This window comes from Gemmatimonadota bacterium (assembly GCA_039715185.1).
Classification (GTDB): domain Bacteria; phylum Gemmatimonadota; class Gemmatimonadetes; order Longimicrobiales; family RSA9; genus DATHRK01.
On record JBDLIA010000008.1, the window covers coordinates 1 to 57,671 of the forward strand.

General features: G+C 68.7%; 45 protein-coding genes, 1 tRNA gene and 1 riboswitch (1 of these 47 running past the window's edge). Of the genes, 28 read left to right on the forward strand and 18 right to left on the reverse strand.

Translation table 11 applies throughout. The features are described from left to right. The 5 genes from ABFS34_02735 to ABFS34_02755 all read right to left on the reverse strand — a co-directional run. On the reverse strand, positions 1 to 3,881 hold a 3,881-nt coding region (locus tag ABFS34_02735), incomplete at its 3' end, for a PKD domain-containing protein (GenBank protein ID MEN8374345.1). Positions 3,882 to 4,024: 143 nt separating this feature from the next. Continuing rightward, entirely contained in the window at positions 4,025 to 5,254 is a 1,230-nt protein-coding gene (locus tag ABFS34_02740) for a hypothetical protein (protein ID MEN8374346.1), read from the reverse strand. A 353-nt stretch (positions 5,255 to 5,607) separates the two neighbouring features. Continuing rightward, positions 5,608 to 6,606: a glycosyltransferase gene (locus ABFS34_02745; GenBank protein MEN8374347.1), complete on the reverse strand. Its 999-nt coding sequence runs from the start codon at positions 6,604 to 6,606 to the stop codon at positions 5,608 to 5,610. Positions 6,607 to 6,940: 334 nt separating this feature from the next. Beyond that, positions 6,941 to 8,302: a sigma-54 dependent transcriptional regulator gene (locus tag ABFS34_02750; protein ID MEN8374348.1), complete on the reverse strand. Its 1,362-nt coding sequence runs from the start codon at positions 8,300 to 8,302 to the stop codon at positions 6,941 to 6,943. After that, complete coding sequence (locus ABFS34_02755) at positions 8,299 to 10,053, reverse strand: ATP-binding protein (GenBank protein MEN8374349.1); 1,755 nt, start codon at positions 10,051 to 10,053, stop codon at positions 8,299 to 8,301. Before ABFS34_02755 ends, ABFS34_02750 begins: the two co-directional genes overlap by 4 nt. 286 nt (positions 10,054 to 10,339) lie before the next feature. Here ABFS34_02755 and ABFS34_02760 point away from each other — a divergent pair, with 286 nt between their 5' ends. From ABFS34_02760 to ABFS34_02775, 4 genes are read left to right on the forward strand one after another with little or no spacing between them, the layout of a single operon-like run. Next, on the forward strand, positions 10,340 to 12,169 hold the full coding sequence (locus tag ABFS34_02760) for an EAL domain-containing protein (GenBank protein ID MEN8374350.1): 1,830 nt from the start codon (positions 10,340 to 10,342) through the stop codon (positions 12,167 to 12,169). A 45-nt stretch (positions 12,170 to 12,214) separates the two neighbouring features. Continuing rightward, positions 12,215 to 12,553 carry a hypothetical protein gene (locus tag ABFS34_02765; GenBank protein MEN8374351.1) on the forward strand — a complete coding sequence of 113 codons (339 nt, stop codon included), beginning with the start codon at positions 12,215 to 12,217 and terminating at the stop codon, positions 12,551 to 12,553. A 36-nt stretch (positions 12,554 to 12,589) separates the two neighbouring features. After that, positions 12,590 to 13,423, forward strand: a complete 834-nt coding sequence (locus ABFS34_02770; GenBank protein ID MEN8374352.1) for a methyltransferase domain-containing protein — start codon at positions 12,590 to 12,592, stop codon at positions 13,421 to 13,423. Beyond that, on the forward strand, positions 13,420 to 14,214 hold the full coding sequence (locus ABFS34_02775) for a glycosyltransferase (GenBank protein MEN8374353.1): 795 nt from the start codon (positions 13,420 to 13,422) through the stop codon (positions 14,212 to 14,214). Before ABFS34_02770 ends, ABFS34_02775 begins: the two co-directional genes overlap by 4 nt. Here ABFS34_02775 and ABFS34_02780 read toward each other — a convergent pair. From ABFS34_02780 to ABFS34_02800, 5 genes are all read right to left on the reverse strand, one after another. After that, positions 14,204 to 15,832 carry a hypothetical protein gene (locus ABFS34_02780; protein ID MEN8374354.1) on the reverse strand — a complete coding sequence of 543 codons (1,629 nt, stop codon included), beginning with the start codon at positions 15,830 to 15,832 and terminating at the stop codon, positions 14,204 to 14,206. The two genes, ABFS34_02775 and ABFS34_02780, sit on opposite strands and share 11 nt — an antisense overlap. An 84-nt stretch (positions 15,833 to 15,916) precedes the next feature. Further along, positions 15,917 to 16,582, reverse strand: a complete 666-nt coding sequence (locus ABFS34_02785) for a hypothetical protein (protein ID MEN8374355.1) — start codon at positions 16,580 to 16,582, stop codon at positions 15,917 to 15,919. Positions 16,583 to 16,776: 194 nt separating this feature from the next. After that, complete coding sequence (locus ABFS34_02790; protein MEN8374356.1) at positions 16,777 to 17,556, reverse strand: thioredoxin domain-containing protein; 780 nt, start codon at positions 17,554 to 17,556, stop codon at positions 16,777 to 16,779. Positions 17,557 to 17,701: 145 nt separating this feature from the next. Beyond that, positions 17,702 to 21,091, reverse strand: a complete 3,390-nt coding sequence (locus ABFS34_02795; GenBank protein MEN8374357.1) for a hypothetical protein — start codon at positions 21,089 to 21,091, stop codon at positions 17,702 to 17,704. Between the two features lie 159 nt (positions 21,092 to 21,250). Further along, positions 21,251 to 21,345: riboswitch (cyclic di-GMP riboswitch) on the reverse strand. A 547-nt stretch (positions 21,346 to 21,892) separates the two neighbouring features. Beyond that, the gene (locus ABFS34_02800; GenBank protein ID MEN8374358.1) at positions 21,893 to 22,045 is read right to left on the reverse strand and encodes a hypothetical protein; all 153 of its coding nucleotides are present in this window, start codon (positions 22,043 to 22,045) and stop codon (positions 21,893 to 21,895) included. A gap of 134 nt (positions 22,046 to 22,179) precedes the next feature. Here ABFS34_02800 and ABFS34_02805 point away from each other — a divergent pair, with 134 nt between their 5' ends. Together ABFS34_02805 and ABFS34_02810 are read left to right on the forward strand one after the other, a co-directional pair. After that, positions 22,180 to 23,037 carry a hypothetical protein gene (locus ABFS34_02805; GenBank protein ID MEN8374359.1) on the forward strand — a complete coding sequence of 286 codons (858 nt, stop codon included), beginning with the start codon at positions 22,180 to 22,182 and terminating at the stop codon, positions 23,035 to 23,037. A 255-nt stretch (positions 23,038 to 23,292) separates the two neighbouring features. Beyond that, complete coding sequence (locus ABFS34_02810) at positions 23,293 to 25,437, forward strand: EAL domain-containing protein (protein ID MEN8374360.1); 2,145 nt, start codon at positions 23,293 to 23,295, stop codon at positions 25,435 to 25,437. 11 nt (positions 25,438 to 25,448) lie between these two features. Here ABFS34_02810 and ABFS34_02815 read toward each other — a convergent pair whose 3' ends face one another. Then, on the reverse strand, positions 25,449 to 25,814 hold the full coding sequence (locus ABFS34_02815) for a hypothetical protein (GenBank protein MEN8374361.1): 366 nt from the start codon (positions 25,812 to 25,814) through the stop codon (positions 25,449 to 25,451). A 95-nt stretch (positions 25,815 to 25,909) separates the two neighbouring features. Between ABFS34_02815 and ABFS34_02820 the strand changes: the two genes are divergently transcribed. The 6 genes from ABFS34_02820 to ABFS34_02845 all read left to right on the forward strand — a co-directional run bounded on the left by ABFS34_02820 (position 25,910) and on the right by ABFS34_02845 (position 34,609). Then, positions 25,910 to 27,067, forward strand: coding sequence for a hypothetical protein (locus ABFS34_02820; GenBank protein ID MEN8374362.1), 1,158 nt, complete (start codon positions 25,910 to 25,912; stop codon positions 27,065 to 27,067). A 31-nt stretch (positions 27,068 to 27,098) separates the two neighbouring features. After that, on the forward strand, positions 27,099 to 29,573 hold the full coding sequence (locus tag ABFS34_02825; protein ID MEN8374363.1) for a DnaJ domain-containing protein: 2,475 nt from the start codon (positions 27,099 to 27,101) through the stop codon (positions 29,571 to 29,573). A 2-nt stretch (positions 29,574 to 29,575) separates the two neighbouring features. After that, positions 29,576 to 31,744 carry a hypothetical protein gene (locus ABFS34_02830; GenBank protein ID MEN8374364.1) on the forward strand — a complete coding sequence of 723 codons (2,169 nt, stop codon included), beginning with the start codon at positions 29,576 to 29,578 and terminating at the stop codon, positions 31,742 to 31,744. Positions 31,745 to 31,885: 141 nt separating this feature from the next. After that, positions 31,886 to 32,863 (forward strand): ATP-binding cassette domain-containing protein, encoded by a 978-nt coding sequence (locus ABFS34_02835; protein MEN8374365.1) that lies wholly within the window; start codon positions 31,886 to 31,888, stop codon positions 32,861 to 32,863. Then, positions 32,856 to 34,127 (forward strand): ABC transporter permease, encoded by a 1,272-nt coding sequence (locus ABFS34_02840; protein ID MEN8374366.1) that lies wholly within the window; start codon positions 32,856 to 32,858, stop codon positions 34,125 to 34,127. The genes ABFS34_02835 and ABFS34_02840 overlap by 8 nt, the downstream gene beginning before the upstream one ends. A 257-nt stretch (positions 34,128 to 34,384) precedes the next feature. Further along, positions 34,385 to 34,609 (forward strand): hypothetical protein, encoded by a 225-nt coding sequence (locus tag ABFS34_02845; protein ID MEN8374367.1) that lies wholly within the window; start codon positions 34,385 to 34,387, stop codon positions 34,607 to 34,609. A 75-nt stretch (positions 34,610 to 34,684) separates the two neighbouring features. Here ABFS34_02845 and ABFS34_02850 read toward each other — a convergent pair whose 3' ends face one another. Beyond that, entirely contained in the window at positions 34,685 to 36,403 is a 1,719-nt protein-coding gene (locus ABFS34_02850; protein MEN8374368.1) for a hypothetical protein, read from the reverse strand. Between the two features lie 467 nt (positions 36,404 to 36,870). Here ABFS34_02850 and ABFS34_02855 point away from each other — a divergent pair, with 467 nt between their 5' ends. The 5 genes from ABFS34_02855 to ABFS34_02875 all read left to right on the forward strand — a co-directional run bounded on the left by ABFS34_02855 (position 36,871) and on the right by ABFS34_02875 (position 43,951). After that, a complete protein-coding gene (locus ABFS34_02855; GenBank protein ID MEN8374369.1) occupies positions 36,871 to 37,293 on the forward strand; it encodes a hypothetical protein in 423 nt (140 codons plus the stop codon). A gap of 343 nt (positions 37,294 to 37,636) precedes the next feature. Beyond that, positions 37,637 to 37,984, forward strand: a complete 348-nt coding sequence (locus tag ABFS34_02860) for a hypothetical protein (protein ID MEN8374370.1) — start codon at positions 37,637 to 37,639, stop codon at positions 37,982 to 37,984. A gap of 102 nt (positions 37,985 to 38,086) precedes the next feature. Continuing rightward, positions 38,087 to 39,346, forward strand: coding sequence for a TolC family protein (locus ABFS34_02865; GenBank protein ID MEN8374371.1), 1,260 nt, complete (start codon positions 38,087 to 38,089; stop codon positions 39,344 to 39,346). After that, complete coding sequence (locus tag ABFS34_02870; protein ID MEN8374372.1) at positions 39,343 to 40,845, forward strand: efflux RND transporter periplasmic adaptor subunit; 1,503 nt, start codon at positions 39,343 to 39,345, stop codon at positions 40,843 to 40,845. Before ABFS34_02865 ends, ABFS34_02870 begins: the two co-directional genes overlap by 4 nt. Positions 40,846 to 40,855: 10 nt before the next feature. Beyond that, complete coding sequence (locus ABFS34_02875) at positions 40,856 to 43,951, forward strand: efflux RND transporter permease subunit (GenBank protein ID MEN8374373.1); 3,096 nt, start codon at positions 40,856 to 40,858, stop codon at positions 43,949 to 43,951. Positions 43,952 to 44,067: 116 nt separating this feature from the next. Here ABFS34_02875 and ABFS34_02880 read toward each other — a convergent pair. Continuing rightward, positions 44,068 to 44,142 (reverse strand) — tRNA-Val (locus ABFS34_02880). 217 nt (positions 44,143 to 44,359) lie between these two features. After that, complete coding sequence (locus tag ABFS34_02885; GenBank protein MEN8374374.1) at positions 44,360 to 45,280, reverse strand: N-acyl homoserine lactonase family protein; 921 nt, start codon at positions 45,278 to 45,280, stop codon at positions 44,360 to 44,362. 242 nt (positions 45,281 to 45,522) lie between these two features. Here ABFS34_02885 and ABFS34_02890 point away from each other — a divergent pair, with 242 nt between their 5' ends. From ABFS34_02890 to ABFS34_02940, 11 genes are all read left to right on the forward strand, one after another. Then, positions 45,523 to 46,134 carry a TetR/AcrR family transcriptional regulator gene (locus ABFS34_02890; protein MEN8374375.1) on the forward strand — a complete coding sequence of 204 codons (612 nt, stop codon included), beginning with the start codon at positions 45,523 to 45,525 and terminating at the stop codon, positions 46,132 to 46,134. 1 nt (position 46,135) lies between these two features. Beyond that, positions 46,136 to 47,191, forward strand: a complete 1,056-nt coding sequence (gene had, locus ABFS34_02895; GenBank protein ID MEN8374376.1) for a 6-hydroxycyclohex-1-ene-1-carbonyl-CoA dehydrogenase — start codon at positions 46,136 to 46,138, stop codon at positions 47,189 to 47,191. A gap of 20 nt (positions 47,192 to 47,211) precedes the next feature. After that, positions 47,212 to 48,306, forward strand: a complete 1,095-nt coding sequence (gene oah / locus ABFS34_02900) for a 6-oxocyclohex-1-ene-1-carbonyl-CoA hydratase (GenBank protein MEN8374377.1) — start codon at positions 47,212 to 47,214, stop codon at positions 48,304 to 48,306. A gap of 25 nt (positions 48,307 to 48,331) precedes the next feature. Further along, positions 48,332 to 49,078, forward strand: coding sequence for an SDR family NAD(P)-dependent oxidoreductase (locus ABFS34_02905; protein ID MEN8374378.1), 747 nt, complete (start codon positions 48,332 to 48,334; stop codon positions 49,076 to 49,078). Positions 49,079 to 49,112: 34 nt separating this feature from the next. After that, complete coding sequence (locus tag ABFS34_02910) at positions 49,113 to 49,868, forward strand: enoyl-CoA hydratase/isomerase family protein (GenBank protein MEN8374379.1); 756 nt, start codon at positions 49,113 to 49,115, stop codon at positions 49,866 to 49,868. Beyond that, entirely contained in the window at positions 49,865 to 51,034 is a 1,170-nt protein-coding gene (locus ABFS34_02915) for a 2-hydroxyacyl-CoA dehydratase (protein ID MEN8374380.1), read from the forward strand. Before ABFS34_02910 ends, ABFS34_02915 begins: the two co-directional genes overlap by 4 nt. 10 nt (positions 51,035 to 51,044) lie before the next feature. Continuing rightward, positions 51,045 to 52,343 (forward strand): 2-hydroxyacyl-CoA dehydratase family protein, encoded by a 1,299-nt coding sequence (locus ABFS34_02920; GenBank protein MEN8374381.1) that lies wholly within the window; start codon positions 51,045 to 51,047, stop codon positions 52,341 to 52,343. A 174-nt stretch (positions 52,344 to 52,517) separates the two neighbouring features. Beyond that, on the forward strand, positions 52,518 to 53,336 hold the full coding sequence (locus ABFS34_02925; protein MEN8374382.1) for an acyl-CoA dehydratase activase: 819 nt from the start codon (positions 52,518 to 52,520) through the stop codon (positions 53,334 to 53,336). Then, positions 53,333 to 54,151, forward strand: coding sequence for an acyl-CoA dehydratase activase (locus ABFS34_02930; GenBank protein ID MEN8374383.1), 819 nt, complete (start codon positions 53,333 to 53,335; stop codon positions 54,149 to 54,151). The genes ABFS34_02925 and ABFS34_02930 overlap by 4 nt, the downstream gene beginning before the upstream one ends. After that, a complete protein-coding gene (locus tag ABFS34_02935) occupies positions 54,148 to 54,492 on the forward strand; it encodes a hypothetical protein (protein MEN8374384.1) in 345 nt (114 codons plus the stop codon). Before ABFS34_02930 ends, ABFS34_02935 begins: the two co-directional genes overlap by 4 nt. 7 nt (positions 54,493 to 54,499) lie before the next feature. Then, entirely contained in the window at positions 54,500 to 55,048 is a 549-nt protein-coding gene (locus tag ABFS34_02940; protein ID MEN8374385.1) for a hemerythrin domain-containing protein, read from the forward strand. On the opposite strand, the gene ABFS34_02945 is transcribed toward ABFS34_02940, so the two are convergent. The 4 genes from ABFS34_02945 to ABFS34_02960 form a co-directional block, all read right to left on the reverse strand. Next, a complete protein-coding gene (locus tag ABFS34_02945; GenBank protein ID MEN8374386.1) occupies positions 55,049 to 55,819 on the reverse strand; it encodes a hypothetical protein in 771 nt (256 codons plus the stop codon). A gap of 14 nt (positions 55,820 to 55,833) precedes the next feature. Further along, complete coding sequence (locus tag ABFS34_02950) at positions 55,834 to 55,974, reverse strand: hypothetical protein (protein MEN8374387.1); 141 nt, start codon at positions 55,972 to 55,974, stop codon at positions 55,834 to 55,836. Positions 55,975 to 56,058: 84 nt separating this feature from the next. Continuing rightward, positions 56,059 to 57,090, reverse strand: coding sequence for a hypothetical protein (locus ABFS34_02955; protein MEN8374388.1), 1,032 nt, complete (start codon positions 57,088 to 57,090; stop codon positions 56,059 to 56,061). Positions 57,091 to 57,101: 11 nt separating this feature from the next. Beyond that, positions 57,102 to 57,671, reverse strand: partial view of a chemotaxis protein CheW gene (locus ABFS34_02960; protein ID MEN8374389.1) — the 3' portion only. It continues 303 nt past the right edge of the window; 570 of the gene's 873 nt are visible here — the last part of the coding sequence; its start codon lies beyond the right edge, outside the window; its stop codon occupies positions 57,102 to 57,104.

Below are 57,671 nucleotides of genomic sequence, written 5' to 3' on the forward strand. Positions count from 1 at the left end.
GGCGGCGGCGGTGGGTCACTGACGCTCACCACCTGAGAGGTCTGGTCGGTAGCGCCGTCGTCGTCGGTCACCGTCAGCGTCACCGTGTAGTCGCCCGCCGCGCCGTAGCTGTGCGTGGGCGTAGCGCCCGCGCCCGCCGTCGTCGCGTCGCCCCAGTCCCAGCTCCAGCCGACCACGCTGCCGTCACTGTCGCTCGAGCCGCTCCCGTCGAAGCTCACCAGCTCGCCCGTCTCCGGAGCCGCCGGCAGGTAGCCGAAGCTCGCCGTCGGCGCCACGTTCGGCGGCGGCGGTGGATCGGTAACGCTCACCAGTTGGTTCGTCTGGTCGGTAGCGCCGTCGTCGTCGGTCACCGTCAGCGTGACCGTGTAGCTTCCCGCCGCCGCGTAGGCGTGCGTCGGCGTCGAGCCGCTGCCCGCGGTCGTCGCGTCGCCCCAGTCCCAGCTCCAGCCGACCACCGTGCCGTCGCTATCGCTCGAGCCCGTGCCGTCGAAGCTCACCACCTCGCCCGTCTCCGGAGCCGCCGGCAGGTAGCCGAAGGCCGCCGTCGGTGCCACGTTCGGCGGCGGCGTCCCATCGATGTGGACCGCCCTGAGCTGATCCTCCCAGGCCGCCAGATCCTGGTCGCCCAAGGACCGGTCGAAAACGAGTAGATCGGCCACGCGCCCTTGCAGGAAGTACTCATCCACGGCAGGCGACCGGTGCCGGATCATACCGATCCGAAGCGGTCGATCCGTGGCCGTACCGTTGCCTATCGTCCCCGAGCCGGCGGGAGCACCGTCAATGCGGAACTCCACGCGCCCGGAGGCGATCCGATAAGAAACGATTTGGAAAGCGCCGGCCCCAATCGCCGAAGAGGCTCTTGGTCCCGTCTCCTTCCAGGGTCTGTCGATGAACGCGCGGCCGTCCGATGCGAACGCGGCCAGTAATGCGCCCGCCGTCCCGCCGTCGCTGTGCTTGGCCAGGAACGCCTGCTGGGTGATGACATCGGGCGCGTACACGACGACGAGGGTGCTGCTCTCATGCAGGTCCAGCGCGTCTTCGTCAGGCACCTCGTAGTGATCGTCCCCCTGGAAGTGCACTGCGGGCGTGCCGCCCGGGGTTTGATTCGTAAGGAACAACGCCTCGGCGGAGGCGGTCGGCGCGGTCGCCGTGCGTCCGGTTCCCGGATCGGGCCAGGCGTTCACCCTGCTTCCGTCAGCGAGTCCGACGGCCGCGGCATCGAGACGCAGCTTGGGCGTCTGCAGAGTACCAGCGGTCGGACCCACGACCACCGACTGGACCAGCACGTCCGTAGCACCCTTGTTGTCCGTTACGGTCAGAGTGACGTCGTACGTGCCCGCAGCGGCGAAGGTGTGCTCGACGACCATCCCGGAGCGGAGACCGCTGGCGTCGCCGAGATCCCAACTCCAGGAAGCCACCGTTCCATCCGGATCGCTCGACGACGAGCCGTCGAAGAAAACCGTCTCGTTGGGCTGCGGATCCGGTGGCGTAACCGTCATCGCCGCCGTCGGCGCCACGTTGTTGTCGACCAGATGGATCGACTGAAGTTCGGCCTCCCACGCGGCCAGATCCTGGTCTCCCAGAGCTCGGTCGAACACCAGCAGATCGGCGAGCTTGCCCCGCAGGAAGTACTCGTCGACCACCGGAGAGCGGTGTCGGAGCATGCCAATGCGCAACGGCTGGTTGCTAGGCGTGCCGGCGCCGATGCTGCCACCACCCGCGGGTACTCCATCGACCCGGAAGGCCACGTTTCCGGAACTGATGCGGTAGGTCACAACGTGGAACGTTCCCGTACCGATCGACGTCGTGCCGCGCGGGCCGGTTTCCTTCCAGGGCCTGTCCAGTAGATGGGCCCCGCCGGTCGTCAGCCCGGCGCCATATGCACCTGCGGTTCCACCGTCACTGTGTTTCGCCACGAACATCTGCTGCCCGGACACGTCTGCGGAATAAACGGCCAGCACCGTACTGCTGCCGTCCATCTCGAGCGCCACCTCGTCGGGCACCTCGTAGTGATCGTTCCCCTGGAAGTGCACGACCGGCGTGCCGCTCGGGGTCTCTCCGGCGAGATACGTCCCTTCCGCGGAAGCGCCAGGCGCGGACGCCGTCCGCCCCGTCGCGGGGTCGGTCCACGTACCGACCGACGCGCCATTTGTCAGGCCCAGGCTTCCCGCGTCCAAACGCAGCGTTGGGGTAACCAAGCTCCCCGCGCCGGTGGCAACCATCACGTTCTGAGACGTGCCCGCCGCGAGCCCGCGATCGTCAGTGACGGTCAGCGTGACGGTGTAGGCGCCGGTGCTGGTGTACGCGTGCTCTACGATGTCGCCCGAGCCCGCCGGACTTCCGTCTCCGAAGTCCCAGGACCAGTCGACAATACTGCCGTCCGGGTCGACCGACGCGCTCCCGTCCAGGATGACGGTTTCGTTGGGCTGCGGACTCGTTGGAGTCACGCTGAAGGACGGGATCGGCGTGTCGTTCGGCGGCGGCGGCGGCGGCGTCAGGTCGGCGACCGCGTTGAAGATGTTGATCCGGCCGTGACCGAACCTTTGGTCCCAGCCGGGTGTGCCTAGATCATCGGCGCTCGTCTGAATGCGGGTGCGCACGTCCGCGGCGGTCGGGATACCCAGAGCGAAGAGCAGTCCGGCCAAGCCCGCCACCTGGGGCGAGGCCATGGACGTACCAGCGTTGATGGTGTAGTCGGCGTCGCCGCCGGCCCCGAGCGAAAGGATGAAGCTGGAGCCCAGGATGTCCTCGCCGTCGCCGCCCGGAGCCGCCACCTCGGCCTCCTGGCCGAAGCTGCTGTAGCTCGCCAGTCCGTCGTTCCAGTTCGTGGCGGTAACCGCCACGCACTCCGGGTTGGCAGCCGGGAACAGGATCGACGGCGTCCCGTCGTTCCCGGCCGCGCACACCGGCAATACACCCTGAGAGACCGCGTACTGAAGCGCCGCGTGCTCGGTGGCCGAGAAGACCGGGTCACCTAGGCTCAGGTTCAACACGTCGGCGCCCTGGTCGGCGACCCACGTCATCGCCTCGGCGATCGCCGAGGAAGAGCAGTTGCCCGCCGCGTCGCACACCTTGGCCGCGAGCAGACGCACGTTGGGTCCGTAGGCGACGCCCGAAACGCCCACCCCGTTGTTACCGCAGCCCGCGGCAATGCCGGCCACGTGCGAGCCGTGCCCGTGGTCGTCTTCCCCGTCGGGCTGACCGGTGATGAAGTTGTGACCGCCTATCACCTTGCCGCAGATGTCTTCGTGCGTGGACCGAATGCCCGTGTCGATGATGCCGATCAGCGCCTCGCCGACGAATTCCGGGCCGAGGTGGTCGAACGCCTCGAGCCAATCCATGTCGGCGTCTTCCGTCGCCTGACCCCCGAAGAAACCGGATAGCGTGCCGTCGTTGTGGAGGTCCCACTTGAGACCGAATGACGGGTCGTTGGGCGTGAGACACGGATCGCAGTTGGCGACCGGGGCGATTGATCTGATCCAGTCCGGCTCTGCGAACGCCACCCCGGGGATCTTCGCCAACGCGTTCGCGGTCGCTACCTCGCGTCCGCTCTGCACCGACACGATGTTCGCCAGCGGACGACCCGATCGAGCAGCCGCTAAGGCTCTGCCGAATGAGGCTCCGTGGGCCATGAGGATCGCAGCCGTCTGGGCGTCGTCGGTGCCGTCCTCGAACGCTACCAGGATCTGCCCGGGGACGAACGTGCCGCCGCTGGACCCGCGAATATCTACAGGAGGCGCCTGGCTGGGCTGCGCAGGGGCTATCCCCGTCGGTGTGCGATCGGAGCACGCCGCCGTGGCCAGCGCTAGAAGAACAACAACGTACAGTCCGGCTATCCGCGACCCATCACGGTCGCGGTAGCGCGGCATCGATGTCGTCACCTGAGGCCTCCTGAGGTCGTGGGCCTGACACAGGGCGACCGAGCTGAAGCCGGGGGAACGTCGAGGCGCGGTGCGTGAGCCCGCGAGTTGGAACCTTCGGCGCTGGCCTCTCACCCAATAGGACAAGTTGTCCGGTGCGAAGGTCACTTCGCAACCTTTTCGCGCCCGCTGGGTGTCGTGCGACCTGCCCGCCGATAGGCCCGATAGCGCCCGCCGATCGTGGCGATGAAGAGGTAGGAGGCCAATTCATGCTCGAACCGTGCGCTCTGCGAGAAGTATTCGACGTAATCGAAGCCCGCGAGGCCGTTCGGCGGCACGAGGTCCACGAAGAGGACATCCGGTTGCGAGGATATCAGATCCGTCACCAGAGCGTCGAACTGGTACCGCTCGGCCGGCCCCATCCGTTCCGGCTCGTTGTAGGCGAAAGGTCGGCATGGCTCGGGGCAGGCGCCATCGTACAAGCCCGCCAGCAGCCAAAGCGAGTGGAAGCGGGACACGTACTCCACGTCCGCAGCGAGCGCGAGCGGGAACGACGAGCGCATCGTGGCGCCGATTGTGAAGAACGACCTGGCTCCGCCGTCTGCCTTGAGAAAATCCGTCATGGGCGTCAGGTAGAACGGGTCGGCTTGGTACGCCGCCCTCCAGCGACTCGTTGTGTTCGCCGCGTTCGCTGCGGCGAGCAGGATGAGGGCGAAGGCGGCCGGCCAGAGCAGCCATACACGGAGCGTTCGGAGCCGATGAGCCCAGCGGACGTCAGACACCTCCGCCAGAGTCTGGTAGCCGGCGAGGAGAAGGAGCCCCTCCGCAGGATACCAGTGATTCGTGAACGACTTCCCCTGCGCGGCGACCGCGCCGATGTAGCCTACCAGCGCGACCAGCAACACGGTGCGCAGTGGCCCGACCGGATATCGCTTCCTGAGGAGGATGGCGAACAGGACGACGATGTAGGCAGCCAACGCACGTGGATCGAAAAGGATCTCGGCGAGGGAGATCCGAGCGCCGTAGCTCCGATAAAGAGTCGCCCCCCAGCCGGCTACCCGTAGATACGCCGGGGCCCACAGGGCGACCGCAGCGCCATACAGGATCCCTGCCGCCACGACCGCGATGCTTTCCGGCCGAGCCAAGCGCCGGACTCCCAAGCGGACCGCCACCACTCCTTCCACCAGGAGCCAGATCGGCAGGTAGAACGGCTTCAGCCAGAACCCGACCCCGCCGACTGCACCAACCAGAACGACCAACGGTAGAGGTACGTCGACCCGGGCGAGGCGGGCCGAGGCGAGACAGAGGTACGGGAGGGTGAGCGCCAGGAAGACGTGCTCTCGCTGGAAGAAATGGTGGTCGACGACGCTGAGGAGGACGAATGCTGACGCCATTAGCAGCAGGTCTCGCCCGCGCGGCCCTATTGGCGGCGCATCGCGAAGGCACGCCGCGCAAAGCCAGACGGATCCCGCCGCCATGACCAGTCCCCCCAAGCGGAGGAATATCCCCGCTTGGATACCGGTCCACGTCGAGACTAGTTGGAAGGGAAGGTTCAACCAGACAATAAGCGGCGGATTGGGCTCGACCCAGTCCACGTACAGAGTGGCACCTTCTACAATGCGGGAGGCGCCGTACAGGTACCAAGAAACGTCAAAGTTGATGGGCAGCCGGAACTGTGCGACGGCCGCGAAGCCCATCAGACCCACTGTAACGACCGGCCAGAGGGGCCGCCGAACTTCCGGCATCCTCAGGCGGATGCCGAGGCCCCGGAGCGTGGAGTGATCCCTCGTCCGCTCCAGTGCTCCACTCGATCGATGAAGTGCTCGAAATCCCGTCTCGGTATCACCGGCGCCGCGCGACGTCCGCGATGGATGAGAAAGCCGACCACCAGCGCACCCACGTTCAGTTGGGTCAGCAGAATCAACGCCGCCGCCGCGGCCCAGACGCCACCAGCAGCCCACTCGACCGCCTCGGTGGCCACCGCCACCCAGGCCGCAACGACGAGCACGCCGGCGGCCAAGCTCGCGGCTGCCGCGGCGATGAGAAGCCTTACGCTGACGATGTCTCCGAACACGGCGATGGCCGCCAGACCGTGGGTGACGAGCCCGACGAACTTCATCTTCGGCGGACCCTTGAGTCGCTTAGCACGGGCAATGTCCACGACCGCGACTGGTAGCCGGGTCTGGTAAACCGCCGCGGCGTAGTGACTCCATGCGTCCGGGGAGCAGGTGATCGCTCCCACCGCTCGTCCTGGCAATACGCTGAAGTTCCCAACGCGGATGGTCCTGCCGGTCAGCAAACGGTGCAGGACCCGATAAAGCCAGTAGAAAGCTTTGAATAGTGAGCCCTCTGGTCGCTTCGTGCGTCCCGCAAAGACGACCCTGCGACCCGCGTGCCGTTCGAACTCTTCGACCAAGGCAGGAATGTCGGCGGGAGCATCCTGGCCATCTCCGTCCATGACGATGACATGTGCGCCAGTCTTCGAGCGCTCGAGATGGCACAGGCCTACGGAAATCGCCCGCTGGTGCCCGAGGTTGCGGCGCAGGCGGATCACCTCGACCGTCTGCAGTGAGGCTGGCGAAAAGTCGAGCGGCGCGGCGTTCTCACTGGAGCCGTCATCGACGATGAGCGCGGAGCCGGCCCACCCCCGTGCCGAGAAAGTCGAGTCAACCTCAGCCAGGACGGAGGCCGCGTTGGCCCAGTCGTTGAGGACGGGCATCAGGACGACAAAACGGGGCTCGGTCATGTGCTCATCACCGTGCTCGGTTGGACCAGGCCGCAGCTTCGGCCCGTCAAGGCCGTTGTCCCGGGCCCGACTACAGCCTCAGGACGCTTCGACCGTGGCGCTCTCCCCCCGAAACCGGACCTGGTCTCAACCGACACGGCGGCCAGGACGACCCACCCTCGTCAGCGAGCCGCCCCGGACCGTCCGTCACTGGATGCGGCATTCCTAGAGACAAGTCGCGTGCCACCCTCGAGGGTTTTTCCAAAGCGCTTCCGTAAAACAACTTAGCCGACAACGGCCGTCCCGCTGTAAGCCCGGCCGAAACGGTTTGTTACGCTCGCGATCCTTCGTTTCGTTACGACGGTACCGAGATGTCGTACTTCTCTATCAAGCGATTCAGCCGCGGCCGTGAGATTCCGAGCATGCGCGCCGCGTTGGCCTTGTGGCCCCGCGTCTTGGCGAGAACGCGCTGGATGTGGTAGCGCTCCATCGACTCGAGCGAGGCCTGCGTCGGGTCGTCCAGGTCAGGAGCGGCGGTCGGTGCCCTGTCCGTCGCGCCGAGGAACAGGTTTTCCCTCGCGATCGCGCCCTGCGCGTGCACCGCCGCCCGCGTCAACGCGTTCTCCAGCTCGCGGACGTTGCCCGGCCAGTCGTAGGTGACCAGGCGCTCCATCACGTTCTCGGGGATGACCAGCTCGCCCTTGCCCATCTCGGTGGCTACCTGGCGCAGGAGGTGGCGGGCCAACTCGGGGATGTCGCCGCGCCGCTCCCTGAGCGGAGGCACCGAGATCTCCATGACGCGCAGCCGGAAGTACAGGTCCTCGCGGAAATCGCCCTCGGCGACCAGATCCTCCATGGGCCGGTGGGTGGCCGCTATCACCCGCGCCTCGGTCCGGCGGGGCTGCTCCGCGCCGACCGGCTGGAACTCCTTTTCCTGGAGCACCCGCAGGAGCTTGGCCTGGAAGGCCGGGCTCACGTCGCCCACCTCGTCCAGCAGGATGGTGCCACGGCCCGCCAACTCGAAGCGCCCCTTGCGGTCCCCTACCGCGCCGGTGAACGCCCCGCGCACGTGCCCGAAGAGCTCGGACTCGAGCAGCGTATCGGGCAGCGCCGTGCAGTTGACCGCCATGAACGGCTCGTCAGGCGCCGGGGAGTGCGCGTGTATGGCCCGCGCGATGCGCTCCTTCCCGGTCCCGGTTTCGCCCCGGATGAGCACAGGAGTCCGCACCGCCGCCAGCTTCCCGATGAGCTTGTAGATCTCGATCATCTTGGGATCGGATCCGACCATCAGGTTGCGCAGGTCCAGCGCCGGGACGGCTTCCTGCACCGAAGCCGCCTGGCGCCGGTTCCGGCGCTCCCAGAAGCAACGCTCCAGCGCGGCGTCGATACGGTCCAGATCCAGCGGCTTCACCAGGTAGTCGTAGGCCCCGATCTTCATGGCCTCGACCGCCGTCTGCATGTCCTCGAACGCGGTGATCAGGATGATGTCGGCGGCGTGCTCGCTGTCGATGAGCTTGCGCAGCAGGTCGAGCCCCGACAGTCCGGGCATGCGGATGTCGGACAGGATCACCTCGGGGTCCGCGTCCGCCAGCATCATCAGCGCCTGCTCGGCGCTGTCCGCCGCCGCGACCCGGTACCCCTGCCGGCTCAGGTAGCCGGTCAGCGTCTTCCTGTGCGCGTCGTCGTCGTCGACGACCAGGAGCCTGCCATCGCTCATGGATTTCCTCGCACCTGGTCTGCCGGCGCTCCCGCGTCGTCCGGGGAGCTTGGGGGGCGGCGAGCCGACCCGGCCCCGGCGGGTCGCGCGGGGAGTTCCATCACGAACTCCGTTCCGCCCAGCATTTCCGAACGGCGGGCCAGGTAGAGCCGGCCGCCGTGCTCTCGCACCGACCTCAGCGCCTGCGAGAGCCCCAGGCCCGTGCCGCCGTCCTTGGTCGTGTAGAACGGCTGAAAGATGCGCTCGCGCGTTTCGGGAGGGATGCCCGGCCCCTGGTCGGCGACGTGGATCCGCAGCACATCCGGACTCCTCGCGGAATTCCACGACGTCCTCACCTTCAGCGTACCGCCCTGGGGCGTGGCCTCCATGGCGTTGTAGAGCAGGTTCATCAGCGCGCCCTGCAGGTCGGCGTGGCGGCCGAGGAGGATACCTTCGCCCAACGTGGACAACTCTGTCTCCAGCATCACCCCTCGTTCGCGCAGCTCGGGACTGAGCACCCTCGTCGAATCGAGCACCAGCCGGTGCAGCTCCACGTCCGTCGGCTCCTCGGCGGGGGCGTCCGACCGCGCCATCGACAGCACGGACTGGACCACCGTCTCCAGGCGACTGATTTCCTGCAGGCAGATCGTGACCGGCTCGCCGATCTCGTCCGGCAGACGCCCCTTGCGGACGTCGCGGTCAAGCTCCTGGAGATTCAGCCGGATGGAGCTCAGCGGATTGCGGATTTCGTGCGCCAGGTTGGGCGCGAATTCGGCCATCATGGCGAGCGGCCGCGCCACCGAGATCTCCTGCATCAGCTCGCGCAGGCGCGCGCTCATGTCGCCGAAGGCTAGCGTCAGCCTACCCACCTCGTCGTTCTGCGGGATGGGCAGCCACGGCTGTAGGTCTCCACCGGCCACCTGGTCGGTTGCGCGGGTCAGCTCGGTCAGAGAGCCCATGACCCTGCGCAAGAGCAGGCTGAAGGCCAGCGCCGTCCCCAACGTGATCAGCACCACCATGAGCAGGTAAACCAGACGGGCGTCCGCGTAGGGCGCGGTGAACTCGGTGGGCCTGAGCACGCTCGCGACCACCCAGTCGCCCGCCACCAACGGCGCGAACGACCCGAACCAGCCCTCGCCGCGATCCGCGAAGCGGACGTCCCCGCGGGCGCCCTCCCGCACCGCTCCCGCGAGCCTGGAGCCGGCGGCCGCCTGAAGCCCTTCGCAACTAGCGTGGCTGAGCAGCTCTCCGGAGGCGCGGTCGGCGATCACCGAGTAGCCCTCCGACCCCAGCCGCATGCGGCGCGCTTCGGCGGGGAAAACGTCCTCGAAGCGCGCGTAGACGAGGAGCTCGCCGCCGCCCTGGATCCCTCGGCGCAGCGGAATCAGCAGTCGGTGCCCGCCCACGCACGCGTCTAGCGCGGCGGGCTGCGGTACGGGTAGATCGAGCAGCAGGGCGCCCGTCTCGTCGCGCAACTGAGCGCCTTCCACCCAGGCGTTGGCGGAGACGAGCGAGAGCAGCGCGGCTTCGGCGGACCCGGCGCTGCCGCCTACGACAGCGGGATCCTGGGCCCACACGGCCACCTCGTCGGCGCGGCGCCCGGCGCCGCGGTCCAGCTCCGCGGCCAACCGGGCCGCGAGGTTTCGGTTCTCGCCCTCGATCAGGCGAGAAAGCGCGGCGACCGAATCGAAGTAGTCGAAGAACCCGATGGCCAGCAGGGGGACGACCGCGAACGTCGCGAAGAGCAACAGGACCTTGCCACGAAGGCTCATGGGATCGCTATGCTATTGGCGGCCGCGGAACGCGGCAAGACGGGCGGCGCTCCAGGGCCGCCCGAATTGCCCTTCAGGGCATAACATAGGTGACGAACCGGCGTCTGGTTCGTCCCATCCAGGCATGGTACTTTGAGCGAACTGCTAACAAGAATGCTAGCGGGGATGCTCCGTTAATGCCTTTTCTTCCCGGCACGCTCTTCCCCCTGCCGGACAAATCGAGTGTGGCGACGCGCTCGGCGGGACCTCGGTCCGGCCCCCGGCGTCGCCCTTATAGGCGTCCGATGTGACCCGAATTGGCCACGATTTAGCCTTTCGCGCACTGTTTCAGCGCATGCCGGAGCCCACCTGGGTGGTGTCCGGTGATGGCCGAGTTGTGGCCGCGAACGAGGCCGCGTGCGCGCTCCTGGGCCGGGCCGAGCAGGATCTGGTGGGGCGTCCGGCGGCCGCTCTGTTCGCGTCCGCGTCCGATTTCGAGCGGCTGGAGCGGGAGTTGGCCGGCGAGGGCCTGGTCCCGGGTCGCGAAATGCGCCTGCGGGCGGGCTCCAACGGCTACGTGCAGTGCCTGGTCTCGGCGGCGACCGCGTCCGCGCAGGACACGGCCGAGGGCTACGTCCTCACCGCGCGGGACGTTTCCACGCAGACGCACCGCATCCGCAAGCTCCAGCACAACGCGCTGCACGACGGGCTCACCGGCCTGCCGAACCGCAGCCTCTTCCGCGACCGCCTGGAACGCGCGATTCAGAGGGCACAGCGGAGCGACGAGGACCAGTTCGCGGTGCTGTTCCTGGATCTGGACCGGTTCAAGGTCGTCAACGACAGCCTGGGCCACATGGTGGGCGACGAGTTCCTGGTGCTGGTGGCGGCGGCGCTCAAGTCCTGCCTGCGCGAGGTCGACACCGTCGCGCGCATGGGCGGCGACGAGTTCGCCATCCTGCTGGACACCGTGGACGGCGTCGACGACGCCAAGCGCGTTGCCGAACGGATAGGCGAAGTTCTGGAGACGCCGCTCAACCTGCGCGGCCACGAGGTGTTCGCCTCCACGAGCATCGGCGTCGCGCTCGGCCAGCGGCACTACAAGAACCCCGAGGAGGTGCTGCGGGACGCGGACATCGCCATGTACCGCGCCAAGTCCTTCGGACCCGGACGCTACGAGATCTTCGACGAGACCATGCGCGCCGAGGTGGAGGAGCTGCTGCAGACGCAGACCGACCTGTCACGGGCGCTCAAGGAGGAGCAGCTCCTGGTCCACTACCAGCCCATCGTCACGCTGTCCACGAATCGGCTGGCGGGGTTCGAGGCGCTGCTGCGCTGGCAGCACCCCAGCCGTGGCCTCCTGTACCCGAAGTCCTTCCTGTCGCTGGCGGAGGAAACGGGGCTGATCGGGCCTATCGGCTGGTGGCTGTTCGAGGAAGCGTGCAGGCAGCTCGGAGCCTGGCGCCGCGATTATCCGCGCGATCCGCAGCTCACCCTGAGCATCAACGTGGCGGGGTCTCAGTTGCGAGAACCTGGCGCCGCGGAGCGCATCCGGGACATCCTTGCTAGCAGCGGCCTGGGGTCCGGCAAGGGAATCACGCTGGACGTCACCGAGCGCGCGATCATGGGCGAGTCGGAGTCGCTGAGCAGCACGCTGCAGACCTTGAAGACTATGGGGCTGCGGCTGTCGATCGACGATTTCGGCACCGGCTACAGCTCGCTCGGGTACCTGCATCGCTACCCGTTCGACACCGTCAAGATCGATCGCTCCTTCATCAGGGAGCTCGGCCGCGACGAGAGCGACTCGGGACTGGTCTGGTCGATCGCGGCGCTTGCCCACAACTTGGGTATGGACGTGATCGGCGAGGGGGTAGAGACTCCGGGGCAGTTGGAGGAGCTACGGGTGCTCCGGTGCGAGTACGGCCAGGGGAACCTCTTCTCCGGCCCGCTGGAAGGCGAAAAGGCGAGTCGATTCCTCGCCGATGCGGCAGGGCGATCCGGGTCGGAGGCCCCTACCGGGGATCCGGATCCGGAGGCAGGTGGGGCAGCGACCGCCGCGAGTCAGGGGTCCGCGGACCCCGCGAAGCGAGGCCGCTGGGCGGCGAGGTTCGGAGCACGCGGCGGCGGGCGCGGAAAGTAGATCGGCGCCCGACAGCGCAGGGGACACGGGAGTGGAGAGGTCGTGATGCGTGTGATCAATGCGGCGGTGGCCGGCTTCGGAAGCGCGGTATACATCCTTCTCCTGGCGGGCGCGATCGTGGGCGCGGCCTGGGCAGCGTCCTACCTGCGGGACCGGTCCTCGGACCAGATTCGAACGGCGCGCATGGTGGGGCTGGCGGTCCTGGGGATCGCGCTGCTGTCGGCCGCAATGTTCTCGGGGAGGCGGATTACGATGTTCTTCTTCCTCCTCACCCTCTTCGGGGTCCCCGTCGCGATCGGGATGGCGCCCCGGGGGTACTTCAAGAACCTCATCAAGCCTGACTCCGGCGGCGCGGAAGACCACCTGGGCGACCGCCTCCGCTAGCGTCCTTCCCCGCCAGGCCGCCTCCAGGCTCCCTCTGTGGGCCCCGAGCTCTTTCGGCTGCACGCCCGGATCGAGGGCCGCCACTGGTGGTTCGCGGGCCGCAGGCGCGTCCTGCGCGCTCTGGGCGACGCAGTGCTCCCGGACGGGGGCGGCGTGGTGGTGGACATCGGCTGCGGCACGGGCGCCAACATCGCGGCGTTCGCCGCGGCCAACGACGCGGTGGGGGTGGACCCCTCCGCGGACGGCGTACGCCTGGCGCGCGAGCGATTCCCCACGGCCCGCTTCGTGGAGGGGACCGTGCCGGGGGCCGGCGACGACGAGGTTCGGCGCGCGGACCTGGTGCTGCTGACGGACGTCATCGAGCACGTGCGCGACGACTTCCTGCTCACGTCCTCGGTGCTGGCCCTCATGGCGCCGGGCAGCCACCTGCTCCTGACCGTGCCCGCCCACCCGGACCTGTGGAGCGTCCACGACGTGACCTTCGGCCACTACCGCCGCTACACCGCCGATCGCCTGCGCCTGGTATGGCGCGACCTGCACGTCACCGAGCGCCTGCTCTCGCCCTACAACAGCAGGCTTTTCCCGCTGATCCGGCTCGTGCGGAGGGCGGGCGCCAGGCTGGGGCGCACCACGGGCCGCGAGGGGACCGACCTGCGCATGCCGCCGGCGCCCGCCAACGCGGCGCTCGCTTCGATCTTCGGCGGCGAGGCACGCGCGCTCCTGGCGGCGCTGAGGGAAGGCGGACCCGCCTACCGCGACGGGCTCAGCCTGATCGCGCTCCTGCGCCGCGAGGATGGACCCCTGGAAGCCAGGCGGCGCGGCCCGGACGTGCCCGGCGACGCCCACAACCCGAACCCCACCACCGCATGAGCGCACCCAGCGGACGCACTACCCTGGTCATTCCGTGTTTCAACGAGGCGGACCGGCTACCCGTGGCCGACTACCGGGCGTTTCTGGTGGGCGCCGAAGCGGTGGACTTCCTGTTCGTCGACGACGGCAGCACGGACCGGACCTTCGAGATTCTCCAGCAGATGTCCGACAGCGGGGGCGACCGCGTCCGCGCCGTGCGCCTTCCGCGCAACCGCGGCAAGGCGGAAGCGGTGCGCACTGGTATCCTGGCGGCGCTGGAGGGCGGGCCCCGCTACGTGGGCTTCTGGGACGCGGACCTGGCCACCCCCCTGGAGTCGGCGCTGGAGTTCCGCGAAACGCTGGAGCAGAACGACGCGCTGGACTGGGTGCTGGGGAGTCGCGTGCGGCTGCTCGGCCGACGCATCGACCGCAAGATCCACCGCCACTACGTGGGTCGAGCCATGGCGACCATGTTCTCCGCCTGGCTGCACCTGCCGGTGTACGACACGCAGTGCGGCGCCAAGCTCTTCAGGGCATCCGACGAGCTGCGCGAGATCTTCCGGGCTCCCTTCGTCACCGGCTGGCTGTTCGACGTCGAGCTTCTGGCCCGCCTGATCGGCGTCCGCGGGGACGTCGCCGACGTCCGCCGCAGCGTGATCGAGTATCCGCTGCCGCGCTGGATCGACGTGAAGGGATCCAAGCTGGGCCTTCGCTCGGTGCTGCCGGTGCTGCGAGACCTGTTGCGACTCAGGATCGCCTACCGCGGCTCGATCGGGCGCGGCGTCGGCCGCCGCCTTCCCCCTACTCGGTAAGCCGCGGAGCGCTGTCGGCGCGCGCGTCAGCCTCCTGGCGGCAGCCGGCCAGCCGTTCGTGGGCGGCCGCGCCCCGCTCGCCGCCCTGGCGCAGGACGATCACGGCGGCGGTGCCGTCGCAGTGACGCAGGCCCCAGCCCGGCTCGTCCACCAGGTGCTCGGCCAGAGCCCCTCCCGGCGCGACGAGCGCCAGCCGCATGCCGCGGCCCTCGATGGCCTCGCGCCACCCGGGCCTGGCCATGGCGATGGTGCGGTACTCCTCCAGCAGCTCCCCGTCGTAGAGCAGCCCGTCGATGTAGGCGCGGCGCTCGGGCCAGGCGTAGGCGACGTAACCGCCCCACACCATTTCGTTGAACAGCGGGCCGGCCAGGTCGGCGGCGCGCGCCGCGCGCACGGCCTCCACCGGGAAGCGGTCGGGCGAGAAGCCGTTGGGCAGCAGTTGCGCGCCCGCCAGCCGGCCTTCGTTGACAGCCACCAGGCTCAGGCCGAGGGCGAACACGAAGGACAGCCAACCGGGCCCCTGGAGCGCCTTCTCCTGTAGAAAATCCCCCCCGGGTCGCGCCGGGCGAACCGCCAGAGCCGGCCAGCCGCGCGCCGCGAAGATCACCATGAGCGGGAAGGCCACCAGCAGGAAAAGCGGGATGTTCCGGGCCGAGTACAGCGCGTAGTAGGTGTTGGCCAGCAGAACCAGGATCCAGGCCGTCGGCAGCCGCGCGCGACGCAGGGCCAGCGCGGCGTAGGCAAGCAGGAGCGCGAGCAGGAACGGCGTCGCGAAGCCCCAGTGGAAGTCGGGCGACTGGAATTCGTTGATCCGGTCGATGATGCTCGCGTCGCCCAGCAGGGTGGCGATCTCCAGGTATAGCAGCGGGCCGCGCGGGTTCACCAGGCTGCCCGCGATGGCCCAGCCCAGGAAGCCGGCGTAGCGGCGCACCGTGGCGTCCTGGCGCGCACGACGTAGGGCCGTTCGCCACGTGGGCTCGGCGCCCTCGCGCCGGCCCGTGACGAGCGCGTCGATGGCCGCCGCGAGGAGGTAGAGCCCCACCAGCAGGATCCCGTACGTGAAGCCGCCGTGCAGGTTGGTCCATAGCACGAACAGCGGCGCCAGCCACCACGCCCGCGCGCGTGGATTCTCGAGCAGGATCAGCAGCAGGAGCGCGAAGTACCAAGTGAACAGGTGGGAGCGTCCCAGCCAGTGGAGCACCGAGCCTCCGGCGGCCAGGCCGGTGGCGGCGAGCGCGGCGTAAACCCCCACCCCGCGGGCCACCAGGAAGCGGCACAGCATGGCGAAGCAGAGCCCTATGAGGACGCCCGCGAGGACGAGCACGGCGGCCAGGCCTCCAGCTGAGTGTGTCGCGGCCAGCACCACCTCGCCCAGCCACGCATGACCCAGGAAGCGCGAGCCCTCCATGGCGTACGTGAACGGGTAGGCTTCCGGAATGGTCCCGCCGGCGAGGATCAGCTCGCCCATCCGGATGTGACTGGCCAGGTCGCCGTCGCCCGTGAGCACGGGCAGCGCGGCGGCGCTGACCACGAGCGAAGCCATGCCTATGAAGACCAGGTCGGCGACGGTGGGCAGGGCGCCGGCCAGGCGGCCCCGCTGGAGGGGCTCGTGCGCCATCGACCTAGTGTACCGTTGCAGAAGTCCCGTAGGCATTCGGCTCGCGCTGCATCCCGCGGAGCCTGCGTTGGAACTCCTCCGCCGTCACGCGTCGACCGCGTCCGCGACTTCTTCGCCGCCCTCGACGTGGGCGCCGTCGGAGACGATCGTGACCCGAAGGGCCCGAGACCAGTGGGCGCGCTGATCGAATTCGGCCTCGCCCTCCGTCTCGTTTCGGGTGGCGAAAACGCGGCCGTACACGGCGTCGGCGCCCTCGGTGTCGCCCAACTCCATGAGGTGCTCGGCGATCATCTCGCGGATTTCCTCCTGGCCCGTCGCCTCGGCCATGATGCGCAGTCGCTCCGCGGCGTATTTATCGTTGTCCTTCGCCTTGGCCGCCTTGACGTAGAGTCCGATCTCGCGGCGGGCGTCCTGGGCGACGCCGTCGAAGGAGGAGTGCTCCAGGTCCTCCGCCAGGGACAGGAACGCCAGCGTCCCGCGGGCGCGAACCACGTCCGGGTACAGCTCCACGAGGCGCCGACATATGGACGCGGCGCTGTCGTAGTAGCCGTTCCCGAGATAGGCGTCCACCGCACGGCCGAGAAACTCCTTGGCGCGCGCCTCCTGGCCCGCCTCCGCGGCGCGCTCGCCCGCCTGCTTGAGTTTCATGGCCTTGAACACCAACGAATCGGTGGTCTCTGCCGTCTCCTCGAGCTGGGCGAGATCTTCCTCCAGGCGCTCCCGTGATCCGGCGCGCCGAAACCGTGACATCAGGCCTCGAAGCATGTTCCTCGACGTAAGGAGATTGTCTGCGGGGAGGAAGGCCGCGCACCATTACCGCCGGCGCGTGCCCGGGATGAGACGAGTGCCCCCCGGCACCCGTCACACGGGAAGGAAATGTCTCCCCGGTGCTGCGCACGCGCAACGTTCATGTTTTTCGCCACCCCTCCCCTTTGGCCCGGGGCCTACGTTCCGGGCTCGAGCCGCACCGATCCAGCCGACGCCGAGTCCCCACCGTCGTCGGCTCCGCTGCGCAGAGCTTCTACCATCGCGGCCACGGTCTCGGCCGGCACCACGCCCGGCAGCAACTGGGACGCCTCTCCGAACCGCACGATCGTGGTGGGCGTGGAGCGCGCCCCCTCCGCCAGCGCGCGGCGCAGGTTACGGTTGAGGATCTGCCCCACCGTCACGCGCTGGCTGTCCAGGCACGCGTCCAGCGCCGCCGGGTCGGCCACCAGCGGCGCGACCATGGCGCGCAGCAGGGTGTCGGCCCCGAGCGAGCCGGACCACTCCTCCTGGCGCGAATAGAGCGCGTGCCGCGCCTCGGCGTATGCGCCCTGATCGCCCGCACAGCGTGCCGCGACCGTGGCGTCCAGCGCCTGCGGGTGAGCCGGGCCGGCCAGCTCGTAGTACTCGTAGCGGATTCCGCCCCCCCCGATCAGCGCGTCGATGGCTTCGTGGTTCTCCTCGTGGTGGCGCGCGCAGAAGGGGCACTGGAAGTCCGCATACTCCTCGATGACGACCGGCCCAGCCAGGTCACCGGCGATCATGCCGGGGCTCGCGTCGGGAGTCGACGCGGGCAGCGGAATGGACGACTCGACGGGGACGCTCGTCTCTTCGCCCTGGCCAGCGTCGCACGCCGTCACCAGAGCCAGCGCCGCCAACGCGGCTGGCACGGCCGCCCCGCGGCCCCGGGCGGACCATCCCGCGTGGCGGCGCTCGAACTTCTCGTTTTGTGCGGTCACGCTCAGCTCGGTTTCGGGGCGACGGAAGCACGGGTCCTCCCTGAGTGCCGCAGCATACTCCGCGCCAGCCGGCGTGAAAAGAGCCGGGGGGCGCCGGCAGTGCCGACGCCCCCCGGGTTGAGAGGTCAAACGCTACGCCAGGGAATCAGTTCGCTGACTCGTCATCCTCGGTGCAGTGTCCGGGTCCGATCAGACCCTCGTTGTAATCCGTCAGCAACGACATCGCCGCGACGATCTCCGCGCGGCTGTCGATCACGCCAGGCGTGCCCGGATCCTGCTTGGGCAACGCCTTGGCCTGCGCCGGCGTGTACGTCGAGAAGAAGACATAGCCGGCCGCCAGGGCATCATCGACCTCCGGCGTCGTCGCCGCGTTGAAGTCGTTCAGCGTGGCGGCTATCCACTGGCGGGCCAGCTGCCAGTACATGTTGCCCTTCGGCGCCGTCCACATGGCCCCGAACCAGCTCGTGCCGCTGAGGAAGAAGTCCTCTGCATGCCCTTCGGACGCCATGTCACCGTCGACGTCGCCGATCTCGAACCAGGTGGAGTCGGCCTTGTTGGACGCTCCGCCCCAGAACCAGTCGTTGTGCGTCTTCCAGTAGCCCTGCGTGAGGGTGCAGCCCTCCTCGCACACCACGTTGACCCAGAACAGCTCGGTGTCCGTGTGCTGGGTGCTGTTGTCGATCTCGGTGGCGGTCACGGTGTTGGTGAACTCGTTCACGCCGCACCGCGTGTCATCGAGCTGGATGACCACCTCGTGCGGTGACGCCGGGAACGTATGCGGCAGCGCCACCACGTCGGACGCATCCGGCTCGTCGCCCTGCTCCACGCAGAAGCGGCCGAGGTCGGTCGTGTCAGCGGTCATGGCGTTGACGTCCTGGAAGATGTCCTCGACGTCCACGCACTCGTCGATGATCATCGAGGGATCGCCGAAGTCGACGGTCTCCGCCGACGACATGAACGTCGTCGTGCCCGAAGGCGTCGGCACGCCGTCCTTGTCGAACGAGTTGTTCTCCAACTCGGCCGTGGCCTTGTTGGTGCCGTCGAAGTCGCCGCTCAGGGAGTCGGAATACGCACAGGAGATCGAATCGCCCGCGGCGATCGTCTCGTCCAGTCCGTCACCGTCACCGCAATCGACCGTTAGACCCATCATGTCGGACAGCTCATCCGACACATCCACAGTCGCCGGCAGATCCGGGTTCGGGTTGACCACCTTGATGTCACCGCTGACGAAGAAGCCGAAGTCCTCCACGCCAGTGGTGTCGACAGTGAACTCGAACTTCGGGGTCAGGATCTGACCCGGCACGACCGTGGCCGTGTCGTTGACGAAGTTGACCAGCATGTCGGTCAGGAGCTCCTTGTCGACGTCCCAATCGTAGCGGCGCTTGAAGTCGGTATCGACCGTCTTGCTGACCGTCAGATCGTGGCAGACGACCTCCATCAGCTCGTCGTCCGAAGCGACGGTGTCGCCCGAGAACGAGAGGATCGCCGCGGTGTTCGGGTGCATCCCCTCGTCGGCGTCGCACGCGAAGTTCACCGTGTACATGAACATCGTGTCCGAGCTGATGGTGTCGCCGTTCTCCAGGAACTCGGAGAAGTCGTCCTCGATCGTGACCTCGTCGTTGCCCGGATCATCGTCCATCGTGGCCAGGGCGAAGCCAGCCGTGTCGGAGTCGATCACCATGCCGCCCATCTCGATGTCGACCACGTTCTGGAAGGACGTCTTCCCGGTCGGGTCGAACTCGATGTCGTAGTCGAGCGTGTCGGTGTCCTCCGCGCTGATGGTGATGCCCATCGCGACCGTGTCGCACGCCAGGTCCATCCAGGAGGTGCCGCCGTCGTCGCTACCCTGGACGCAGTCGATCACGTCGACCGCGGTCTTGTCTATGGTAGCGGTGTTCACGATGACGATCTCACCGGCTACGCTGTGCACCTGCGAGGCCGACATCTTCGTGACGTTGAGCGTGTACTTCACGTCGCCGTCATCGCCCTTGAACAGGTTCAGCGTGCTGTCGGCGTCGGAATGCGACTTCGTGATGTCCCACTGGAAGTCTTCCTCCAGGTTGGCCGTGGCCGTCTTCGTCACGGTCACGTTGCCGCAGTTGACGGTCACGTTGGCCGTGTCCGCCTGCATCGTCTCGATGATCTCGGCGACGTTCTCGTGCATGCCCTCGTCGCCGTCGCAGACGAACCAGCGGTCGTACATGAACATGGCCGTGTCGGCCACGGCGGAGCCGAGCGGGCCCTCGAAGCTGTCGGTGATGTTCACCGAGTCGTCCATCTCGGTGATGGTCGCCGACGCGAAGTCGATGGCCGTCGAGCCCATGCCTACGCCCACGTCCACCAGGTCCACGAACGCCGTGTTGGTGCGGTTCGTGCCGTCCGGCAGGCTGGCCGTGTAGGTGCAGACGAGCGAATCGCCTGCGGCCACGGTCACGGGGAAGGTCACGCCGCACACGGGCGTTACCGGGATGTCTCCGGGCGTGATCGTGTCGGCCACGCCTTCGACGCCCACGTCGGAGTCCGACGGGTTCTTGATGACGATGTTGCCCGAGACCGCCCAGTTGCTGTCGACCGATCCCAGCCAGTTCACCTCGACCGTGTACTTCGACTTGGCCGAGTCGCCCGTGAAGAGGTCGTGCTGGTCGATGTCGACCGACTTCACGATCTCCCACATGTGGTCCCGATCCAAGCTCGGGTCGGCGGTCTTGGTGACCTCCACGAAGGGTCGCTTGATCGTGGACATCTCCTCGAAGGTGGCTCCCGTGGTCAGATCGCCACCCTGGAAGCCCATCCGGACGTCCAGCACCAGGAAGATGCCGCACGGGGTGGCGTCGATGCCCTGGAAGGCGCAGCCCGAAATGTCGGCCGGAATCGCCGCGGCAGCCGCCAGGAAGTTGGCCTCCGGGATCAGAATCTGGTAATCGAGGTCCAGCCCGCTGCCGCTCGTTACGGCGTCCGTCGCCTTGATGTGGTCGACGTCGCTGCCGCCGATATCGTCGTCGATGTCGTAGACGAGCTCGCAGGAGGCGTTGCTCTGGAAGTCTGACCGATCATCGTACGCCGGCGCACCGGCGTCGTCGCACATCCACAGATCGAAGCGGTCGATGGAGAACAGCGCGTCCGGCTCGCTGTTCGACTCGTTCGCGTCCAGGATGATCTCGCGGGCGAGGCCCACGGAGCTTTCGATGATCGGCACGAAATTCAGCGGAAGCGCGTTGGTGAAGTTCGGCCGCGTGTCGTCCAGGGGCAGCGGCGAGTCGTCGGTGTTGAACCCTTCCTCGTTGGGATTGTTCTGGACGCTGAGGAAGGGATTGATGAGCCCAGTGCCGACGTTGAACGGCACCGGGAAGGTCCACAACGCGTCGTTGACGACGATAGAGTCGCCCGCGGTGTTGGAAAGGTCGATTTCCGCGAGCTGCGGAGTCGGCCCATCGATCGGGGTGATCACATCCGTCGCCGTCTCGCTACACGCAGCGACGGCGACGGCCAACCCCGCGAGCGCGGCAAGCCGCCACGTTCGCATGAACTCGGTCATAGGGTACCTCCGGAGAGAGTGGATGGCGGGTGAGGCATGCGGCAGGGGATGCCGGTGTGCAGGCTTTCTCGCGCCACGATACCTCCTCCCGAGACCCGCCTTTCGGCAGGGCTCGAAGCCTGGTTGCCGGCCGTCGCGTCCGTGCGACGGCGGTGTCTCTTCGGCAACCAGGCGATCTCTCAGGGGGAGAGCTGCTGAGAGAGAGATCCTGGGCTTTGCGAGCCGACCTCGCGGTCGGGGTGCCTTTCTCGGAGCTGTTCGACCCTATGTGCGGGACGCACGAAGGCGCCGGGCCGCCTGAGTCGACGACGGCCCCGGGGTCCCCTCTACGGGGGACCGCGTTCGGATGGACGTGGGGAGAACGTCATCCAGTTCCTCGCTTGACTACGGATAAGTGTGCGGACGAATCAGCGTCTTACCGTCCGCCTTTGGAACAGTCACGCGACAGGCGTGGAGAACCCCGCTCTTACGAACCGCTCATTACGTCGGAAGACGTGTGAGCCAGGCTAGCGGATCGTTGATCCTAGACTATCGGATCCGGATATCTCCATTCGCAATGTCGATCGCTCCCGCAACCGGCGCAAGCCTTTTCTTCGACGCGCTTCCGGTCATGGAAGGCGATTTGTGCGCGGTGCCACGGGGCTTTGCTCCTCCGGTGTGTCGGACGATCGACATGGGTTGTGCGTCACAACGTCACGAGGTGGGAGTTGGCAGCGCCCGCGGGCTGGACCTACCTGAAACGCGACGGGGCCCCACATCGGGAGCCCCGTCTTACGATCCTGCGTACCGTCTAGGCTGGTTTCAGCTGCGCCGCTTCGCGGCGCGTCGGTAGAGAATGATGGCTACGATAACGCCGGCAATGCTCGCCATGATGCCGCCGAACATGTCGCCGGTCGCCATCAGCCAGACGCCCGAACCGATGCCGACCAGGAGCGCGGCCCAAACTAGACCCATGAGTACGCCTCCATCTTCGAGTAGTGGGGATCGCGCACCATGAATGGTCTGGCCGCCGCCGTGGTGTCAAGGGTTGCGTGCCTGGTTGGGCGGGAGCCTGGCACCCCACTACGCGGGGCGTGTATCATTGGCTCATGGGTACGATCCGTCTGCTTCCCTCGGCAATCCTGGCCGTCTCGCTGGTCGCGAGTTCCGGCGTAATGGACACCGCCGACGCGCAGTCGCGAGGGCGCGCCGCGGTGTCTTCGCGGAGTAGCAGATCGTTCCAGCGCGCGGTTCGGTCCTCCCGCTCCGGCCTCTCGGCCCGGTCACCGCGTTCGGCCTTCGGCGTGCCCGTCGTTCGAGACGCACCCATCCGCGAGTGGGCCCTGCGCGACTCCCCCTTCGGACGCGAGGCCATCGGGCGATCGCTGGACGGCCGCTGGCGGCGAGGGCGTCGCGACGGGCTGCGCCGGCGCGCCGGCACCCACCTCCGCGGCGCAGCGCGCCCGCTGCTCCGCGGCGGTTGTTACGGCGGGGGCGGCGGCGTGCACGTGGGCGTCGGATCGCGCGGCGTGCGTGTCGGCGTGTCGACGGGGTACGGATTCGCTTCCTCGCGCTCCCGCTGCGGCCACGGCGCCGGCGGCGTTCTTTACGTGCCTTACGTCTACTCCGGCGGCGGCTACGTCTACGGCTCGGGCCGAGACGATTACCGGGAGGACGACTACTACGAGGAGAACTCCTCCGGGGCCGCGTTTTCCGGGCACGATCCGTCGGGCGGCATGGTGACCGGTTGCGCCGCGGTCAGGGTCCATCTCCGGCGCGGCGAGTGGTACGGGGGCGAGGTTCGGTTGCCGGCGCTCGGGGCCGACACTCCCGAAGGCCTGGCCGCGGCGCTCCGCGCCCGTCATCGGCACGGCCGCTCCACCATGCTCGAGGGCTTCGAAGGGCTGAGCCTGGCGGTTCCGGCCGGCCCCGGCGTGGAAGCCGTCGACGTGCAGGCCTGCGGCTGAGCGCTCCCGCCTGACACATTTTTTCCCGACCGGTATGACGTTTGTCTGCGACATCCGGCTCCCAGCTCCGGGTCCCACTCCGTTACAGCGTTACCCGACAACGACTTAAGGGCGGTGCCGCTGATGGCACGGCGGGTGCTCACTTTCAAGCCCGCGCGTGAGCCGGGCGGCACGTCTCGGGGCGCGCAGCCCGCCAGGGCACCGTCCGGTCTCTACTTGGGAAGAGGCCGAGCCTTCTTGCGGTTGGGAGCGGGGATGGGGATTCCCTTCGAGTCGAAAGCACCGCATCGAGACGGTCGAGACCCCGCACCGGGGGCGCTCGCCGATGGGCCCGGTGTGCCCACCGGCCCTGTAGATCCGGACGATCCGGCCTCCGTGCTCGAGCAGATTCCGGACGCCTTTCTGGCGTTCGACCGCGACTGGCGCGTCCAGCACCTGAACTGGAAGGCAGCGCACCTGCTGGGGGCCAGCCGCGCCGAGGTGTTGGGCCGGGAGGTATGGAGCGCGCTCCCCGAGGCCGGCGGCCTGGAGTGGGAAAGCGAACTGCGTCGCGCGGCGCAGGGGTCGTCTACGCTCCACCTCGAAAAGTACTTCCGCTCACCCGGAGCGTGGTTCGAGATCCATGCCTTCCCCAGCCGAATGGGCGTAGCGCTGTACATGCGCGACATCTCCGACCGCAAGTGGACCGAGCGGTCGCTGCGCGACTCGGATCATTTCGCCCGCACCATCCTGGCCAGCGTGGGCGAGGGCATCTTCGTGCTCGATCGCGAGCTGCGCTGCCGGCTGTGGAACGACTTCATGGCGCAGGCAACCGGCCTGACCGCCGAGGAGGTGCTGGGGCGGCCGGTGGGCGAGGTGTTCAACCTGGACGCCAGCCCCGGCGCCGGAATCGGCCTCGGTCGTGTGTTGGAAGGCGAAGGTTTTCGCATCCCCTCGACACGCGAGTTGGTGCCCAGCACGCGCTCTCAGCGCTGGGTGGACCTCGTGCTCAGCCCTCAGGTCTCTCTGGAGGGTGAGGTGGTGGGGGTCGTGGGCATCATGCACGACGTGACCGACCGCCACGCGGTAGAGGAGCGGCTACTCCACTCCGCCATGCACGACCCGCTCACGGGCCTGCCGAATCGCAGCTATTTCATGGAACAGCTGCGCCAGGCCAACGATCGCGCGCGCCGTTACGAGGACTTCCACTTCGGGCTCGTGTTCCTGGACGTCGATCACTTCAAGGTGATCAACGACAGCCTCGGCCACCAAGCCGGCGACGACCTCCTGCTCCAGTTCGCCCGCAAGCTGGAGGATTGCGTCCGGCCCGGCGACATCGCCGCTCGCATAGGCGGCGACGAATTCGCCGTGTTGCTCTACGACATGGGGGACGAGGTCGACGCCACGGACATCGCACAGCGGATCCAGTCCAGCCTGGGCAACAGGTTCGTAATCCAGGGGCGTGAAGTGTTCGTGACGCTCAGCGCGGGCGTCGCGGTCGGTACGGTAGGCTACGAGCGCCCGGAGGACCTGCTGCGGGACGCCGACACCGCGATGTATCGGGCCAAGGAGAAGGGCCGCGGGCGCTTCGAGCTCTTCGACGCCGAGATGCACAAGAGCGCGGTGGCACTCCTGCTCATGCAGACCGACCTGCAGCGCGCCGTGGAGCGCGAGGAATTCGCGCTGCACTACCAGCCCATCTTCGACATCCGCGACGCCACGCTGGTGGGCTTCGAGGCTCTGCTGCGGTGGGAGCACCCGCGCAACGGTCTGATCGCACCGGGCGCCTTCATCCACGTCGCGGAGGACACCGGCGTGATCGTGGAGATCGGCCGCTGGGCGGCCCGCGAGGCGTGCCGCCAGTTGGGCGAATGGCGCGCGACGAGCCCGGGCGCCTCCGAGCTGTCCGTACACGTGAACCTGTCCGGCAAGGAATTCGTCCAGCCGGACGGCGTGGGCGAGATACTGGACATCGTGCGCGGCGCCGGCCTGGGCCCGGGCAGCTTGAAGCTGGAGGTCACCGAGAGCATCATCCTGGAAAACGCCGACCTGGTGGCGCGCGCGCTCGAGGAACTGCGCGAGCACGGCATTGAGCTGTCCATCGACGATTTCGGCACCGGGTACTCTTCGCTGAGCTACCTGCACCGCTTTCCGTTCGACACGGTCAAGATCGACCAGTCCTTCGTCAGCGGCGCGGCGGCGGAGGTCAGCAATCAGGAAATCATCCGGGCGATCATCTCGCTGTCCCACAACCTGGGCATGGACGTGATCGCCGAGGGCGTGGAGACCTCGGAGCAGATGGAGATGCTGCTGCGGCTGGGCTGCGACTTCGCGCAGGGCTTCTTTTTCTCGGGGCCGATGGCGGGCGGCGACGCCGGGGCCTACATCGACAGGGCCACGGCCACGGCGCTCGCGGGCTAGGCCTCCGCCGGTCAGCCCTCGCGGGGGGGCAGCAGCGTGGCGATCCGCCGCGCCAGCGCGCCGCGGCGAGCGACCACGCCGTCCAGCGCGTCGCGGAGATCCGGGGGGAGCCGCTCGAAGGGAACGCCGTCGCGGTAGTGGCCGAGCAGGACCGCCGAGATGACCTCGTCGTCGTGGTCGTCCCACCGAAAGGCGGCGTCCGTGCCGCGTAACGCGAGCGCCGCGAACGCCGTGCGATCGGCGCCGTCCACGCGCACCTCATCCACGCGTCCGTCCGTGCGCGTCTGCATCAGGTAGATCGCGCCGTCGTCCGCGGCGTTCATCGCCACCCCCGCGCGTTCCACATACCCTTCGCCCCACTCGCCATCCGTCAGCATTCGTCCCCCTTGTCCGGTGGGCCGCGAGAGGCATAGCTTTGCGCCATGCGTTTCTCCCGTCGCCGCCCGAACTTACGCCGCGTGCGCATCGCCTCATGAACGACGCCACTCTGCTCGGCGCGAGTGCCCTCGTTGCCCTCCTGGCCCTGGCCACGGCGGCCGTAGCCTGGGCCTCCAAGATTCGGTCTGATCGCCGGCACCGAATCGTCCTGGAAGAGGCGATTCGCTCCAGGGATAAGCAGATCGCGGCGCTCGAGCAACAGGTCGATTTCCTGCGCCAACTGGAGGCCGTGAAGTTCGTAGAGCGCTACATAGCGACGCGGCGCGGGCTCCAGCAGCGGCTGGACCGGCTCGCGGCGGACGAAGAGGCCGGACGCGCGCACGAGCGCCACATCGAACGCGAGATCCGCGAGCTGTCACGCTCCGATGAGGAGCGCCAGGAGGACGTGCAGCGGCTTCGAGCAGAGCTCTCGCGCAATCAGCAGGAGGCGCACCGGCTGGAGCAGGCGATCGACGCGGTGTACTCGATCGGCGAAATCCAGGTGGACGAGGTGCGTCGCGAGGTGGCCAGGCGCAGGCGACTGGCGGTAGAGCTCAGGGGTCGCATCGAGCGCATGGCGCTGGACGCGGACGCGAAGGTGGCCGAGATCGCGCGCTTGAGCGCCGAACTCGAGAGCGGCCGCGAAGGCATGGAGGCGCTCAGGCGCGAGCTGGACCTGACGCGCTCCGCGGGACCCATCGTCGACGGGCTGCTCGGCATCGACGAGGATCTCGCGGACCAGGTGGACGACATCGACCACCACCTGGCGCAGGCGGGCCTGGACCTGGGCTCGGGCGGCGACGCCGACACCGTGGGCCATTTCCTGGCCGTCGTCGAGAGGGAGCGCTCACAGCGCGGGAAGCTGCTCGGCGCCGGGGGGGGCAAGGCGACGGACGGCGCCGCGGCCCAGAGGGGTCGCGAGGCTACGGCCGCGGCGGAGCGCGGGGGCGCGGGGACCGAAGAGGAGGCGGCGGAATGGGTGGCAGACGCGGTAGGACTCGAAGGCGGCCCCGAGCAGGATCCGTGGGACGCGGTGACGGCGGGCTCGAGCGGCAACAACAACGGCACCAACGCGGACGCGGCCACGCCGCCGCCTCCGGAGCCGGAGTCCAGGCGCCCGGTGGCCGTGCCGGGTCCGGTCGTGGCGGAATCCCCGCCGGCCGAGGAGCACAGCCCGGAAGAGGAGCCGCCGGAACCTCGCGTCTGGTACTGATGGTCCGCGCGGGCCACCCTCGCGGGGCGCCATGAGCGGGCCGGACTACTACGCGCTTCTAGGCGTCTCCCGCGACGCCGAACTCGCCGCCATCAAGCAGGCGTACCGTCGGCTCGCGCTGCGCTACCATCCCGATCGGCGCGGCGGCGATCCGTCCGCGGCCGAGGCGTTCAGGCTCGTCACCGAGGCCTACCGCGTCCTGCGCGATCCGCGCAAGCGACCCATCTACGACCGCTTCGGCAGCACCGGGCTCACCATTCAAGAGGGCCCCGCGGCGGACCTCACCATGGCGGAGGCGCTGGAGACCTTCGTGCGCGACTTCGGGGCCTTCTCCGACATCGGCACCGAGGCCGCGGCGGCCGCGGAGGCCGCGCTGCGGGCCGACCCGGCGGGGCGGCGGACCACGCGGGACCGGCCGCGCGCGGGCCCCGTTCGCTCGCCTGAGACCGCGCGTTCGGGGCAGCGAACCCAGCAGCGGCGGGAGGCACGCCCACCCGGCCGCAAGGCCCCGGTGCGGGCGGTGGCCCTCACGTTGGAGGAGGTCGATGCGGGCGTCGTGCGGGCGCTGCGGCCGCCCTGCGGCGCGTGCCGGGGCAGCGGCGAGCGCCGCGGCGAGCTCCAGCGTGTGTGCGAGCGCTGCGACGGCGTGGGCGACGTTCAGGTGCTCAAGCGCACCCTGCTCGGACCCACCAAGGCGCCGCAGCGCTGTCCGGACTGCGGCGGCTCGGGGCGGCGCCCCCTGCCCCCCTGCCCCGCGTGCCGTGGCACCGGCGATCTGCCGAACAGCAACGCGCACGTGGTGGAAATCCCGCCGGGCGTCAGGGACGGCGGGAGGATCGAGGTCGGGCCGGCGGACGACCGCCTGGACGTCCGCGTCCAGGTCATGGAGCACGAGCGCTTCGTGCGCGTGGGCGACGACCTGCAGGCCGAGCTGCCGCTCACCTTCACTCAGGCGGCGCTGGGCGCCGTGATGGACGTGCCCACGCTGCGGGGCCGGGGCCGGGTGCGGGTGCCGGCCGGCACTCAACCCGGTGAGGAGCTGCGCGTGCAGGGCGACGGCCTGCCGGAGACGAGCGGCGTGGGCCGGGGAGACCTGCTGCTACGCACCACGCTGACGGTGCCGCGCAAGCTCGCCAAGGAAGACCGCAAGCTCCTCAAGGAGTTGGAGTTCGGCGGGGGACGCATCGGCGGCTTGCGCTACATCCTGCCGGCGGCGGCGCTGCTGATCGCGACGGTTTCAATGGCGCTGTGGTACTGGCAAGGCCCGCAGCGCGCCCCGGGTGGCGACGGGCTGGTGGCGGCCGGCCCGCCGGGCGCGGCGGCTCCCGAGCTGGCGAGCACGCTCCCCGCGGCGACCGAGCCGGCCGCGGGTGGCGGCGCCCAGCGCGCCGACCCGGAGCGAGCCGGCGGCGGGCCGACTCAGCCGGAGCCGCCGCCAGCCGGACCGGAGGAGGTCGCCGGGGCGCTGGCCGTCCTCCCGGCGGCGACGGGGGCTGACGCGGCGGCGGGGTCCGACGATGCGCGCCTGCTGGTGGGTGGCGCGGCCACGTGCGCGGGCTTGGACGGCGGCCGGCTGCGTTGCTGGGGAAGCGGACGCGGCCCGCTCCGCCTGGCGGCGATCCCGCGTACCGGCGACCCCAGATCGATTTCGGTCGGGATGCGGCACGCGTGCGTGGTGGACGTGGCAGGCGCGCTGAGCTGCTGGGGGGCCAACGAATCGGGCCAGATCGGCGACGGCGGCACGCGCGACCGACGCGGTCCGTGGCCGGTCCGCGCGCAGGCGCCTTTCGCGGAGGTGGCGGTGGGCGCCGGCCATACGTGCGCGCTGGGCGAGACCGGGGCGCTGAGCTGCTGGGGCGCGATAGCGGGCGGTCGCTCGGCTCCCGGCGTAGCCCTGGACGGAGCCATGTACGGCGGGCTCGTGGGCGGCTGGACGCACGCCTGCGCGCTCGACACCGACGGCTACGCCCACTGCCTGGGCGGCAACAGGTTCGGGCAGGTGGGAGACGGGACGACGCGGGACCGAGACGTCCCAGCGCCGGTGGCGTCCGACGCCCGCTTCGTCGCCCTCGCGGCCGGCTCCGGGCATACCTGCGGCGTGGACGTTGCCGGTCGCGCCTGGTGTTGGGGACGGAACGATGGCGGACAGCTAGGCCTGTCCGGCGGGGCACCCGCGGTCAGGCCGGTCGAGCTGGAAGCTCCGGTGGTATTCGTGTTCGTAACGGCGGGCGCGCGCTTTACGTGCGCGCTGGATGAGGAGGCACGGGCATGGTGTTGGGGAGCCAACGGATACGGGCAGTTGGGAACGGGCGACACGGACGGTCGCGCGCGGCCCTCACCGGTGCGGGGCGGGTTGCGCTTCCGCACCATCCAGGCGGGCGCGGCGCACGTGTGCGGGCAGACCACCCAGGGCGAGCTGGTGTGTTGGGGGGCGAACGTCGCCGGCCAGTTGGGCGACGCGTCGCGCGGCAACCGCTCGAGTCCGGTGCTCCTGCCGGGCGACTAGCGATGTTCTCCCAGAAGGGCGTCTCGCGCTCGACCTGGCTGCGCGGCGTGCTCGCCGGCGGAGCGATTCTCTGGGCGCTGGGCGCCTCGGCCGAGCCGGCCGCGGCGCAGGATCGCACGACCGAGGCGTGCCGCGCATACGTGAGCGCGGGAGGCGCCGTACCGGTGGCCCCCACGTCCGATCCCGACGAGGTCGAACGGCTGGTGTCGGCGGCGCTCCAGGCGAGCCTGCTGGAGGACCACGAGACCGCCGGACAGTTGCTCCAGCGCGCGCGGCGGTTGGCCCCCTCGGACCCCGACGTGGCCTACTACATGGGCCGCGCGCAGGTGGCCGCGGGTGACTCCGCCAACGCCATCGCCTCCTATTGCGCCTACCTGAATCTGGCGCCCAACGCCCCCGATCGCGCCGTGGTGCAGGCCACCGTCGCCGGCCTGCTGGATGGCGTACCCGCGCCGTCCCCCGCCGTCGAGGCGAGCGCGCCCGAGGGGTCTGGCCTGGCGTTCGGCCGCCTGGAGATCCTGGCCGTCGTGGGCGTCCTGTTGGCGATCCTGCTGGCCCTCCTGGCTGCCGGCACGGACGGGTCGCGCGTCCTGACGCGGGCGCGAGCCTACCTGGCCGAGCGCCGCCAGCGCCGCGTGGGAAGCATCGCCGCGTCCGCGCGCCGCGGAGTCTCGGAGGCCTGGCTAGAGCACGGCCTCAGGGATCGTGGCTCTCCGGGCCGGAGGCTGGAGCGGCTATCAGAAGCCCTCGAGCGACTCGGCGACCGCGAGATAGCCACGCTCGAGAGGCTCGAGGCGCGGCTCGCCGCGGGCGCGCGCGCGCTGACCCGTGTCATGGTCCGGCGCGACACCGCCTCCGGTGAGCGATCGCGCGAAGGGGAGCTCATCCCGCGGGGTGGCGACAGCGTCGCCATCGTGGTCATGCTCGCCATCGTGGCGGTGGCCGTCGTGGCGCTCAACACCATCCTGCTCCACGACGCGGTCGCCCAGGCGTTGCCTGCGCCCTCTTCCTTGACCGGGGTGGACGTCGCCCTGCTGGTGGCATTGGGCCTCGGCATCGCCGCCCTGGGCGCTGGCCTGCTGTGGTACGCGCTCGAGAGCGTGGAGGCGGCCAGCCTGCACACCCTTCTGTTCAAGCTCACGCCGTTCCTGCTGGTGTTCGGATTGACCACCGTGCAGGTTCTGGCCTACACGGTGGTAAGCGGTCGGCTGGACATTCCGGGCCGCCTGGACGTCGAACCGGGCACCATGCTCTATCCGGTGCTGAGCTACCTGGTGGTTCTCATCGGCGGGCTGATCCCGCTGTCTCTGGCCACCACCGGGTACTCGCTCTTCAACGGCCTCCAACGCGCGCGCGTGGCGACCAGTGAGCGGCGGCTGCAACGGGCCCTCGCCGACCGTCCGGAGGAGACTCTGGCGCGCATCGCCGAGCACACCGAACGGTTCCACCACGAGCTGATTCACGGCTTCAGGGACGCCGCGGGCATCGGCGGGGAAGACGAGGAGTCGGTGGCTCTCATCGTCAGGGAGGAGATCACGGCGCTTCAGCGCACCGCCCCGGCGGCGGTCGCCGTGCGTCCCACCACCGAGGTGCTCGGGCCGTTCCTCCTGGACCTCGGCGTGGTGGCCGCGTGGGCGCTCGTGGTCGGTCACGCGTTCCAGCTGTTTTCGCGCCCCGGCGGCGGGCTCGATCCGGTAGCTTGGGGAATCGCAGCGCTGGCCGCCGCGCTGGCGGTCACCGCCGCCGGCATCGTCGCCAAGCGCGTGCTGTTCGGGCGCGCCGGGCTCGGCACCACGCCTTCCCTGCCGCGCGGCCGGCCGGGCAAGCTCGTGCTCGGATTCGCGGCGGCGTGCGGGCTCCTCGGCGGGTTGCTCCTTCTCGCGCTCGCGTACGGCCTGCAGCCGCTTTCCAGCGGCCCGACGCTCAACCTGCTGTACGGCGGCCTGCTCACTCTCCTGCTGGCGCTCGCCGCCGCCGCGCTGGACGACGCCATCCTCGCTCTCGCCACTCTGCTCCGGATGACCGGGCACGGGAGCGTCTGGCTCTTGGCCGAGATCGCCGCCGGGGCGTCCTTCGTGGCCGAGGCCGCGCTCGCCACGCTCGCGCTGGTCGCCAGCGGCGGAGCCGGCAGCCGGCGCGAAGGCGCCGGAGAGCCGGACGCGGCGGGCTAGCCGCCGGCGCAGCGAAGTCCCCCTCGCGGGCGACGCGCACGGGCCTCCGCCACCGCGCGTCGTCCGCGTCGAAGGAAGCGCGGCCGAGCCTCGTATCCGGGCGCGAGATCCGGTCCCGGCCACTCCCGACAGCGGAGGCGCATGAGCGACGCGCTCATCCTGGAGAAGGTCACGAAGAGCTACGCGGAGCACGTGGCGGTGCGCGACTTGAGCATCCGCGTACCGACCGGCTCCGTCTACGGCATCCTCGGTCCCAACGGCGCGGGCAAGTCGACCACGCTACGCATGGTGATGAACATCCTGCTCAGGGACGAAGGAACCATTCGCCTGCTCGGTCGAGACCCCGAAACGGACCGGACGGTGCTGCGCAGGGTCGGCTATCTGCCCGAGGAGCGTGGGCTCTACAAGAAGATGAAGGTCATTGACGTGATCGTCTTCTTCGCGCGCCTGAAGGGGGTGGACGCGACCGAGGCAAGGCGGCGCGGCGGCGCCTGGCTCGAACGCATGGGGCTGGAAGAGTGGGTCCACGCCAACGTCGATACCCTGTCCAAGGGCATGCAGCAGAAGGTCCAGTTCATCACGACCGTGCTGCACGACCCGGAAGTGCTGATCCTGGACGAGCCGCAAGCCGGTTTGGACCCGGTGAACCAGGAGGTTCTGCGGGAGACGATCCTCAACGCCAGCCGGTCCGGGCACACCGTGATACTCAGCACGCACAACATGGCGGAAGCCCAGCGCATGTGTGATTCGGTGTGCATCATCGCCGACGGAGCCAAGGTGCTGGAAGGAGACGTGCGCGAGCTGCGGCGCCGGCATCGCGGCGATCGCTACGTGGTCGAATTCGATCGCGACACGGAGGAAGCGCGTCGGTTCATGGCCCAGAGTCGGTTGATCGGAGACGCCCGCGAGTCCGAGGAGGCCTGGCACGTGGAGTTGGCCGAGGGCGCCGATGCGCGCTCGTTCCTGGGTCAGCTCAGCGCCCTGGACATGCCCTTGACGCGCTTCGAGCACCTGCAGCCAACGCTGCACGAGATCTTCGTGAGCCACGTGGGCAACGCCGCTCACCCCCGGCGTCGAGACGAAGCCCAGCTCCACGCCGAGGAGGCGCTCCGTGCGTGAGATCCTGATCGTCCTGCAGCGCGAGTTTCTGGAGCGCGTGCGATCGCGGGCCTTCCTCATCGGCACGCTCGCCTTTCCGCTGCTGTTCATCGCGCTCATGGCGATGCCGGCCATGGTCGAGGACAGGGCCGAGCAGAGGCGCATCGTGGTCGTCGACGACGCCCCCGCGGGCGTGGGCGAGCGCTTCGAGCAGATCCTTACGGCCGAGCGCGAGGACGGGGCCGCCAACAGCTACGACGTCGAACGCACGGGCGGGACGTTCGCCGACCGGCGTGAGGAGCTGAACGCGCGCGTCCTGGACGAGACGATCGACGGTTGGGTGGCGCTCCCCGCGGGCGTGCTGGAGGACAACCTGATTCACTTCCGCGCCAGCAACATCGCCAACCGCACGGTGCTTCGGGATCTGCGCAACGCCGCCAGCCAGGCGGTGCAGTCGGTCCGGCTGGAGAGAGCCGGCCTGGACGTGGCGGAGATCGCTTCGCTCGTGCGCAGCGTGGACGTCGATGAAGCGCAGATCACCGCCAGCGGAGAGGAGGGCGGCGGAGCGTTCTCCACGTTCTTCTTCGCCTACGGCGTGACCTTCCTGATCTACTTCATCACCTTCTTTTACTCGCTCGCGGTGATGCGCAGCGTGCTGGAGGAAAAGACGAACCGTATTTCGGAGGTGCTCGTCAGCTCCGTGCCCGCGAGCAGGCTCCTGGCGGGCAAGATCATGGGGGTCAGCGCCGCCGCCATCCTCCAGGTGGGAATCTGGGTGGGGATCGTGACCCTCGCGGTGAGCCGATCCGACACCCTGATCGAGCGCTTCGGGATCCCCGCGGAGGTGTTCGCGGCGATGAGCATAGACCCCCTGACGCTGGCCCAGTTCCTCAGTTTCTTCCTGCTGGGATTCGTCCTCTACTCGTCTCTCTTCGCGGGGCTCGGCGCGGCGGTCACCTCCGAGCACGAGGCGCAGTCCTATCAGTTCATCCTGCTGATTCCGCTGATCCTGCCGCTGCTATTCCTGAGCGCGATCACCGGGGAGCCCACGGGCCGCATCGCCACCACCCTGGGGCTGATCCCGTTCACCGCGCCCATCGCCATGCCGATGCGAATCGCGTCCGCGCCCATACCGGCGTGGCAGATCGCCGGCTCGCTGCTCGGGATTCTCCTCGCGGCGACGGTCGTGGCCTGGATCGCCGGCAAGATCTACCGGGTCGGGATGCTCGCCACGGGCCGCAAGGCGTCGCTTCGGGATCTGAGGCGCTGGCTGCGCGCAACCTAGGCACGGCGCGGATATCGGGCGAAATCGTTGCTCCGGAGCCATCTTGGGATTAGCTTTTTTGCATGCCTGGCTTCTCCCCCTTGCCCGGCAAGTAGCCACACATAAGCTGGACCGGTAGTCGGCGGTTCGAGTGACCGCGGGGTCGGCGTGCGCGTCGAATCTCCGCGGGGATGTTGCTCGGTTCGCCCGCGGCAAGGGCGTAGGGATAGCCGTTCGGTTAGTGCCGCTTGCGGCCGGCCGACGCGAAGGAGGATGAGATGCCAGTACCCACCAAGGGCATTGTGGCCCATACGAGGGCATTCTGGCTAGATGAGGCTGGGCAGGATCTGACCGAGTACGCGTTCCTGCTGGCCATTCTGGCGCTCGCGATCGTGGTGATGCTGCTCAACTTTCGCGATACGATTGCCAAGGTCATCGGGCAGGCGACGGACTGCCTGAACGCGGTGGAGACCAACAATCCGGGCAGTTGTCCGGGGGGGTAGGGACTCGCGCTGACCGGCTGTACCAGACGGCCGCTCCAGTAAGGAGCGGCCGTTTTGCGTGGAGAAGCGGCCCCCCTAGCCGTCGTCAGATTCGGGCGACGAGCGGCCCCGCCATGCGGCCTGAAACCGTACCTCGACCGCGCGTGCCTCGGCGTCTCGCCCCTGCGCCTGGAGGCTGCGCTGAAGCCCGAACAGCGCCCAGCCGTTCTCGGCGTCGCGCCGCAGCGCCTCGCGGTACACGCGCTCCGCTTCTTCGGCCCGCCCGGCCTGGCGCAGGGCCCTGCCGAGGTCCACGCGCACCGGCGTGGGCCAGTCCGAGGGCTCCATGTGGCCCAGTGCATCCTCCAGCTCGGTCGCGCGGCCGTACGCCGCCGCGGCGGCGTCCCACTGGCCCAGCGCCGCGGCGATGTCGCCATCGAGCACCAAGCCGGCGATCTCGAGCAGGTCCGTCACCGGATTGACCATGGCCCGGTCACTGCCAGCCGCCCCGGCCGCAGCAGCCCGCAGGCTGTCCAGCGTGACCCTGGCCCCGTCCACATCGCCCAGAGCCGCCAGAGCGCTGCCCCTGGTCATGTGCCAGACACCTTGCACGTACGGCGGTAGATCGGGCGGCGGCAGCGTGCCCAGGATGTCCTCCCAGCGACCGAACCGGCGCAGCGCGAGCCAGCCGCGCACCGCGCGGGCCTGCGTGACGCCGTCGCGCAGGCGCTCGGGCGTAAGCACGCCGGTGGCGTCCCGGGCGAACCGCAGCGCAGGGGGCGCCATGCCCAGCCGCAGTGCGGCCAGGTACAGGATGTCGTTCGCGTGCGCCGTGTGCGCGAGCGGCGAAAGCCCATAGGTAACGCCGTCCGTGGGAGGGGCGCTCTCACCCCAGGCCTCGGCCAGCATCGCGTCCGCCGCGATCGACGCGCGGTTGAGCTGCATGGCTCGCACGTATCGCCCAGTCCGCAGGTAAATGTGGGATGCAACGTGCACCAGGTGCCCGGCTCCGGGCGCCAGCCCACGCAGGGCATCGGCCTTGGGCAGCGCCGACTCTGGCTCGGGGGATCGCTCCAGCAAGCGCACGACGAAGTGGTGCGCGCCGGGGTGCTCTGGGGCCGATGCGATCGCGGCTTCGAGCGCTTCCCGCGCCTCCTGGGTCCCCGTGGCCGGCTCGCCCGTGGCCGTCCAGTAGGTCCACGGAGAGCGCATCATCAGGGCCTGCGCCAACAGCGCGGCCGCGTCCGGGTCGTCCGGGCTGGCCACGCGCGCCCGTCGTAGCCCCTCCACGTACGCGGAGTCGGCCGCGGGGCGGCTCCGACCGTCGGCGTAGCGCTCGGCCATGGCGTCGATGAGCGCCTGGTCCGCGTCGCTGGCGCCGCCCCTCGCGGCCGCCGCGCGCGCCGCGGCCGCGGCGGCGCCGGCGGGGTCATCGGGCATCCCCAGGTAGCGACTGGTCGGGTTCGGGCCGAGCGCGAGCGCCAGCCCCCAGTACGCCATGGCACAGCCGTCGTCCAGGCGGATGGCCTCCCGAAACGACGCCGCCGCCTCGGCCGCGTAGTAGGCATACCCCAGGCGCAGGCCCTGGTCGAAGTACGCCACCGCCTCGGTGCCGCACCCGGCGATCGAGCGCCGATAGTCGCCGAGGCCGAGGCCCTCCAGGAGCGGGGCGAGCGCGTCCGCGCCAGGCGGCGAAACGTCCGCGGGGAGCGGCGCCGGCCGGGTCGGCGCCGGGGGCCGGGTCTGGGCACCCGAGCAGGAGGCGGCCAGGGCGACACCGAAGGCCGCGCCGGCCAGGGAAGTTGTGATCCTCATGAACGGTCCGAGGAAGGCGTCGAAAGAATGGGCGTTGAGGGATTCGAACCCTCGACCACCTGCTTGTAAGGCACTCTCTGGGCGCTCGCTCGCGCTAGCCTGCGCCCATTTTACAACAACTTACGGGATTTCGCGCTCGCTCCCGCTTGCTCGCGACAGAGGGTTTGACACCGGCAACGACACCGGGTTTGGCCAAGTCGCGGGACATCAGTTGGGACACGGTCGAACCCCGTCCGTGAGGGCCGAGGATGCACCGGAGCCCCCGAGACAAAGCGGATCGCGGCCTCTCCCAACTGCTCTGAAAAAACTTCCAGGGATCATGATACCAGGTCTCGCTCTCAAAGCCGCATTTTCGCCCTGATTCCGCTCCGCCAGGGGACATTCCGGGGGTTCGGCCCAAGGGAACGGGCCTTGCACACCATTGCTCGCGAATGAGAATGAATCGCTGACCGGAAGGGAATCTGCACATGAAGACGCGCTTGATCTGGATGGCAGCTGCGGCGGGGCTCGTGCTCTCGGCCTGCGGCGACGATGGCAGTGGCATCGAGGCTCAGGATCTGCGGGGTTCGTGGTCGGCCACGATATACCAGTTGACAGACGACGCCGACGGACAGAACCAGGTCGATCTGATCCAGCGGGACGGAGCGAGCTTCACCCTGACGGTGGACGCGGCGGGCGTCGCCAGCACCGTCTTCGACGACGGCGTCGGAGGAACGAGTTCGGACTCCGGCACGCTCGACTCGACCGGCACGACGCTCACGCTGAGCGGCACACCGTTCACCGCGGTCAGGGCCGGCGACGTGCTGACGCTGAACGACTTCGACGCGTCCTTCGACTTCGGCAGCGGTATGACCGCAGCCTCGCTGCTGATCGTGATGAGCCGGAACTAGTGTACCGTCGCACACTAGATCGTCGGGGCGAGCCCGGCTTCTTTCCGGGGGCCTCGTTTGCAAGACATGGGCGCTGAGGGATTCGAACCCCCGACCTCCTGCTTGTAAGGCAACACCGGCGCATCCTACAGACGCCAGATCGCCGCGCCAACCCTGGCTATCTGCGTCCCCGGCGTCCGCTGGCGTCGGTACCCGTCCGTGTAGTTTGTCACCACGGCTGGCACCGCGTCTAGCGGGTAGGGTGGTCGAAGGGGTCGCATTCGAACCGACCCACCCCGTGGGCTGACCATCCGGGCGTCTGCCGAGTTTGACTCGCCGGCCACGGCCCGTCATCATCGGCGCGATGCGATTCCGTCGGACGACCCGCGTGGCCGCGTGCTGGTGCCTACTGTCCCTACTGGGGGTTCTGGCCACCGGACTGCCCACGCACCACCACGAAGTAGCCGCGAGCGAACTGCGCGAGGAGGGTCAGAGGGCCGCGCCCCTGCATCATTCGCACGGCAGCGAGCTCGTCGAGCAGGATGAGCGGGTGGTATCGAGCGGCCCCCTGGTCGTTTTCGACGCGATCGAGGTCGGCTTTCTCATGCGGACGACGTCTGTCCCGCTGCCGGTCGCGGTCACGGCGCCCATTCGTCCCACCGGGCGTGCCCCGCCGCCCGTCGCTCCCCGTGCCCCGCCCCTGACCGTCTGATCTCTCCGGCCACCCGGCCGGCCACCTCCGTACATCCGTGAAGGAACGACATACGCCCCTCCGGTGAGGGACGAACCGACTGCGGGAGTCTGGCCCGTGCACATGACTTTGCGATCGACCATCTTCGCCGCTACGGCCCTGCTCGCGCTGGCCGCGCCCGCGGAATCGCAGCAGCCGCGCCGCGTCACGCTTGCCGAAGCGCTGGACCTCTTCGCGCGCAACAGCCTGGAGCTCAGTCTCGGGCGAGCACAGGCGGCCGAAGCCATGGCGCTTGCGCGTCAGGCGGCGGCGTTCCCGAACCCTGCCGTCGCGACCACACACGAGCCCCTATCCGACGGCACCGAAGACTACTCGGAGACGTACGTCATGCTGAGTCAGCGACTGGAGTGGCCCGGCGCACGGGCGGCCCGGCGTGCGGCGGCCTCGGGTACAGCAGACGCGGCGGTCGCGCGGTTCGTTGCGGACAGTTCCCGCCTCGCTTTCGAGGTGAAGCGCGCATTCACCGAAGCCGCGCGCGCCGAGCGCGTGGAACGCGTGTTGGAGCGCGTGACATCGGTGTTCCGGGAAGGTGCGCGGAGCGCAGAGGTCAGGTACGCCGAGGGCGACATCTCGCTCTACGACAGCCGCCGAATCCGGGTCGAACGGGCCAAATACGAGACGCTGCTGGCGGAGGCCACGCTCGAGGCGTCAGCTGCGCGCCGGCGGCTGGCGCTTCTCGTGGCGCCCGTGGCAGAAGCCCTGGAACTCTCGCCCGCCGACTCTCTGGACGGCCTGCCCCCGGCGATCGCCGCCGAGCACGTACTGGAGGACGCCCTCGCCCGGCGAAGCGACATCGCCGCGGCGGACGCCGCGCTCGAGTCGGCGCGCGCGGGTGCGACGGCCGTCCGCCGCGAGCGCATCCCCGACGTTACGGCCACGGTGGGCTACAAGACGCAGTCGGACGGATTCGGAGGCGCGTTTCTAGGGCTGTCACTGCCGCTGCCTTTGTGGGACCGCAGGGGCGGCGCGGTCGCGGCAGCCGACGCGCGCCTGCAAGCAGCACAATCGCGCCGCTCCCTGGTCCGTCGTCAGGTCGAAAACGATATGCGGCGCGCGTTGGAGGCCTACAGATCGCTGCGGCGGCGGGTCGAGTTGCTCGCCGAGTCTCGACCGGACGAGGGCGCCGACCTGCTGGCGATCGCTCGCGCGGCGTACGCGGAGGGAGAGTTGGAGTTGATCGCGCTGTTCGATGCGGCGGAGGCCCTGCTGGAAGCGCAGACCGCCGAGGTGAGCCTGCGCGCGGACCTGTGGACCGCTTACTACGACATTGAACGTGCCGCCGGGGGCTTCGACGGCTCGTTGGACCGAGGAGATGACCGATGATGAACGCGAGCCCTCAGGGAGGGCGGGCGGCCCGCAGGCTGGTAGCGGCGATCGCGTTTGCCGCCCTCGCTCCAGCGGGATGCGCCGTGGCGCCGGAGCCCCAAGCCGATGAGCCCGGCAGCGTGGTGGTGACCCAGTGGAACGACTCGACGGAGCTGTTCCTGGAATACCCGCATCTCCTGGCGGGGGAGCCCACGGGGAACTGGGCGATCCACCTGACCGACATGCAGGACTTCAAGCCGATCAGGGCGGGCGCGCTGACCGTGCGCTTTCTGGACGGCCCCGCCGCGCAGAGGTTCACCGTCGCGGATGTAGCCCGAGACGGGATCTTCCTGCTCGATCCCGTCGTCGAGCGGCCCGGCACGTACACGGTCGAGCTGACCCTGGAGAGCCCGCAGGCTCGCAGCCGCCACGTCCTGTCCGAGGTGAAGGTGTACGCGGATGAGGGGGAGCTTCCGCGAGCGGAAGAGGAGGCCGCCGGCGGCATCGCGTTCCTCAAAGAGCAGCAGTGGCAGATCCCGTTCGCGGTCACGGCGGTCGGGGAGGAAACGGTGCGGCGTACGGTCGCGGCACCCGGGGAGATCGTCGCCCCCGACGGCGCGCTCGTGCTGGTGAGCGCACCCGTCGATGGAATCGCCGCGGCCGGCGCTAACAGGAGCGCGCCGTCGGTAGGGCAGACCGTGCGCGCGGGTCAGGTCCTGGCAGTGTTGTCGCCCACCACTCAGGAGGGTGGCTTCGCGCAGATCAGGGCGAGCGTCGAGCGGCTCGAGCGCGAAGTGGCCCGAGCGGAACGCCTCTACGAGGCCGGTGCCATCGCCGAAAAGCGGCTCGAGGAAGCGCGCCACGACCTGGCGGTGACGCGAGCGCAGGCCGCGTCCCTGGGGGCTTCGGGGACGGCTGGAGACTACCTACTGCGCATCACCTCGCCCATCTCGGGCGTGGTCGCGCGCCGGGCCTTCGTACCCGGCGGGCGGGTGGCCGCGGGCGAGTCGCTCTTCACGATCGTAGACCCTCGCAACGCGTGGCTGCGCGCTCACGTCCCTGCCTCCGTTGCGGCCTCGGTCCCGGCTGACGCCACGGCCTTCTTCACGGTGGAGGGCGATGAAGCGATCCACGAGACGGCGCGTCTGATCTCCGTCGGTAGCGTCCTGGATCCCGAGACGCGCACGGTCCCGGTGACCTTTCTGCTGGCGGACGGCGGCCGGCCGATCGCCTTCGGCCAGCTCGCCCAGGCCGCCGTCCCCACCGGCGACGCCGTCACTGGGATCGTGATTCCGAATCGCGCCATCATTGACGACAACGGCACACCCGTCGCCTATGTGCAGGCGGGCGGAGAGACCTTCGAGCGCCGAGTCCTCACACTCGGGGCCACCGACGGGGCAGTTACCCAGGTGGTGGCAGGGATCGACAGCGGGGAGATGGTCGTGACGACCGGCGCGTATCAGGTGCGTCTGGCATCCATGTCCGGCGGCGATTTCGCCGGCGGCCACGCGCACTGAGGGGGCCACCATGCTCGATTCATTGGTTCGGTGGTCGCTCGAGAACAGGCTTCCGGTAGTCGGCGCGGCGGGCCTCCTGCTCGCGGCCGGCACCATTACCGCAGTTCGGATGCCCGTCGACGTCTTCCCCGACCTCACTGCGCCCACGGTGGCCGTGCTCACCGAGGCCCACGGGATGGCCCCCGAGGAGGTCGAGACGCTCGTCACCTTCCCGATCGAGACGGCCGTCAACGGGGCCACCGGCGTACGCCGCGTCCGCTCGTCCACGTCGCAGGGGATCAGCATCGTGTGGGTGGAGTTCGACTGGGGCACGGACATCTACCGGGCGCGTCAGATCGTCAACGAGAAGCTGCAGCTCGTGGGCGCCACCCTGCCGACGGAGGCCGGGCCTCCGGTGCTCGCTCCGATTTCATCGATCATGGGCGAGATCATGCTCATCGCTATCACCGGCGATGAAGGCGCATCGGAAATGGACATGCGCACGGTCGCCGACTGGACGGTGCGGCGCCGGCTGCTCGCGGTCCCGGGAGTGTCCCAGGTCATTCCGCTCGGCGGCGAGGTGCGTCAGTACCAGGTCCTCGTCGACCCCGACCGCCTCGCCGCTTACGACGTCACGCTCGAGGAGGTCGCGGGCGCGGCGGAGGGCTCGAACGTGAACGCCTCAGGCGGGGTGTTCATGGAGGGCGGGCAGGAGTACCTGATCCGCGCAACCGGCCGGGTCCAGACGATCGGGGACATCGGCGCCACGGTCGTCGCCGAGCGTGGCGGGACTCCTGTGCTGATCCGGGATGTCGCGGACGTACGCGTGGGAGCGGGAGTGCCGATCGGCCGTGGCTCGGCGAACGCCTCTTCCGCCGTAATCCTGTCCATACAGAAGCAGCCCGATACGAACACGCTGGAGTTGACCGAGCGTATCGACCGGACGCTCGCCGACATCGAGGAGAGCCTGCCGGTGGGCATCTCGATCAACCGCGGGATCTTCCGACAGTCGAGCTTCATCGAGACGGCCATCGACAACGTGCTCGAGGCGCTGAGGGACGGGGCGATTCTGGTGGTCGTGATCCTGTTCCTTTTCCTGTGGAGCTTCCGTACGACCTTCATATCCGTCCTGGCGATCCCGCTCTCGCTGGTCACGGCGGTGTTCGCCCTGAAACTCCTCGGGATCACCATCAACACGATGACCCTCGGGGGGATGGCCATCGCGATCGGCGCTCTGGTGGACGACGCGGTGATCTTCGTGGAGAACTCCTTCCGCAGGCTCCGCGAAAACTCGCTCCTGCCCCAGGCCGAGCAGAAACCCCCGCTCTCGGTCGTGTTCCTGGCGGCGCGGGAGATCCGCGACAGCATCGTCACAGCGACTTTCATCATCGGCATCGTCTTCGTGCCGCTCTTCTTTCTCAGCGGCGTCGAGGGCCGGATGCTCCAGCCTCTGGGGGTGGCCTACATCGTCTCCATCATGGCCTCGCTAGCGGTAGCGTTGACCGTTACGGCAGCGCTCAGCGCTTACCTGCTGCCTCGCTCCGCAGCCACCGAGGCGAGCCGCGACAGCTGGGTCGTGCGCACGCTCAAGGCGGGCTACGCCCGGACGCTGGATGTGGCGCTTCGGCGGCCGGTGTCTGTAATGGCGGGGTCCGGACTGCTGGTGCTGGCCGCGGTCGCCGTCGTGCCGGTGCTGGGGCGGTCGTTCCTCCCGGAGTTCCAGGAGGGCACCCTGGTCATCAGTGCCATAACGCTTCCAGGGACGTCCCTCGACGAGTCTGACGCGCTCGGCCGGCGCGTCGAGGAGATCCTGCTGGCACACCCGGCGGTGGTCGAAACGGCCCGCCGCACCGGCCGCGCCGAGTTGGACGAGCACGCGCAGGGTGCCAACGCCGCGGAAATCGACGTGCGGCTGGACCTCGAGGGCCATGTTTACGAGGAGGTGGCCGAGGAGCTACGCCGGAATCTGGGTGCCGTGCCCGGCACGCAGATCACCATCGGGCAGCCGATCGGCCATCGCATCGATCACATGCTCTCGGGGACTCGCGCGAGCATCGCCGTCAAGGTGTTCGGGCCGGAGCTGCGGGAGCTGCGCGCGCTGGCAGCCGAGGTCGAGGCGGCGATGGTGGATGTGCCCGGCACGGCGGACGTCGCGGTGGAGCAGCAGGCCGACGTACCGCAGGTGCGGGTGACGATGGACCGCGCGGCCATGGCGCGTCACGGCGTAACCCCCCAGCACCTCGCTCTGGCCATAGATGTCGCGTTCGCCGGAGAGGCGGTATCGCAGGTTCTGGAGGAGCAGCGGAGCTTCGATCTCGTGGTCCGCTTCGCGGAACGGCACCGGGGCAGCTTGGAGGCCGTCCGGGCCGCACGCGTCAGCGTTCCAACGGGCGCACAGGTCCCCCTGTCCTCCCTCGCCGACGTGCGCCGGGACGTCGGGCCGAACATGATTTCGCGGGAGAACGTGCAGCGTAAGATCGTCGTCCAGGCGAACGTAGCCGGACGGGACGTGGGCAGCGTCGTCGAGGACATCCGCGGCCGCGTCGGCCGAGAGGTCCGGCTCCCACCGGGCTACTACGTGGAGTACGGGGGACAGTTCGAGTCGGCGGAGCAGGCGACCCGGCGGATCACGCTCCTCTCGCTGCTCTCGCTCGCCGCCATCGTCCTGCTGCTCTACATGGAGTTCCGGTCGATCCGGCAGGCCCTACTCGTGATGGTCAACCTGCCCCTGGCCCTCGTGGGGGGCGTGTTCGCGGTGCTCGTCACGGGTGGAGTGCTGAACGTCGCCACGCTCGTGGGCTTCATAACGCTTTTCGGGATCGCGGTCCGGAACGGCATCCTGATGGTATCCCACTACAACCACCTGCTGGGCGAGGGAGAATCGCTCCGGGAGGCCGTGTGGCGGGGCTCCATGGAGCGCCTCAACCCGGTCTTCATGACCGCCTTGACCGCGGGGCTGGCTCTGCTGCCCCTGGCCCTCGCGGGAGGCGAACCCGGCAACGAGATCCAGAGCCCGATGGCCGTGGTGGTGCTCGGCGGCCTGCTGACCTCGCTGGCGCTCAACATGGTGGTGGTACCGGTGCTGTTCCTGCGCCACGGTGTGGCGGACGCTCGGCCCAGGACGTGAACCGAGGCGGGCTCGCAGGCAGCTCCCCACCAGCGGCTGACACCGCGCCCGTTCACTGTCGAATGACGAAAGAGCCCTCGCAACCGTAACCAACTGCGAGGGCTTCTTTTCCGCGATGGGCGCTACTGGATTCGAACCAGTGACCTCCTGCTTGTAAGGCAGGCGCTCTGGACCAACTGAGCTAAGCGCCCTGTAACGAGTTACGACCCTTTCGAGTGATCGATCCTTGGGGGTAAGGGCACCTTTAGGGCCCACACGTAGGCTGTCCCGGCGGCACACCCCCTTCCCTGCCGCCACCAAGTCTAATCCACAGGACGAGGGGACAGAAGGGACGGAAAGTCACGGAGGACCAGTAGCCTCGGGGCCCAACCCCGTGCACACGGGACTTTCTGCGCCGGCACACTCACGCTAGTAACGGCCTGGATCGGGGTACGCGGTGCGAAGTGCGGCGGCGGCTTCAGGGTCGTGGCTGGGCAGGATCACGAGGTCGGGCATGCGCTCACGCAGTGCCCGCACCCGACTGTAGCTTTCGAGAAGCGTCTCCCGGTCTCCCGTGCCCGGGAGGCGGCCTTCCATCAGCATGTCGACGGAGTAGCAGAGGTCTCCCACAAGCAGAAGCGGTGGTCTCCCGCCGCTCCTCACCAGCATCGAAAGCGATCCCGGCAGGTGTCCGGGAGTCGGCAGGAGCATCATCGAGGCGTCGCCCAGCAGGTCGTATGCCCGGGTGAACGGAGCCAGCGTCGGGTCGTTCGTCGGCGGAAGCGTGATCTGACGCCACTTCGCGCCGGGAATATCAATGTCCCGGCGGAGAACCATCTCCCGCTCCGGGTGAGGTCCGAGCATGTGCTGCCAGGCCTCGGCGCTCACGACCAGCTCCGCTTGGGGGATCTCGCGGATGCACCCGACGTGGTCGGCGTGGAGGTGCGAGATGACGGCCATGCGCACGTCGCCTGCCTCGTAGCCCGCGGCTGCGAGTCGCTCCGTGAGCGTGTCCTCCGGTCCGAGTCGGAGCCGGAAGATGTGCCGCATGAAGAAGGCGGTGACGCGATCGGGCCAGTAGTCGGGATCCGTGACGACGGCCCTGTCCTGGCCGGCGTCGAACAGGATCAGTCCGTCGGAGTGCTCTATCACATAGACGTTGATCGGCAGACGTACCCAACTCCGACCCGCGAAAATCCACCAGAGCGCGGGCTTCCTGGTGCCCCGGACGTGCTCTCGGTGCGCCTCACCCCAGCCCGTGCTGATGACAGCAGCCCGCCGGATCTGACGTTGGCCATGCGGGAACGCCTCCTTGGGCTCGGCGTCGGGTCCTTTGGCTACGGTCTCCATCTTCGATTAGTTGCAGGCCCTGGGTAAGCTTCGGAACTGCGCTTAGTCTAAATGAAGGCGAGTCGACGGTCTGTCGGGCTCTGCTTGAGAGCGATGTGGGGGAAGACCCCTCAGTCACGGCTCAGATTCGAGAGAATGGCCCACTGCTCATCCCGCACCGCAGCGCGAATCTCCGACGCTCCCTTGACAAATCCTACCCGAAGGTAAAAAATCTACTAAGAGTTCAAAACAGGATAGGGCCTGTGTCTCGACAAGCCACGTTGACCGTCTCACCGCACGTTCGCGAGAAGCGGAAGCGGAGGCGCGCGGAGATTCTCCACGCCGCCCTCGCGACCGTCCGTGATCGGGGCTATCACGCCACCACCCTCGACCATATCGCCGAGCGCCTGGGCGTTCGGAAGGCCGCGCTCTACCACTACTTCCCGGACAAGGACTCCATCCTCTACGCCTGTCACAAGGAGTCGTTGGCGGAGCTGGATCGGATGATCGAAGAGTCGGCGTCGTGCTGCACCTCGCACGGTGCACAACTCGCGCACCTCATTCGCGAGCACGTGCGCGTCATGACGGAGAAGCTCGAGGGATCCCCTCTCGCCTTCGAGGTCTCCGCCCTCTCCCCCGAGCGCCGCGCCGAAATCATCGCGGGCAGGGATCGCTTCGAGCGCGTTCTACGCGAACTGGTGGCCGGAGGTGTCGAGAACGGTGAGTTCCGGGACGTGGATCCGAAGATCGCGGTGTTCGCGATCCTGGGGGCCATCAACTGGATCGCGCGCTGGTACGACCCCGCAGGCGGAATCGACGGCACCGAGTTGGGCGATCAGTTCGCGGATCTGCTCATAGGGGGGCTGGTGGAGTGACATGAGGGCGGTACGATTGCTGGCGCCTTCGGCGCCGCTGGAAGTCTTGGATGTCGAGCAGCCCACGGCGGGCGCCGACGAGGTCATCGTGCGCGTCGCCGGGTGCGGCGTCTGTCACACCGACATCGGCTTCTGGAGGGACGGAGTACCCACCCGGCACCCCCTCCCCATCACGCTCGGCCACGAGATCTCCGGAGTGGTGGTCGACGCCGGAAGCGACTTCACCCACCTGCTCGATCGCGAGGTCATCGTGCCTTCGGTGATCCCTTGCGGCGCGTGCGACCTCTGCCTGTCCGGACGCGGCAACGTGTGCCTGTCCCAACTGATGCCGGGCAACGACATGGACGGCGGCTTCGCCGACTACATCAAGGTGCCCGGCCGCGGCATCTGCACGGTGGACGACAGGGGAGAGCTGGAGCTCGCCGAGCTGTCCGTCGTCGCGGACGCCGTGACTACCCCCTATCAGGCGGTGGTGCGGAGCGGTCTTCGGCCAGGGGACATGGCGATCGTGGTGGGCGTGGGAGGCGTCGGCGCGCACTGCGTGCAGATCGCCGCCGCGCTCGGCGCGCGTGTCGTCGCCATCGACGTCGAACCCGTCCGTCTCGAGCGCATCGCCTCCTTTGGAGCGTCGCTCTGCGTCGACTCCAGCCAGGCGGCGTTCAAGGAGCTCCGGAGTCAGGTCCGCGATGCCGCGAGCAGGTGGGGCTGTCCGGCGCACGGCTGGAAGATCTTCGAGTGCTCCGGGCATCCCGCCGGCCAGGAGACCGCGTTCGGGCTGTTGAACCACGCGGCGACGCTCATGCTCGTGGGCTTCACTCTGGAGAAGGTGAACGTCCGCCTGAGCAATCTCATGGCGTTCGACGCGACCGCGCAGGGCACGTGGGGCTGCAAGCCCGAATTGTATCCCGCGGCGCTGGAGCTGGTGACCAGCGGGAAGATCGCGCTGCGCCCCTTCATCCAGACCTTTCCGCTGGCCGACGGGCCATCGGTGATCCGCAAGGTGGCGGATCACGAGATCGGCCGCCGCGCGATCCTCACACCGGACGGAGCCGGCTGATGCCGACTCAAGGAGAGAGCATGCAGCAGTTGAAGAGTCACACGCTGGTTCCCGAGCGAGAGTTCTCGGAGATCCTGTACGAGCTCCGCCCGGCGCTCGACCCCTCGGGCGCCCCGGTCGAGGGCCTGCACAACGCCTGGATAAGCCTCGACAACGCGGCTCAATACAACAGCTACACGACCGCAGCGGTGAAGGAGCTGATCCTCGCCTTCCGGCAGGCCTCGATGGATCGGAGCGTGGTCGCCGTGGTCTTTACCGCGGTGGGGGACAAGGCGTTCTGCACGGGGGGCAATACCAAGGAGTACGCCGAGTATTACGCCGGCAACCCGCAGGAATACAAGCAGTACATGCGCCTGTTCAACGACATGATCGACGGCATTCTCCGGTGCGACAAGCCCGTGGTGAACAGGGTGAACGGCATGCGGGTCGCCGGCGGTCAGGAGATCGGCATGGCGTGCGATTTCACCATCGCCGCCGACACCGCCCGTTTCGGCCAGGCCGGCCCGAAACACGGTTCCGCACCCGACGGAGGATCGACCGACTTCCTGCCGCTCTACGTGGGCTTCTCGAGGGCGATGGAAAGCGGCGTTTTGTGCGAAATGTGGAGCGCACACAAGGCGCTCTTCTACGGCTTGATCAACGAGGTCGTCCCGGTCCTCAAGCTCGGCGACGACTGGATTCCCAACCCCCTCGTCGTGACGGACCGCTTCCTGGGGCCGTTCGGAGCCCTCGACTTCGGTGATTTCAGGACCGGAGACGAGCTGGTCGCCGCCAAGGCGATCATGGCCGACGCCGCAACCGACCATAGCCTTCTGGACCGGGCCGTGGAGGCGCTGTGCACGAAGGTCCTGATGCTGATGCCGGACTGCACGTCGAAGACGGTCAACAGCCTGCGCAAGCACAAGCAGAAGCACTGGGATTTGAACGCGATCACCAATCGCGAGTGGTTGGGTCTGAACATGATGACCGAAGGGAAGGCCGGCTTCCGCGCGTTCAACGAGGGACCCAAGGGCCGCCGAGAGGTCGACTTCATCGAACTTCGGCAGCGTCTAGCCCGGGGGCATCCGTGGGACGATGAGCTCATCCGGGCTATCTCGCCGCAGTTCGACGGCTGATCGGCGGGTAAGGGAGACGGCGCGCATGGACATGGGCCTCGAAGGCAAGGTGGCGCTGGTCACCGGAGCCGCCCGCGGGATCGGCGCGGAGATCGCGCGCGCCTTCGCCCTCGAGGGGTGCGATCTGTGCCTCGTCGACCTCGATGAGGAAGGGATCGAGAGGGTCGCTGGGGAGATACGCGCCGAAGGTCGCTCCGCGCTCGCCGTTCGGTGCGACGTGCGGAACGTCGAGGAAGCGACGCGCGCCGTGGAGCAAGCCGTCGAACAGCTCGGAGAGCTCCACGTCCTCGTGTGCAACGCTGGCATCACCAGCGACGCCGTGGTGTGGAAGATGTCGGAGCGGGCGTGGGACGACGTCGTGGACGTCAACCTCAAGGGCTGCTTCACGATGGTTCGCGCCGCCGTCCCGCGGCTACGGGAGCGGCGGTGGGGACGCATCGTGGCCGTGGCCTCCATCAACGGGCTCCGAGGGAAGGCGGGACAGGCGAACTACGCGGCCTCGAAGGCGGGGCTCATCGGGCTCATCAAGTCATCGGCCCGCGAGTTGGGAGGGTTCGGAGTCACGGCGAACGTGGTCGCCCCGGGCATGGTCATGACCGAAATGACGCGTCGACTCCCGGAGAGCTTCGTAACCCGGGCGCTCGACGACGCCGCGCTGGACCGACTCGCGAGCCCCCGGGACGTCGCCGACGCGGTGGTCTTCCTGTGCTCCGAGCGCGCCCGGAGCGTCACGGGCGAAGTCCTGCGCGTAGACAGCGGCCAGTACATATGACGGCGCGCCGAGAGCGGCGGGGAGTAGACGAATAATGCCGATCGACGTGAAGACCCACGAAGGGATCGCCCACGTCGTCCTGAGCGATCCCCCGCTCAACATCCTGACGCGGGCTCTCCTCTCGGACCTGCGCCGCGCCCTGACCGAGCTGTCCGCGGATGGCACGCTCCGGGTCCTGCTGCTGCGGGCCGAGGGAAAGCACTTCTCCTCGGGGGCATCCGTCGAGGAGCATCTCCCCGGGACCGTCGAGCGGATGATCCCTGAGTTCATGCAGACGATCGGGGCCGTGCGAGACTTCCCCGTGCCGACGATTTGCGCGGTGCAGGGGCGGTGCCTGGGCGGCGCGCTGGAGTTGGCGCTCGCCGCCGACTTGGTCATCGCCGCGGACAACGCCTCGTTCGGCGTGCCGGAGATCAGCCTGGGCGTGATCCCTCCCGCGGCGTGCGTTCAGCTCCCGCGCATGGTCCCGCCCGGCGTCGCGGCCGAGCTGGTCTTCACGGGGAGACCGATCGACGCGCGTTCCGCCGTGGCGGTAGGGCTGGTGACGCACGTGGTGGAGGTGGATTCGCTGCACGACGCGGCGATGCGCCTGGCCCATGCCATTTCTGCGCACAGCGCCGCAGCGCTCCGCAGCGCGAAGGAAGCGCTGAGGGCCGGCGCGGAGGCGGTCGACAGAACGATGACCGAAGCGTCCCGGATCTACCTCGAGGACCTGATGCGCACGACTGACGCCGCCGAAGGCCTGCTGTCGTTCATGGAGAAACGCCAACCTCACTGGACCCATTCATGACCTCCGAACCGATCGTCCCGGAGCTTTCCACCGAGTCGCTGGAGGAGCTGCTGTGGAGCGCGCGTGAGCTGCTCGAAGACGACTCCTTCCCCACCGTGAGCCGTTGGCGAGAGGCTGGAGGCAAGGTCGTTGGACACTTCCAGGTCTACTTCCCGGAAGAGATCGCCCACGCCGCCGGCGCCCTTCCCTTCCGCATGCGCGGGGCGCCGGTCGAGCCACTCCAATCCGACTCCCGCTTCGGGTCGTACCTCTGCTCGATCCTCAAGACCTCTCTGGAGATCGCCCTCACGGGACGCGTGGAGCTCGACCTGTTCGTCACCCATCCGATCTGCGACGCCGCCCGCAACATGGCCGGCATCTTCGGTCGCAACTTCGACTACCCGTGCCAGATCCTGTACCTGCCGCAGAACACGGCCTCGGCCCACACGGTCACGTACCTGCGCGGCGAGTACGCGCGCCTGCAGCGCGTGGTGGAGGAGGCCACCGGCACCGCGGTGTCTGATGAAGCGCTGCGTTCCTCGATCGGCGTCTACAACCGGAATCGTGCGCTGCTGAGGGATCTGTACGCCGTCAAGCGAGACACCCCCTGGCAGATCTCCGCGGACGAAGCGTACGCGCTCATGGCGCTGGGCGGCGTGATGAGGCGCGAGGACCACAACGCCGTACTCGAGACGGCGCTGCCGCTGATCCGGGCGCGGGATGCGCCTCGACCCGACCGCATTCGCGTCGTCTACGAGGGCGGCTTCTGCGAGCAGCCGCCGCTCGACCTCATCCGCGCGGTGGCGCGCTCGTGCTACGTGGTGGACGATGATCTGCTGATCGGCATGCGCTGGATCCTCAGCGATATCCCGACCACCGGCGACCTGCTGGCGAACATGGCCGAGGCGTACATCGAGGACTCCTCGTACTCGCCGGTGCAGCACGACGACCGGAAGAAGAAGGAGGACATGCTCCTGGAGCGCATCCGCGCCGCCGGGGCAGAAGCGGCCATCGTGACGGCGGCCAAGATGTGCGAGCCCGGACTCGAGGAGCAGGTCGCCTATACGCGGAGCCTGGACGAGGCCCGGGTCCCGTACTTCGTGAGCGAATTCGAGGAGAACATGACGAGCTTCGACCACCTGGAGATCCAGCTGGAGACGTTCGTCGAGAACCTGATGTTCGACTGAGGAGCGGGAGATGTCACAAGCGACGACCAGCCTGGTGGGCCGAGGCAACGCGGACGGTGCCCGTCTCTTCAAGGAATGGTTCACGGAACTCGGCCAGGCGGCCGAGGAAGGACGGGGCGGAGCGTACGTGTTCGTGATGGGGAGTCTGGTCGAACTGCTTCGCTGTTTCGATCTGCCCGTGGTCTTTCCCGAGATCAACTCCCTGCAGACCGCGGTCCGCCACGAAGCGCACGAGTACCTGAACGAAGCGGAGGACTACGGCTACTCGCCCGATATCTGCGGTTACGTGAAAGCCGACGTCGCCACGCAACTCCGAGGGGGGCGCCTGCCGATGGGCCGCATCCCGCCGCCCGGAATCGCGGTCTACACCAACGCGTGCAACACGTACATCAAGTGGGCCGAGATCTGGGAGCGGATGTACGACTGCCCCATCGTCACGATCGACGTCCCCGGCAGCCGGGCGGCGGGCCTACGCCCCGGGCGAGGAGACCCGGACTTCGAGAACGATCTGGGTTACGTCCTCGGCCAACTCCGGGAACTCATCCCGGTCCTCGAGAAGGTGAGCGGAAAGGCGTTCGATATCGACCGGCTCCGCGAGACCCTCGGGCACGCCAACACCATGGCTCGGGGGTGGCAACGGGTGCTGGAGCTGAACAAGTCGACGCCTTCCCTGTTCAACGCGCTCACGGACGGAACGATCTATCTCGGAGTATCGAACTGCCTTCGTGGGACCGCCGACGGGGCCGCGTATTTCGACGACCTCGTCGAGGAGATGGAGTTCAAGAGTGACAACGGCATCGGCACGCTCACCGAGGAGCTCTACCGACTCCTGTTCGTCGGCGTGCCGTGCTATCCGATCTTCCGCCGCTTCGGCGAGCTGTTCAGCGAATGGGGCGGCACGTTCGTAAATTCGACCTACCTGTGGTTCGCCTCCGGCGGCGCGAACGAGGGGTATCAGTACGACGTCGATCGGCCCGTGGAGAGCCTGGCCGAGGGGCTTCTTCTGGGGACCCGGGCCGCCATGGACAGCATGTTCTTCCAGACCGAGCCGCTGCTCGAGATGTTCGACAGCTATCAGGCCGACGGCGTGGTCTACCACCCCATCAAGAGCTGCCGGACGGTCTCGACGGGCCTGGCGGACAACCGCCGCGAGGTCATGTCACGCGGCGACGTCCCTTCCCTCTTCATCGAGTCCGACATGATGGATCGTCGCGTGGTCTCCGAGGCTCAGCTGAAGAACCGGATCGACGCGTTCTTCGAGGGTCTCGCGTCCCGCCGCATCAAGGCCGCCACCACCACCGCCCAGTAGTGTGCCGTAACAGAAGTGTCGGTGGCATTCAGCGCGCGCTGCATCCCGCGAGCGCATCGTTGCCGCTCCTCACCGTAGCTATGGCTACGCTTCGTCGCGCCGCCTTGCTTCGCGGGCGCTTCGCGCGCTTCGGTACACACCCAACTTCCGTTACGGCACACTAGGGGAGCCCGCATGGCATACGCAGCCGGAGTGGACGTGGGGTCCACGCAGACCAAGGCGGTCATCGTCGATGAGACCGGCGTCATCGTGGCGCGGGCGCTGACCGAGACGGGCGCCAACGTCATCCAGGCGGCGCAGACCGCGTTCGAGGAGGCTCTGGCAAAGGGTGGACTCGAGGAACGCGAGGTGGAGTACGTGATCGGCACCGGATACGGGCGCTACAAGGTGACCTTCGGAAACGCCCAGGTGACGGAGATAAGCTGCCACGGTCGCGGAGCCGTACACATGTTTCCCCGGACCCGCACGGTCGTGGACATGGGCGGACAGGACACGAAGGCGATACGGGTCGCCGAAGATGGCGAGATCCTCGACTTCTGCATGAACGACAAGTGCGCCGCCGGCACGGGACGCTTTCTGGGAGCCGCCTCGAGCGCGCTGGAGATTCCGCTCGACGAGCTCGGGCCCACCGCCCTCAGAGGCGAGCGGCCCGTAAAGATCAGCACGACGTGCACCGTCTTCGCGGAGTCGGAGGTGCTGTCCTGGCTCGGGAAAGGCAAGAAGATCCAGGACATTCTTCTCGGCGTGCACCAATCGATCGCCGCGCGCTCGGCGGGTCTCCTGCGCAGGGTTGGCGTCGAGGATGAGGTCACGTTCACCGGAGGTGTCGCCCGGAACAGCGCCATGGTGGAGACCCTGGAGCAGCGTCTCGGACTCTCCCTCAACGTCAGCGACGAGTCGCACTACATGGGCGCGCTAGGCGCAGGCCTGTTCGCCCTGGATCGCATCCTGGCCAGCCGACAACCCACGGAAGCGGAGGCGGCGGCGTCATGAGATACACGGCTGGAGTCGACCTGGGCTCGACCTATACCAAGGCGGTCGTCCTGGACGCGGACTACCGCATCGTGGGCAAGGCCATGCGTCCCACCGGCTTCCGACTCGGCGAGGTGGGGCGCGAGGCCCTGGACGAGGCGCTGGGTGCCGCGGGACTCGCGCGGCACGAGGTGGGCTACACGGTGACCACGGGCTTCGGCAGGCACCAGATGGCGGAGGCCGACACCCACGTGACCGACCTCACCGCGGCCGCCCGCGGCGCCACGCTCCTGTACCCGGGCACCGCGACCGTGCTGGACGTGGGCGGTCAGACGATGAAGGCGACGCGCGTCGGGACCGACGGCAAGGTCAAGTCGTTCAGGCTCAACGACAAGTGCGCCGCCGGGACCGGGGCTTTCCTGGAAAAGACGGCCCGTTACATGGGTTTCGAGACGGAGGAGATCGGCCCCCTGGTCTCCACCTCGAAGACCCCCGTACCGATCTCGGGCGTGTGCGCCGTCTTCGCCGAGTCGGAAGTGATCAACCAGCTCTCACAGGGCGCCGCCCCCGCCGACATCATGCACGGCGCGGTCGTCTCGCTCGTGGGTCGGTCGGTACAGCTCATGAAGCGGGTGAGGATGGAACCGGAGTACACGCTCATCGGAGGCATCCTCCGCTTCCAACGCATGGCCGACGTGATCCGCGCCGAGCTGGACTCGGAGGTGAACGTCCCGCACGGAGACCTGGTCCAATTCACGTCGGCTCTGGGCGCCGCCTACCTGGCCCACCTCCGGGTTGCCCGGCTGGAATCGTCCGAAGCCACCACCCGCTCATGAACAGAAGCGAGCGTCGATCCCTGCCCGTCCTCGGGGCGCCTCACTCCCGCCGGTCGTCCGATGCCGCGACCGGCAGCGACTCCTGGCTGGCGGGGGTGCAGCCCGATCCGGAGCGGCTTCGGGCGGGATGGGAGCACCGCTTCGTGGCCGACGCAGAACGAGCCAGGGAGATGGTCCAGCTCTACCTCGAGTTGGGCTTCGAGGTGGCCGCCGACCCCGTTCGCCTGGACGCCGCCGAAGGCGGGTGCACCGCCTGTTTCGAGGAGAGCGACCAAGGCTATCGATCCATCTACACGCGGCGCGCGTCGGAACGCGCCGCCGACCTCCGCCCGGAAGGATGAGCGCGTGATGGAGAAACACCCGACCCAGGTACTGCGCGACGAGCATCAGTGGATCCTGGCCGTGGCGGACGTCCTCTCCTCGCTCCTGGACGACCCCGCCGACCGCCTGGACTACGACCGGATCGGCGAGTGCATCGACTTCATGCGACTCTTCGCCGACGCGTGTCATCACGGGAAAGAGGAAGATCACCTCTTCACCGCGCTAGTCGAGCAGGGGATGCCCAGAGAGCAGGGGCCGATCGCCGTGATGTTGCACGAACACCGACTCGGCCGCGAGCGCGTGTCCGACATGGCCAGCGCCATGCCTGGCGCCCGCGCCGGCGACTCGAACGATCGGCGGCGTCTGCTTCAGGCTGGTCGAGGATACGTCGAGCTGATCCGCAACCACATCCTCAAGGAAGACAACGTGCTCTTCGAGATGGCGGATGAGGTCATCACCGGTCCGGCGTGCGCACGACTGTGCGCGGCCTACGACGGCACCTGCGATCACACGTTCGAGGGCCGTACCAAGGAGCAGCTCGAGGCCCTGGGACGGTCGCTGTTCTCGTCGCCTTGATCAGCGCCGCACGGAAATCCGGCGCGTGGTCATTCCGAAGTTGGCGGTGCGGGCGTCGGTGGCGATCACCTGCAGCTCGAAATCGCCAGCCTCCTGCGCGGAGATCTCGGCCGCATAAAGGCTTCTCTCCCCGCTGAAGCTCAGCGGCCATTCCCCGATTACATCCGAGCCTCGAACCAGGCGAGCGCTGATCTCGTAGCCATCGGAATCCCAGGTGCCGCCCGGCTCGGTGGGGCAGCCGCAGAGCATGGTGACGCTGGCGCGCACGTGGAAGGGGACGCCTACCTGCACCGAATCCTGCGTGGGTTCCTGCAGCTCCACGGTGAAGCCGTTGAGCACCAGTATCACGCCCTCCCCGACCACGTGCCGCCCAGGGACGACCAGCAGCGTCTTGGTCGTCGTATGCTGCGTTTCGGCGCCCAGCGGACCGGTACCGCGGATCTCGACGAGCGTGGGGCGGGCGAGGCTGAGCTCGGCCAGGAATCCGGCCGCGCCTTCGGTGTCGAAGACTGACTCCCCGCGTCCCCGCGGGCCCATTATCTTCGCCGTGTTGCCGGTAGACCCTTGTTGGACTCCCTCGGCCAGAAGCGCCCCGGTTTCGGCATCCCGTATCGAGATCGACGCGCCCCCCACGCCCGTACCGATGATCTTCGCGTCGTTCGCGACCACTCGCACCAGTACCTGCGTCGGTTCCTGAGCAGCGAGCGTTCCGGCGACCATCGAACAGGCCGCAAGGCACAGCGCGCAGGCCACAAGACGTGCCGTCTTCATGAAAGCGCTCCGGGTCAGCGAATCAGCGCGAGCGGAAGTAGGACCACGTAGCCCAGAACCAGCAGCAGTGGCGCCGCGACGGTCGAGCCGCCGTTGAGCAGGACGTACCCCAGCACGATGGCGAGAACTCCCGCCCCCATTAGTACCCAGTTCACTCGGGAAAAGCTGAGCGAGTCCGCTCTGGATCGATTCGATTTTCTTGCCATGGCGGCGGAAATCTAACCGCGCCCACCGGCCGGTCAACGGTCCGGAGGCGTTTCCGGGCGAGAAGCGGGCGCGTCGTCCTCCGGGTGCGTGCCGCCATCCGGTCCCGGGCGGATCTCCTCCCCCAGCCAGTAGGCCGGACGGTCGGGCGGCTCCACCAGCGCCTCCCGCCGCTCCGCAGTGCGACGCCGCCGCAGCCCGTACATGGCGATCAGGATGAGTGCCGCAAAGGCCCAGAACACGGTGGCGTGGGACAGCGCGGTGGCCCAACCGTAGCGTGCCTTGACGGAGCGCTGCCAGTCGTGCTCGAGCTGGCCGAGGGTGCGGCCGTAGGTGGCGCGCAGAGCCGCGTCCAGCGACCCCATGTCGCGCCAGCGGCGCAGAAAGCGGGTCAGGCCCTCCTCCCCGCCCTGCTCCAGCAGGTAGCCGACCGCGCTTACGGACAGCAGGTATGCCACCTCCGCCTCCACCGAGCGCGCGGGCCAGGCGAACGAGATGGAGTCCAACGGCGGCGTCCGGTTCAGCGCGAAGGCAAGCCTGAGCCGCCATTCCGCGCCGGTGCTCCACTCGCCGGCTACCCAGCGCGCGTACCCCTCGTCGAACCAGCGCGGCACCCGTGCGGGCGCGACGGCGTCGCGCAGCGCGATGTGGGCGAGCTCGTGGCGGAGGGTCCGGAGCAGGGCCTGCGGGTCTCGATTGCGGCGGCCGAACGCCGGCAGCACGACCGTGCGCGTCGCGGGAAACGCGAACCCCGCCCCCCACTCGGGCAGTCCGCCGCCCGACAGCCGGGTCAGCTCGTCCTCCGACCCCGCTACCTCCACGGTAACGGGCGCGCGGTCCACCACCAGCGGCGAGTCGATCGGCAGGCTCGGGAATGGCGCCATGTCGCGCGCGGCATCCTCCAGAAAGCGGAGGAGCTCGTCCGCCACTCCGTGTCCGCGCATCTCCACCGCGGGGACCGGGCGCTGGGCCAGCGCCGGCGCTGCCACCGTGGTGCTCAGCGCGCACATGGCAGCGCAGCTCAGCGCGATCCGGCTCAGGCTCCGGGCGCGGGGCGACAGGAACACTCTTATTCGACTCAGCGTGTCCCCGTCTCTCCCTGCAGAACGCCGCGCTGGTGGGGCTCGAGCAGGGCGCTGGCGCGCAGCACCAGGAGGGGCGCCGCTCCGCCGTCGCTCACCACGCCCGACACGAGCGCCGCGCTCCGGCCGCTGAAGAGCGCTGGCAGGGGCGCCCAGCGACTCCGCTGGATGGCCTCCACCGCGACGACCTCGTCAACAACCCAGCCCACCCGCTGGTCCTCCTCCCCCAGTATCAGGACGCGGCGGTCCGGCCCGCGCTCGGGTTCCAGGCCCAGGTGCGGCCCCAGGTCCAGAACCGGCATGGCGAACCCCCGCAGCGGCAGCATGCCCAGCACGTAGGACGGCAGTCCGGGGACCGGCTGCGGATCATCGTACGGCCAGATCCTGTCGACGTCGTCGGACTCGAACGCGAACTGGTGCGCTCCTATCCGGAAGCGGACCAGCGACAGCGCGTCGGCGGCGCCATCGACGCCGGGCACCGGCGCCTGGCCGCCCTCGCGCACCGGCGCGGCGAACAGGCGTTCGAGGTCCAGGCGCGTCACCACGCGGCCGTCCTCGGTCCACGC

Coding starts and splice junctions, on each gene's coding strand:
- ABFS34_02845 (MEN8374367.1), top strand. CDS start 34,385: ATGCCAGTACCCACCAAGGGCATTGTGGCCCATACGAGGGCATTCTGG.
- ABFS34_02875 (MEN8374373.1), top strand. CDS start 40,856: ATGCTCGATTCATTGGTTCGGTGGTCGCTCGAGAACAGGCTTCCGGTA.
- ABFS34_02945 (MEN8374386.1), bottom strand. CDS start 55,819: ATGAAGACGGCACGTCTTGTGGCCTGCGCGCTGTGCCTTGCGGCCTGT.
- ABFS34_02800 (MEN8374358.1), bottom strand. CDS start 22,045: ATGGGTCTAGTTTGGGCCGCGCTCCTGGTCGGCATCGGTTCGGGCGTC.
- ABFS34_02885 (MEN8374374.1), bottom strand. CDS start 45,280: ATGGAGACCGTAGCCAAAGGACCCGACGCCGAGCCCAAGGAGGCGTTC.
- ABFS34_02740 (MEN8374346.1), bottom strand. CDS start 5,254: ATGGCGTCAGCATTCGTCCTCCTCAGCGTCGTCGACCACCATTTCTTC.
- ABFS34_02930 (MEN8374383.1), top strand. CDS start 53,333: ATGAGATACACGGCTGGAGTCGACCTGGGCTCGACCTATACCAAGGCG.
- ABFS34_02775 (MEN8374353.1), top strand. CDS start 13,420: ATGAGCGCACCCAGCGGACGCACTACCCTGGTCATTCCGTGTTTCAAC.
- ABFS34_02915 (MEN8374380.1), top strand. CDS start 49,865: ATGACCTCCGAACCGATCGTCCCGGAGCTTTCCACCGAGTCGCTGGAG.
- ABFS34_02795 (MEN8374357.1), bottom strand. CDS start 21,091: ATGACCGAGTTCATGCGAACGTGGCGGCTTGCCGCGCTCGCGGGGTTG.
- ABFS34_02870 (MEN8374372.1), top strand. CDS start 39,343: ATGATGAACGCGAGCCCTCAGGGAGGGCGGGCGGCCCGCAGGCTGGTA.
- ABFS34_02825 (MEN8374363.1), top strand. CDS start 27,099: ATGAGCGGGCCGGACTACTACGCGCTTCTAGGCGTCTCCCGCGACGCC.
- ABFS34_02750 (MEN8374348.1), bottom strand. CDS start 8,302: ATGAGCGATGGCAGGCTCCTGGTCGTCGACGACGACGACGCGCACAGG.
- ABFS34_02850 (MEN8374368.1), bottom strand. CDS start 36,403: ATGAGGATCACAACTTCCCTGGCCGGCGCGGCCTTCGGTGTCGCCCTG.
- ABFS34_02865 (MEN8374371.1), top strand. CDS start 38,087: ATGACTTTGCGATCGACCATCTTCGCCGCTACGGCCCTGCTCGCGCTG.
- ABFS34_02835 (MEN8374365.1), top strand. CDS start 31,886: ATGAGCGACGCGCTCATCCTGGAGAAGGTCACGAAGAGCTACGCGGAG.
- ABFS34_02765 (MEN8374351.1), top strand. CDS start 12,215: ATGCGTGTGATCAATGCGGCGGTGGCCGGCTTCGGAAGCGCGGTATAC.
- ABFS34_02910 (MEN8374379.1), top strand. CDS start 49,113: ATGCCGATCGACGTGAAGACCCACGAAGGGATCGCCCACGTCGTCCTG.
- ABFS34_02815 (MEN8374361.1), bottom strand. CDS start 25,814: ATGCTGACGGATGGCGAGTGGGGCGAAGGGTATGTGGAACGCGCGGGG.
- ABFS34_02860 (MEN8374370.1), top strand. CDS start 37,637: ATGCGATTCCGTCGGACGACCCGCGTGGCCGCGTGCTGGTGCCTACTG.
- ABFS34_02810 (MEN8374360.1), top strand. CDS start 23,293: ATGGGGATTCCCTTCGAGTCGAAAGCACCGCATCGAGACGGTCGAGAC.
- ABFS34_02755 (MEN8374349.1), bottom strand. CDS start 10,053: ATGAGCCTTCGTGGCAAGGTCCTGTTGCTCTTCGCGACGTTCGCGGTC.
- ABFS34_02820 (MEN8374362.1), top strand. CDS start 25,910: ATGAACGACGCCACTCTGCTCGGCGCGAGTGCCCTCGTTGCCCTCCTG.
- ABFS34_02925 (MEN8374382.1), top strand. CDS start 52,518: ATGGCATACGCAGCCGGAGTGGACGTGGGGTCCACGCAGACCAAGGCG.
- ABFS34_02855 (MEN8374369.1), top strand. CDS start 36,871: ATGAAGACGCGCTTGATCTGGATGGCAGCTGCGGCGGGGCTCGTGCTC.
- ABFS34_02805 (MEN8374359.1), top strand. CDS start 22,180: ATGGGTACGATCCGTCTGCTTCCCTCGGCAATCCTGGCCGTCTCGCTG.
- ABFS34_02785 (MEN8374355.1), bottom strand. CDS start 16,582: ATGTCACGGTTTCGGCGCGCCGGATCACGGGAGCGCCTGGAGGAAGAT.
- ABFS34_02935 (MEN8374384.1), top strand. CDS start 54,148: ATGAACAGAAGCGAGCGTCGATCCCTGCCCGTCCTCGGGGCGCCTCAC.
- ABFS34_02780 (MEN8374354.1), bottom strand. CDS start 15,832: ATGGCGCACGAGCCCCTCCAGCGGGGCCGCCTGGCCGGCGCCCTGCCC.
- oah (MEN8374377.1), top strand. CDS start 47,212: ATGCAGCAGTTGAAGAGTCACACGCTGGTTCCCGAGCGAGAGTTCTCG.
- ABFS34_02830 (MEN8374364.1), top strand. CDS start 29,576: ATGTTCTCCCAGAAGGGCGTCTCGCGCTCGACCTGGCTGCGCGGCGTG.
- ABFS34_02745 (MEN8374347.1), bottom strand. CDS start 6,606: ATGACCGAGCCCCGTTTTGTCGTCCTGATGCCCGTCCTCAACGACTGG.
- ABFS34_02940 (MEN8374385.1), top strand. CDS start 54,500: ATGGAGAAACACCCGACCCAGGTACTGCGCGACGAGCATCAGTGGATC.
- had (MEN8374376.1), top strand. CDS start 46,136: ATGAGGGCGGTACGATTGCTGGCGCCTTCGGCGCCGCTGGAAGTCTTG.
- ABFS34_02920 (MEN8374381.1), top strand. CDS start 51,045: ATGTCACAAGCGACGACCAGCCTGGTGGGCCGAGGCAACGCGGACGGT.
- ABFS34_02905 (MEN8374378.1), top strand. CDS start 48,332: ATGGACATGGGCCTCGAAGGCAAGGTGGCGCTGGTCACCGGAGCCGCC.